At 69.3% G+C, this 55,773-nt stretch carries 54 protein-coding genes and 3 pseudogenes (1 of these 57 only partly in view); 31 read left to right on the top strand and 26 right to left on the bottom strand.

The window, feature by feature from the left end; translation table 11 throughout:
- Together ACIP63_RS34630 and ACIP63_RS34625 are read left to right on the top strand one after the other, a co-directional pair.
- Nucleotides 1–42, top strand: the end of a protein-coding gene (locus ACIP63_RS34630; protein ID WP_401523937.1) for a Tn3 family transposase. It extends 234 nt beyond the left edge of the window; the window shows 42 of its 276 coding nt (coding positions 235–276); its start codon lies off the left edge, out of view; the stop codon is at nt 40–42.
- Nucleotides 32–630: pseudogene (locus tag ACIP63_RS34625) on the top strand (Tn3 family transposase). The gene ACIP63_RS34630 and the pseudogene ACIP63_RS34625 overlap by 11 nt, the downstream one beginning before the upstream one ends.
- On the opposite strand, the gene ACIP63_RS34620 reads toward ACIP63_RS34625, so the two are convergent.
- Together ACIP63_RS34620 and ACIP63_RS34615 are read right to left on the bottom strand one after the other, a co-directional pair.
- Nucleotides 554–1,096, bottom strand: a complete 543-nt coding sequence (locus tag ACIP63_RS34620; protein WP_401523934.1) for a hypothetical protein — start codon at nt 1,094–1,096, stop codon at nt 554–556. The pseudogene ACIP63_RS34625 and the gene ACIP63_RS34620 sit on opposite strands and share 77 nt — an antisense overlap.
- Nucleotides 1,093–1,707 carry a site-specific integrase gene (locus tag ACIP63_RS34615; RefSeq protein ID WP_401523931.1) on the bottom strand — a complete coding sequence of 205 codons (615 nt, stop codon included), beginning with the start codon at nt 1,705–1,707 and terminating at the stop codon, nt 1,093–1,095. Before ACIP63_RS34615 ends, ACIP63_RS34620 begins: the two co-directional genes overlap by 4 nt.
- 465 nt (nt 1,708–2,172) lie before the next feature.
- Here ACIP63_RS34615 and ACIP63_RS34610 point away from each other — a divergent pair, with 465 nt between their 5' ends.
- Nucleotides 2,173–2,418, top strand: a complete 246-nt coding sequence (locus ACIP63_RS34610) for a Tn3 family transposase (RefSeq protein WP_401524162.1) — start codon at nt 2,173–2,175, stop codon at nt 2,416–2,418.
- 112 nt (nt 2,419–2,530) lie between these two features.
- Here the strand turns inward: ACIP63_RS34610 and ACIP63_RS34605 are convergent, their stop codons facing one another.
- Nucleotides 2,531–3,145, bottom strand: coding sequence for a TetR/AcrR family transcriptional regulator (locus tag ACIP63_RS34605; RefSeq protein WP_401523928.1), 615 nt, complete (start codon nt 3,143–3,145; stop codon nt 2,531–2,533).
- A 104-nt stretch (nt 3,146–3,249) separates the two neighbouring features.
- Between ACIP63_RS34605 and ACIP63_RS34600 the strand changes: the two genes are divergently transcribed.
- Both ACIP63_RS34600 and ACIP63_RS34595 read left to right on the top strand, forming a co-directional pair.
- Complete coding sequence (locus ACIP63_RS34600) at nt 3,250–4,131, top strand: NmrA family NAD(P)-binding protein (RefSeq protein ID WP_401523925.1); 882 nt, start codon at nt 3,250–3,252, stop codon at nt 4,129–4,131.
- A gap of 32 nt (nt 4,132–4,163) precedes the next feature.
- Nucleotides 4,164–4,559 carry a hypothetical protein gene (locus tag ACIP63_RS34595; RefSeq protein ID WP_401523922.1) on the top strand — a complete coding sequence of 132 codons (396 nt, stop codon included), beginning with the start codon at nt 4,164–4,166 and terminating at the stop codon, nt 4,557–4,559.
- A gap of 35 nt (nt 4,560–4,594) precedes the next feature.
- On the opposite strand, the gene ACIP63_RS34590 is transcribed toward ACIP63_RS34595, so the two are convergent.
- Nucleotides 4,595–5,404 carry a hypothetical protein gene (locus ACIP63_RS34590; protein WP_401523920.1) on the bottom strand — a complete coding sequence of 270 codons (810 nt, stop codon included), beginning with the start codon at nt 5,402–5,404 and terminating at the stop codon, nt 4,595–4,597.
- Nucleotides 5,405–5,666: 262 nt separating this feature from the next.
- Nucleotides 5,667–6,929: pseudogene (locus ACIP63_RS34585) on the bottom strand (ISL3 family transposase); the annotation flags it as partial.
- 348 nt (nt 6,930–7,277) lie between these two features.
- Here ACIP63_RS34585 and ACIP63_RS34580 point away from each other — a divergent pair.
- The 7 genes from ACIP63_RS34580 (at nt 7,278) to ACIP63_RS34550 (ending at nt 11,866) form a co-directional block, all read left to right on the top strand.
- On the top strand, nt 7,278–7,820 hold the full coding sequence (locus tag ACIP63_RS34580; protein WP_401523917.1) for an SMI1/KNR4 family protein: 543 nt from the start codon (nt 7,278–7,280) through the stop codon (nt 7,818–7,820).
- Between the two features lie 326 nt (nt 7,821–8,146).
- Nucleotides 8,147–8,416: a hypothetical protein gene (locus ACIP63_RS34575; protein WP_401523914.1), complete on the top strand. Its 270-nt coding sequence runs from the start codon at nt 8,147–8,149 to the stop codon at nt 8,414–8,416.
- On the top strand, nt 8,413–8,724 hold the full coding sequence (locus ACIP63_RS34570) for a recombinase family protein (protein ID WP_401523911.1): 312 nt from the start codon (nt 8,413–8,415) through the stop codon (nt 8,722–8,724). Before ACIP63_RS34575 ends, ACIP63_RS34570 begins: the two co-directional genes overlap by 4 nt.
- A 355-nt stretch (nt 8,725–9,079) precedes the next feature.
- Nucleotides 9,080–9,568, top strand: coding sequence for a DUF6882 domain-containing protein (locus ACIP63_RS34565; protein WP_401523909.1), 489 nt, complete (start codon nt 9,080–9,082; stop codon nt 9,566–9,568).
- A gap of 176 nt (nt 9,569–9,744) precedes the next feature.
- Entirely contained in the window at nt 9,745–9,897 is a 153-nt protein-coding gene (locus ACIP63_RS34560; protein WP_401523907.1) for a hypothetical protein, read from the top strand.
- Between the two features lie 272 nt (nt 9,898–10,169).
- Nucleotides 10,170–10,709, top strand: coding sequence for a hypothetical protein (locus ACIP63_RS34555; protein WP_401523904.1), 540 nt, complete (start codon nt 10,170–10,172; stop codon nt 10,707–10,709).
- Nucleotides 10,709–11,866 (top strand): integrase, encoded by a 1,158-nt coding sequence (locus ACIP63_RS34550; protein WP_401523901.1) that lies wholly within the window; start codon nt 10,709–10,711, stop codon nt 11,864–11,866. The genes ACIP63_RS34555 and ACIP63_RS34550 overlap by 1 nt, the downstream gene beginning before the upstream one ends.
- Before the next feature lie 623 nt (nt 11,867–12,489).
- Here the strand turns inward: ACIP63_RS34550 and ACIP63_RS34545 are convergent.
- Complete coding sequence (locus tag ACIP63_RS34545; protein ID WP_401523898.1) at nt 12,490–13,188, bottom strand: hypothetical protein; 699 nt, start codon at nt 13,186–13,188, stop codon at nt 12,490–12,492.
- A 240-nt stretch (nt 13,189–13,428) separates the two neighbouring features.
- Here ACIP63_RS34545 and ACIP63_RS34540 point away from each other — a divergent pair.
- Nucleotides 13,429–13,608, top strand: a pseudogene (locus ACIP63_RS34540) (ISL3 family transposase); the annotation flags it as partial.
- Here ACIP63_RS34540 and ACIP63_RS34535 read toward each other — a convergent pair.
- The 3 genes from ACIP63_RS34535 to ACIP63_RS34525 form a co-directional block, all read right to left on the bottom strand.
- A complete protein-coding gene (locus tag ACIP63_RS34535; protein WP_401524160.1) occupies nt 13,594–14,208 on the bottom strand; it encodes a hypothetical protein in 615 nt (204 codons plus the stop codon). The pseudogene ACIP63_RS34540 and the gene ACIP63_RS34535 overlap by 15 nt on opposite strands.
- 478 nt (nt 14,209–14,686) lie before the next feature.
- Nucleotides 14,687–15,055, bottom strand: coding sequence for a hypothetical protein (locus ACIP63_RS34530; RefSeq protein ID WP_401524158.1), 369 nt, complete (start codon nt 15,053–15,055; stop codon nt 14,687–14,689).
- Nucleotides 15,056–15,063: 8 nt separating this feature from the next.
- Nucleotides 15,064–15,321 carry a hypothetical protein gene (locus ACIP63_RS34525; protein WP_401523895.1) on the bottom strand — a complete coding sequence of 86 codons (258 nt, stop codon included), beginning with the start codon at nt 15,319–15,321 and terminating at the stop codon, nt 15,064–15,066.
- 235 nt (nt 15,322–15,556) lie between these two features.
- On the opposite strand from ACIP63_RS34525, the gene ACIP63_RS34520 reads away from it, so the two are divergent.
- The 7 genes from ACIP63_RS34520 (at nt 15,557) to ACIP63_RS34490 (ending at nt 22,306) form a co-directional block, all read left to right on the top strand.
- Nucleotides 15,557–15,910: a hypothetical protein gene (locus tag ACIP63_RS34520; protein ID WP_401523893.1), complete on the top strand. Its 354-nt coding sequence runs from the start codon at nt 15,557–15,559 to the stop codon at nt 15,908–15,910.
- 5 nt (nt 15,911–15,915) lie between these two features.
- Nucleotides 15,916–16,245 carry a DUF6233 domain-containing protein gene (locus ACIP63_RS34515; RefSeq protein WP_401523890.1) on the top strand — a complete coding sequence of 110 codons (330 nt, stop codon included), beginning with the start codon at nt 15,916–15,918 and terminating at the stop codon, nt 16,243–16,245.
- Nucleotides 16,246–17,276: 1,031 nt separating this feature from the next.
- The gene (locus tag ACIP63_RS34510) at nt 17,277–18,815 is read left to right on the top strand and encodes a type I-E CRISPR-associated protein Cse1/CasA (RefSeq protein ID WP_401523887.1); all 1,539 of its coding nucleotides are present in this window, start codon (nt 17,277–17,279) and stop codon (nt 18,813–18,815) included.
- A complete protein-coding gene (gene casB / locus ACIP63_RS34505; RefSeq protein ID WP_401523884.1) occupies nt 18,812–19,393 on the top strand; it encodes a type I-E CRISPR-associated protein Cse2/CasB in 582 nt (193 codons plus the stop codon). The genes ACIP63_RS34510 and casB overlap by 4 nt, the downstream gene beginning before the upstream one ends.
- Nucleotides 19,390–20,739: a type I-E CRISPR-associated protein Cas7/Cse4/CasC gene (locus ACIP63_RS34500; protein ID WP_401523881.1), complete on the top strand. Its 1,350-nt coding sequence runs from the start codon at nt 19,390–19,392 to the stop codon at nt 20,737–20,739. The genes casB and ACIP63_RS34500 overlap by 4 nt, the downstream gene beginning before the upstream one ends.
- Entirely contained in the window at nt 20,736–21,587 is an 852-nt protein-coding gene (gene cas5e, locus ACIP63_RS34495) for a type I-E CRISPR-associated protein Cas5/CasD (protein ID WP_401523877.1), read from the top strand. The genes ACIP63_RS34500 and cas5e overlap by 4 nt, the downstream gene beginning before the upstream one ends.
- A complete protein-coding gene (locus ACIP63_RS34490) occupies nt 21,584–22,306 on the top strand; it encodes a type I-E CRISPR-associated protein Cas6/Cse3/CasE (RefSeq protein WP_401523874.1) in 723 nt (240 codons plus the stop codon). Before cas5e ends, ACIP63_RS34490 begins: the two co-directional genes overlap by 4 nt.
- 251 nt (nt 22,307–22,557) lie before the next feature.
- Here ACIP63_RS34490 and ACIP63_RS34485 read toward each other — a convergent pair whose 3' ends face one another.
- Nucleotides 22,558–22,749 carry a hypothetical protein gene (locus ACIP63_RS34485; RefSeq protein ID WP_401523871.1) on the bottom strand — a complete coding sequence of 64 codons (192 nt, stop codon included), beginning with the start codon at nt 22,747–22,749 and terminating at the stop codon, nt 22,558–22,560.
- A 200-nt stretch (nt 22,750–22,949) separates the two neighbouring features.
- On the opposite strand from ACIP63_RS34485, the gene ACIP63_RS34480 reads away from it, so the two are divergent.
- Entirely contained in the window at nt 22,950–26,693 is a 3,744-nt protein-coding gene (locus tag ACIP63_RS34480; protein ID WP_401523868.1) for a hypothetical protein, read from the top strand.
- An 823-nt stretch (nt 26,694–27,516) separates the two neighbouring features.
- On the opposite strand, the gene ACIP63_RS34475 is transcribed toward ACIP63_RS34480, so the two are convergent.
- The 9 genes from ACIP63_RS34475 to ACIP63_RS34435 form a co-directional block, all read right to left on the bottom strand.
- The gene (locus ACIP63_RS34475; RefSeq protein ID WP_401523865.1) at nt 27,517–29,133 is read right to left on the bottom strand and encodes an FAD-dependent oxidoreductase; all 1,617 of its coding nucleotides are present in this window, start codon (nt 29,131–29,133) and stop codon (nt 27,517–27,519) included.
- The gene (locus tag ACIP63_RS34470; protein WP_401523862.1) at nt 29,130–30,242 is read right to left on the bottom strand and encodes a zinc-binding dehydrogenase; all 1,113 of its coding nucleotides are present in this window, start codon (nt 30,240–30,242) and stop codon (nt 29,130–29,132) included. The genes ACIP63_RS34475 and ACIP63_RS34470 overlap by 4 nt, the downstream gene beginning before the upstream one ends.
- Nucleotides 30,239–30,526, bottom strand: a complete 288-nt coding sequence (locus tag ACIP63_RS34465) for a YciI family protein (RefSeq protein WP_401523859.1) — start codon at nt 30,524–30,526, stop codon at nt 30,239–30,241. Before ACIP63_RS34465 ends, ACIP63_RS34470 begins: the two co-directional genes overlap by 4 nt.
- A gap of 17 nt (nt 30,527–30,543) precedes the next feature.
- A complete protein-coding gene (locus tag ACIP63_RS34460) occupies nt 30,544–32,286 on the bottom strand; it encodes an FAD-dependent oxidoreductase (RefSeq protein ID WP_401523856.1) in 1,743 nt (580 codons plus the stop codon).
- The gene (locus ACIP63_RS34455; RefSeq protein WP_401523853.1) at nt 32,279–33,154 is read right to left on the bottom strand and encodes a shikimate dehydrogenase; all 876 of its coding nucleotides are present in this window, start codon (nt 33,152–33,154) and stop codon (nt 32,279–32,281) included. Before ACIP63_RS34455 ends, ACIP63_RS34460 begins: the two co-directional genes overlap by 8 nt.
- On the bottom strand, nt 33,147–33,998 hold the full coding sequence (locus tag ACIP63_RS34450) for a TIM barrel protein (RefSeq protein ID WP_401523850.1): 852 nt from the start codon (nt 33,996–33,998) through the stop codon (nt 33,147–33,149). Before ACIP63_RS34450 ends, ACIP63_RS34455 begins: the two co-directional genes overlap by 8 nt.
- Nucleotides 33,995–35,074, bottom strand: a complete 1,080-nt coding sequence (locus ACIP63_RS34445) for a Gfo/Idh/MocA family protein (RefSeq protein WP_401523847.1) — start codon at nt 35,072–35,074, stop codon at nt 33,995–33,997. Before ACIP63_RS34445 ends, ACIP63_RS34450 begins: the two co-directional genes overlap by 4 nt.
- Nucleotides 35,074–36,459, bottom strand: coding sequence for an MFS transporter (locus ACIP63_RS34440; protein WP_401523844.1), 1,386 nt, complete (start codon nt 36,457–36,459; stop codon nt 35,074–35,076). Before ACIP63_RS34440 ends, ACIP63_RS34445 begins: the two co-directional genes overlap by 1 nt.
- Nucleotides 36,460–36,637: 178 nt before the next feature.
- Nucleotides 36,638–37,534 (bottom strand): LysR family transcriptional regulator, encoded by an 897-nt coding sequence (locus ACIP63_RS34435; RefSeq protein WP_401523842.1) that lies wholly within the window; start codon nt 37,532–37,534, stop codon nt 36,638–36,640.
- Between the two features lie 151 nt (nt 37,535–37,685).
- Here ACIP63_RS34435 and ACIP63_RS34430 point away from each other — a divergent pair, with 151 nt between their 5' ends.
- The 5 genes from ACIP63_RS34430 to ACIP63_RS34410 all read left to right on the top strand — a co-directional run bounded on the left by ACIP63_RS34430 (nt 37,686) and on the right by ACIP63_RS34410 (nt 43,343).
- Nucleotides 37,686–39,419, top strand: a complete 1,734-nt coding sequence (locus ACIP63_RS34430; protein ID WP_401523839.1) for an FAD-dependent oxidoreductase — start codon at nt 37,686–37,688, stop codon at nt 39,417–39,419.
- Nucleotides 39,416–40,105 carry an SDR family NAD(P)-dependent oxidoreductase gene (locus ACIP63_RS34425; protein WP_401523836.1) on the top strand — a complete coding sequence of 230 codons (690 nt, stop codon included), beginning with the start codon at nt 39,416–39,418 and terminating at the stop codon, nt 40,103–40,105. The genes ACIP63_RS34430 and ACIP63_RS34425 overlap by 4 nt, the downstream gene beginning before the upstream one ends.
- A gap of 823 nt (nt 40,106–40,928) precedes the next feature.
- A complete protein-coding gene (locus tag ACIP63_RS34420) occupies nt 40,929–41,300 on the top strand; it encodes a hypothetical protein (protein WP_401523834.1) in 372 nt (123 codons plus the stop codon).
- Between the two features lie 125 nt (nt 41,301–41,425).
- Nucleotides 41,426–41,815 (top strand): hypothetical protein, encoded by a 390-nt coding sequence (locus ACIP63_RS34415; protein WP_401523831.1) that lies wholly within the window; start codon nt 41,426–41,428, stop codon nt 41,813–41,815.
- 229 nt (nt 41,816–42,044) lie between these two features.
- Nucleotides 42,045–43,343, top strand: a complete 1,299-nt coding sequence (locus tag ACIP63_RS34410) for a hypothetical protein (protein WP_401523829.1) — start codon at nt 42,045–42,047, stop codon at nt 43,341–43,343.
- Nucleotides 43,344–43,411: 68 nt separating this feature from the next.
- On the opposite strand, the gene ACIP63_RS34405 is transcribed toward ACIP63_RS34410, so the two are convergent.
- The gene (locus ACIP63_RS34405; protein ID WP_401523826.1) at nt 43,412–43,978 is read right to left on the bottom strand and encodes a DUF4253 domain-containing protein; all 567 of its coding nucleotides are present in this window, start codon (nt 43,976–43,978) and stop codon (nt 43,412–43,414) included.
- 371 nt (nt 43,979–44,349) lie between these two features.
- Here ACIP63_RS34405 and ACIP63_RS34400 point away from each other — a divergent pair, with 371 nt between their 5' ends.
- On the top strand, nt 44,350–44,838 hold the full coding sequence (locus ACIP63_RS34400; RefSeq protein ID WP_401523823.1) for a DUF4265 domain-containing protein: 489 nt from the start codon (nt 44,350–44,352) through the stop codon (nt 44,836–44,838).
- 32 nt (nt 44,839–44,870) lie between these two features.
- Here the strand turns inward: ACIP63_RS34400 and ACIP63_RS34395 are convergent, their stop codons facing one another.
- Together ACIP63_RS34395 and ACIP63_RS34390 are read right to left on the bottom strand one after the other, a co-directional pair.
- On the bottom strand, nt 44,871–45,755 hold the full coding sequence (locus tag ACIP63_RS34395; protein WP_401523820.1) for a barstar family protein: 885 nt from the start codon (nt 45,753–45,755) through the stop codon (nt 44,871–44,873).
- A 141-nt stretch (nt 45,756–45,896) separates the two neighbouring features.
- A complete protein-coding gene (locus tag ACIP63_RS34390; RefSeq protein ID WP_401523817.1) occupies nt 45,897–46,178 on the bottom strand; it encodes a hypothetical protein in 282 nt (93 codons plus the stop codon).
- 358 nt (nt 46,179–46,536) lie between these two features.
- Here ACIP63_RS34390 and ACIP63_RS34385 point away from each other — a divergent pair, with 358 nt between their 5' ends.
- The 3 genes from ACIP63_RS34385 to ACIP63_RS34375 all read left to right on the top strand — a co-directional run bounded on the left by ACIP63_RS34385 (nt 46,537) and on the right by ACIP63_RS34375 (nt 47,781).
- Nucleotides 46,537–47,031 carry a hypothetical protein gene (locus ACIP63_RS34385; protein ID WP_401523814.1) on the top strand — a complete coding sequence of 165 codons (495 nt, stop codon included), beginning with the start codon at nt 46,537–46,539 and terminating at the stop codon, nt 47,029–47,031.
- Nucleotides 47,032–47,233: 202 nt separating this feature from the next.
- Entirely contained in the window at nt 47,234–47,551 is a 318-nt protein-coding gene (locus tag ACIP63_RS34380; protein WP_401523811.1) for a hypothetical protein, read from the top strand.
- The gene (locus ACIP63_RS34375; RefSeq protein WP_401523810.1) at nt 47,500–47,781 is read left to right on the top strand and encodes a hypothetical protein; all 282 of its coding nucleotides are present in this window, start codon (nt 47,500–47,502) and stop codon (nt 47,779–47,781) included. The genes ACIP63_RS34380 and ACIP63_RS34375 overlap by 52 nt, the downstream gene beginning before the upstream one ends.
- A 137-nt stretch (nt 47,782–47,918) precedes the next feature.
- Here the strand turns inward: ACIP63_RS34375 and ACIP63_RS34370 are convergent, their stop codons facing one another.
- The 3 genes from ACIP63_RS34370 to ACIP63_RS34360 form a co-directional block, all read right to left on the bottom strand.
- Nucleotides 47,919–48,278 carry a hypothetical protein gene (locus ACIP63_RS34370; protein ID WP_401523807.1) on the bottom strand — a complete coding sequence of 120 codons (360 nt, stop codon included), beginning with the start codon at nt 48,276–48,278 and terminating at the stop codon, nt 47,919–47,921.
- A gap of 210 nt (nt 48,279–48,488) precedes the next feature.
- Nucleotides 48,489–49,409 carry a recombinase family protein gene (locus ACIP63_RS34365; RefSeq protein WP_401523804.1) on the bottom strand — a complete coding sequence of 307 codons (921 nt, stop codon included), beginning with the start codon at nt 49,407–49,409 and terminating at the stop codon, nt 48,489–48,491.
- On the bottom strand, nt 49,406–49,900 hold the full coding sequence (locus ACIP63_RS34360; protein ID WP_401523802.1) for a hypothetical protein: 495 nt from the start codon (nt 49,898–49,900) through the stop codon (nt 49,406–49,408). Before ACIP63_RS34360 ends, ACIP63_RS34365 begins: the two co-directional genes overlap by 4 nt.
- A 296-nt stretch (nt 49,901–50,196) precedes the next feature.
- Here ACIP63_RS34360 and ACIP63_RS34355 point away from each other — a divergent pair, with 296 nt between their 5' ends.
- The gene (locus ACIP63_RS34355) at nt 50,197–50,577 is read left to right on the top strand and encodes a hypothetical protein (protein ID WP_401523799.1); all 381 of its coding nucleotides are present in this window, start codon (nt 50,197–50,199) and stop codon (nt 50,575–50,577) included.
- A gap of 887 nt (nt 50,578–51,464) precedes the next feature.
- Here ACIP63_RS34355 and mobF read toward each other — a convergent pair.
- On the bottom strand, nt 51,465–55,535 hold the full coding sequence (gene mobF, locus ACIP63_RS34350) for a MobF family relaxase (protein WP_401523797.1): 4,071 nt from the start codon (nt 55,533–55,535) through the stop codon (nt 51,465–51,467).
- Nucleotides 55,536–55,773 lie beyond the last annotated feature (238 nt).

Raw genomic sequence — 55,773 nt, 5'->3', positions numbered from 1 at the left:
GAGCCTCCCCGTCTTTGCGCTCGCCCACCTCCTGGGCTTTGACCTGATGCCCAGGATCAGGAACTGGAAGGAACTGACCTTTTGCCGGCCTTCCAAGCAGACGGAGTACGTGCACATCGACGCACTGTTCGGCGAACCGGGCAAGCACGTCATCGACTTCGACCTGATCGAGTCCCAGTTCCGCCGCCTGATGCGCGTGGCCGTCTCCGTACGCGAGGGCACCATCTCCTCCTCCACGCTGCTCAAGCGCCTGCGGTCGGGGTCGAGAAGAACGTCACTTACGCCGCCTTCCGCGAGGTCGGCCGCGTGATCCGCACCGTCCAGCTCCTGCGCTACCTCTCGGGCGCGCCGCTGCGCCGGCGGGTGACGGCGGCGACCAACAAGGTGGAGTCGTTCAACCGGTTCTCCCAGTGGATCGGCTTCGGCAACTGCGGCGTCACCGCCGACAACGATCCCATCGAGCAGGAGAAGGCGATGAAGTTCAACGCGTTGCTCACGAACACGGTCTCCTCTGAACTTCACTTCTGGGTGCTGAAGTTCAGCCTGATCGTGGTCATGGCAGCAGTTGGCGTGTCTCGATCCAGGGAAGAAGCGGATCGCGCGTCGGGCCGGGTTGCAGGTGGCCGATGAGCCACTCCAGGTGGGCTGTCAGGTTCTTGTGCCGCCGCAGCTCGCGGATCTGTTGGATGGGAAGCTCGCGCCACTTGGTAGCGAGGGTCGCCGCTTCTGATGGCGACATCGCCAGGGCGGCGAGCGTGTCGACGCCCAATGCCTCTGGACTCCAGTCGGAGTTCTCGTCCTCGGGGCCCAGGTGTTCGATCACCCACGTTCGCAGCATGAAGTCCTGCTGGAGTTCGCGCGCTGATCCCTCTGCGCCGTCGCCGAGCATTCGTCGGTTCGCCAGCAGCGACAGCTCAGCCCAGTGCCGACGCATTTCGCGGGGCTGGCTTGAGTCGTAGGCGTGTTGCTGGGCAACAACGCGAACCGATTCGAGCTGCGACCAGTCGTGAGCGTCCGAAGTGAGCGCCTGGAGACGTTCGATTGGCCAAGTGCTCAGATCACGCCCTGGTTCCCTTTGATCTGAATCGGTGCTCACTGGCTGTCGCTCCTGGTCGTGGGGATGCCGAGACCGACGACGGTTCGTTGCTGGGAACGCCGGTCGATCTGGGCGAGCTTATCCTCGGCGCCGGCGAGGCTGACCTTGAGTCCTTCGACCTCGCCGAGCCAGCCCTCGCGCTCGGCCTCGGCGATGCGGGCGAGGAGGTTGTCGCGGATCTCGGCGAGTCGGTGTCGCTGGGCGGGGTCGGGCCAGAGCATCGGGCAGCGCACGCAGGCATGCTCGTGGATGCAGGGGGTGCCGAAGGCACGGTCGCATGCGCCGATGGAGACTTTGCGCCGCTCGAAGTGGCCGAGAAACTCCTGCCATTCACCATCGGTGGGGACGCGGTACTCCTCGCTCGGGCGAAGGGATCGACGACGGGCGAGGAAGGCCATATGCGCCTGGATCGCTTCTTCCGGATAGACAGCCTTGTAACCGAGGGTGACGTTGATGTCCTGGTGGCCTGCGATGACCTGGGCGATGTGCGGTGGCAGTCCGTTGAGGATGGCGTCAGTGATGAACAGGCGGCGGAAGTCGTGCGGTGTGTAGCGCAGTGGGTCGCCGATGGTATCGGTCAGGCCCGTGGGGATGAGGGCTTGGTCCAGCATGGTGCGGACGGTCTCGTCGGTGAATTGCGCGGTCCTCGCGGGAGATGCGTCGTTGAAACAGCAACGGGGCCGGCGCCTGCCACTCGCATTCGCGGCGGTCGTAGGAACGGACCAGGGGAACGGCCCCGGAGCTGTCTCGGGCTCGGCAGATGATCGCGCTCAGGACGTCGGCGAGCTCGGGGCTGACCAGCAGCAGCCGCTCGGTGTCCGTCTTCGACGGGACGATCTGAAGGAGGGGGACGAGTTCACCAGTGGTGGGCAGCCGGTATTGGACCTCGACTGGTTGTCCGGCTGGGTCGATGAGCCGGTAGGGATCCCACGGATCATCCACGGCCACCAGCTCTCCGACCAGGGGAACGGACAGGGCTGGCAGGTCTCTCGAAACCTCCATGGCCCACTCAACGACGCCTCCACCACAAGGTCACTGACCTGCGGAAACTTCGCGAGTAGTTCAGTCAACAGGTCATCGTCCACAACGCCCTGGACATCGCGGAGATCGTGCAGCAGCTCCTGGAGGAGGGCTGGGAGATCGCCCCGGAGGACCTGGCGCACATCTCGCCGTATCTGACCGAGCACATCAACCGGTTTGGCGAGTACTCCACACACCAACTCGGCATCCAGCCCGACGCGTACGACCCGAAACTCGACGTCGACTTCACCCCGCTGCGCGACCAGGACCTGACCGCCGCCGGACTCGGCCAGGCCGCTTGAGCCGACCGCGAACCTTCTTGTGCGGGCACTGGTCGTACAGTCGAAGCGGCGCCCGAAGCCACCTCTGATGGCTTCGGGTCCGGTCACCTTTCTGAGGCCCGTCCGCCGATGGTCAGGGATTCTGCGCGCCACCCCGTTCGGCCGTTCCGTCATTGCCCGGTGCCTGAGACAGCATGCCGTCCATGGTCAGTGCCACGAGCCGGTCCGCTTGCTCGGGGTGCATGTGCTCGCGGGTCCAGGCGGCGGCGTTCATCAGGGCGAAGATGTCGGCGCCGGTCACGTTACGGCGGAGGGCTCCGGCTGCTCTGGCGTTGACGATCAACTGGTCACTGATGTCGGTCATGCGCACGCATGAGGCATGGAGTTCGGACTCTTGGTCGTCCAGGCCGTCGGCTAGCACGGCGGCTAGCCCCTGGTAGGCGGCAGCGTGCTCGACCACCGCATTCACCCAGCGAATGAGGGCTTGCGTGGGCGCGGGACTGGTGAGCAGTTCCTGCCCGTGCTCGAAGAGGGCCTGATTGCGTTCGCGCAGCAGGGAGCCGATGAGAGTGCGGCGGTTGGGGAAGTGGCCGTACAGCGTGCCGATCGCGACGCCGGCTTGCCGGGCGATGCTCTCCAGGGGCGCGTCTGTGCCCTCTTGGCGGAAGGCCGCGTCAGCCTCGGCCAGCAGTCGATCCTTGTTGCGCCGCGCGTCGGCACGCGGTCGGCGGCGCGGGGGCTCGGCCATCTTCTCTCCGCTCCTTGTTAATTCGAGGCACTCTCATGTTAGCTTTTTTCGAGGGCCCCTCAGATTAGCTGTCTCGGGGCGCCGCATCCATGGAGGAGACTCACGTGATCTTGGTGACGGGAGCCACCGGCTCCATCGGCAGGTCTTTGGTGCACCGATTACGTCAGGACGGCGCGGCGTTCCGCGCGCTCGTCCGCGACGAGGCCAAGGGGCGGACGCTGGGCTGCGACTTCGTTGTCGGGGACTTCGACGACCCGGACTCGATCGCCGCGGCGCACGAAGGCGTGGACCGGCTGTTCCTCAACAGCGCCGGCGCCCAACCGCTGGACGGTGAACAGCCCATGATCCGCCAGCAGAAGAGCGTGATCGACGCGGCGCGCGGGGCCGGGGTCACGCAGGTGGTGAAGGTGTCGGTCTGGCACGCTCGCCAGGGGGCGAAGCTTTCCCAGGGCGCGCACTGGGAGATCGAGGAGTACCTGAAGACCTCCGGCCTTGCCTGGTCGCTGCTGCGGCCCGCCGGTTTCATGCAGAACTTCATCGCACCGGGAGCGTTCGCTCCTGACGGAAACTTGATCAGCTTTTACGGCAGCACTCCCGTCGCGCACATCGACTGCCACGACATCGCCGCCTGCGCGTCCGTCCTGCTGGCAGGGCAACGAGGCGAAGGGGAGACCTTCGTCCTCACTGGTCCTGAGGCACTCGCCGAAGCAGAGATCGCTGACAAGATGTCGTCTGCGCTGGGACAGGCCGTGGGCCGGACGGAACTGCCCCCCGACGCTCTGGCCGACGCCATGACCTCCCAGGGCCTGCCGCGCCGGTTCGCCGAGGATCTCGCCTTCCTGGCCAAGGAAGTCGCCGCCGGATCCCAGGCCACAACCTCGACCTCGGTCCGCGATATCACCGGCCGGTCATCGCGCACGTTCGACGACTTTCTGGCCGCCAATCTGCAGCCCTTGCGGGCCGTTGCCATCCCACCGACACCCTGAACGCCCCGGTCAGCGACTCCCGAGCGGACAAGATGGACGCCGACACCGTCAACCGGGAGTTGTCCATCGCGCGCGAGGCGATCGGCTGGTGGCAGCGCCAGGGTTGGATCGAGTGCGATCCGACGATCGGCATCGAGCGGCGGACGCCGCCGGACCGCACCATGGCTCTCGCGGAGAATCAGATCGCTGCCCTGTGGCGCCTCGACGTCGCACCGCGGGAGAAGACGCAGTGGAAGATGCTCTACGAGTCCGCCGCACGGGCCGACGAGGTGCTGTGCCTGAACGTGGAAGACCTGTACCCGCAGGACAAGCGGCGGAAAGATCACCGCCTAGGGCGGGCGATCGAGTGGATTCATGGGAAGTCCGGCACCGTGGCTTTGTTCATGAGAATGGGTTCTGGCTCACATTCCGTGGAGCGCATACGTTGAGTTACGACCAACGTGTAGAGACGTGGGCCTCTTTGTCAGAACGGCGGGTCTTCGGCGCAGCCGCCTGTCCCGTTGCTCGCCCACCACGAATCGTGATCCTCCATGCGGGTGCGTAGTTCACGGACGGCGATGTCGTGCACGTTTTCAAGGGTGCTGGTGTCGTGCCCCCAGGCGTTCAGCGCGTCCAGTGTGCGGTCGCGTTTGTGTCGGTCTGTGCTGGTGCTGAGCAGGCGGTGGGCGTGGTCAGCCAGCTCATTCCGGTGCCTGATGAGGGCGTGGTGCTCTATGAGGGGGATGGCGGCGACGAGGGCCGCGTCGCGCACCTTCGCATTGTCGTCGGTGAGGAACGGTTGAACGGCGGTGTAGATCAACGGGCGCAGGTCCCGGAAAGCTCGCATGTCGGGGCATGCGTCGAGGAACCCTTCATCGAAGTGTCGTTCGCCTATGGCGACGGTCTCGTCGTCAGCGTCGTAGGCGGTGTTGCCGAGCCAGTCCAGTAGCGTTTCGCGGGTGGGGTGGCGCAGTTGTCGGAGGTCGGCCTTGTGGGTGTGTTCGCCTGCTGCGGTAGCCGGGTGGTTGAGGATGGCCGCGACGTAGAGCGCTACAGGCACGGTGGCTTCGTAGATGCTGTTCTGGTGTGTCACTTCGTCGAGAGAGTCCTTGGCGGCGGCCTCTCTTACGGCTGGATCGAGGTCGAGGAGACGCGTAAGCGCGGCCGGCAGGGACTCGCCGGTCCCGTACGGAGTGGCGAGCGACGCCCAGTCTGTCCCGTCTAGGAGCTCCTGAAAGCAGGGGAGCTCGGGATGAGGGTTGTTCTCCGTCAATCGGCTGCCGCTGTTGGTCACAGGCCGAGGCTATAGCGTGGGCAAGCCTGCGCTGCGCGTGGTCACCCATAGAGAAGGACGCGCTTTCGTAGGAGATTGAACCCGGCTCGGCCGAACATCTGACGCTTGAGCATCTTGATCCGGTTGACATGACCTTCCACCACTCCGGAGCTCCAGGGCAGGGTGAGGCCGGCGATGACCGCATCGCGGTCACGGTCGATGCCTGCGCGAGCGTATGGAGGCCGGGGAGGTTGTCTCGCCGGACGGCATCGAGCCACTGTGGTAGCCGTTCGCCCTGCCGCTCGGTGAGCATCTGGCCGAAGGAGCGGACGTGGCCGGTGAGGGCTTCGAGTTCAGGGCAGTGGACCAGAATGGCCTTGAGCCGAAGGTGCTCGGTCTCGGTGAGGGTCTCCGGCCGACGGAGGATCCATCCGGCGACGACGCGGGGCGACGGTGGCCGAGCCGTGACGGGGCCTGGCGAGAGCCGCTTCTCCCGGAAATAGGCACGAACCCGCTGGTAGCTGCCCTGATAGCCGAGCGGCACGATCTCCTCCCACACCCTCCGGGCGTTCGTGCAGCCTTGGTTCCAGCGGTCATCCAGGTAGGGCTTGAAAGCGTCGAGTTTGGATGGTCGGCCCTGCCACTGCCCTTGGAACAAGTCCTCCGGGGTGGCCGCGTCGGCGAGGAGCTTGACGGTGCGGGAGGTCATTCGAAGTTGGCGGCCGATCGCCCTCCGGCTGAGCCCAGTGGCCAGCAGTTCGTGGACCGTCGCGTGGTTCACGCGGGTACGGTCAGCGAAGCGGTGTCCCCTCGGCCAGGGCGAGCCGGAGGGATCTTCGATCTTCTCCGGCTCGGGGGTACGCTGGGCGGGATCTGGCGCCAGGACCTGCAGGCATCCGCGGTGGCCTGCGACGCACCGTTCCGCAGCCTCGCTCAGGTTGTGCCAAAGGTGCCACCTGTCCACCACCTGCACCGCCTGTGGTGCCCCGGCCGTAGCACCCTCGGCAAAGAACGGTGCCCGATCGCGGCAGACCACCTCCACCTTGGGCCGTTTCGCGAGCCAAGAGGCCAGGCTGGACGCCTCCCGGTCGGGCAGCAAGTCCACCGGACGCCGGCTTTCGGCATCGACCAGGGCCGTCCCGTAGTGACGCCCTTTACGAGTCGCGTACTCATCGACGCCGACCACCCGCGGCGCCGGGACTTCGGGGTCAGGCAGCGCTTCGACCAGCCGCAGCACCGTACTGCGGCTGACGGACACGCCGAGCACACTCGCCAGGCGGGCACCAGCCCGACCGGCGAGCGCGAGGCCGACCGCGGCCAGCGTCGACCCCAGGCGCTCGGTCCGCCGACCGTACCGACGGGTCAGCCCTGGCAGCTGCTCGGCGAACGTCCGGCGCCCGCAGATGACCGGGCAGAGGAACCTGCGGACCCGCAGGCAGAGGACGACTCGTCTGCCTCCGCTGGGCACATCAGCAGGAAAGCGCAGGTAGGAGCTGTGAATCCGCCGTGACCAGTTTCCGCACTCGGGACAGATGGCCCCGCCCACCGTACTTCGGGCCTCTATGCGAACCGCTTCGTCCTCCACGTCGACCGACAACACCGCCACGTCGGCGATCGACGGGAACAGCAACTCATCCAGCCGGAGCACCACTTCTTCCACGGGCCAAACTGTCAGCCACACAGCACCCGGTACAGGTCAGTTCCGGGCAACCTCGCCAGGTTCCGATCGCCTGACAACCGTCACTCAGCGTGCATGCTCCACGGAAAGTGAGCCAGACCCCCACTTCAAGAGGCACCTGCTTCCGACTCTGTTCGATGTTCATGACATGGGCAGCACAGTCCCGGGGGGAGGCAACCGCGATGTGGTGTCAGCCCTTTCTGTCAGCATGCTGCCGTGACAGACATACGAGATCAGCGTCCCGCCGAAGCCACTCTCGACTTCCTGCGCTCCGCGTTTCCGCCGGAATGGCGCGAGCCGGCGCTCGGGCATGGAGCCGTCGCGGACTGGGAGCAGGAGAACCGGGTGGTCCTCCCGGAGCCGTACAGGACATTCATCGCGGAGATCAGCAACGGGTCCAGCCTCGGCCCCGCCGGCGACGGCGGTCTCCAGCCGCTCGGCTGGCTGCCCGACACCTGGCCTGACCTCGGCCCACGACAGCCAGGCGAACCGTTCCCCCTGAGGGCAGCTTGGCCGTGGGAGGACGATGAGAGTGTCGACGCCGATGACCCACGGATCGACGCCACATTCAACAAAGGGTCCATCGTTCTCGGGTGCGAGGACGGACAGTCGTTCTGGCTGCTGCTGACCGCTGGCCCCCGCCGCGGCGAGGTGTGGATGATCGCCGACGTCGGCGCCGTCCCGGCGCCCGGCGACGAGGCATGGGGTTTTGAGGAGTGGGTGCAGCGCTGGCACACCGGCAACGACTGGTGGGACTGAACGCTCCTTACCGACCGGTCACAGATCACGGCCTGTTCGAATTTAGGGTGCCTCCCGAAGCGGTGAACATTCGCTGTCCGTACCCATGGGCAAAGCCAGCACCGATTAGTGGAAACGGCCAACAGGCGTGCCAGCATGACCTCATGGAAGTCATCTGCTTGGGCAAGCGAGCCCAGCCGGTCCGCTAGCGCGCGGCCCGTTCTGCGGGAGGACACCGCCCGCAGGTAAAACAGGCAAGATCGGTGGACGCAACGTGACAAGCCAGTCACTGCTGCGGCTTCGGAGATCACTGAGACATCTACAGTCGACTCTCTGGAGCACTCATCATGGACACTCGCTGGACACTTGTCCTTGCAGCGCCAGTGCTCCTCGTTTTCATGGCGTGGATCTCCTGGTTGCTGTTCAACCTCCTCATCGCCAAGTGGCACGGCCTTGAAGGGCTCAAGGCCGCACCCGCCGTTGCGCAGGCGTTCCACCCTCGGGACTGGGCGGTCCTTACGCCCCGCTTCCGGCAGCACCCCGCTGTCTCGGAGCCCGGCACGCCAGTCAACGCTTCCGACACGCCCGGTGCGCAGGCCGAGGACGGCTGCGTATGAGCAGCCGTTCGTCGGTTGGAAGTCGCAACCTCATTTCTGCACGCACCATCGAGGCCCTTGCTGCCAAGCGAGCCGCCGGAGTCCGGCTGGGAAGACCACGGATATGCCCTGACCTCGTTCTTTCGCAAGTCGTGACATTCCGCCTTCATGGCTGGAAGTTAATCGACATAGCTACCGAGTTGAACCGACTGGGCACGCCCACTCCGGGAGGAGGAAGCTGCTGGTACCCGTCGCACGTCTCAAGGCTTCTGCGCACCCAAGACGCCTTGCGGATGCTCAATGAGGTCGGCAATCAGGGGAGAGGCTGATCCAACAGCGGGCTGTCGTATCGGCGACAGCCCGCCCAGCTTGCTACGAACCGCAGTAACACTCAGTAGCCACCCGTGGAGCTCGCCTGGGAATTGGCGGCACCTCAACATGCGAGCCCATCAGTCCCGAGGCCGGCTCCGCCCGGCACCCCTGATCGGTCACCCTCACGCCATCCCACACGACAAGCAGCAGCGCGTAGGCTGACAGCGGTGCCCCTCGGCTGCTTCTCTCAGCCGAGGGGCACCGTGCAGGCGACACGTGGTCCATCCGGACACTGACAAGTCCAGGCCCGGTAATCCTGGCCATAGGCCGGGGTGGCAGGATCTTGCCGACTGTTCTGCACGAGGAGGCAACGTGGACGACCGCTCGAAGCATGACCACTCCGGCTGGGAGGCGGTCGTGCTCGCGGCTCGGGAGCGTGCCCGCTCGCGGCAGACACTCATGCTCGAGCGCTTCGACCTGTCCGGAGACGTGCAATACGACTGGTCGATGGACGACGCGCAGATCACCTGGTCGCGCGGCGGCAAGGTTTTCCTCACAGGCCGACTCACAATGATCGGCAGCGTCAGCGTTGCCCAGCAGACCTGGCTGTGGTCCTGGGCGAACGAGTCACTCCCGCACGCCGCCCTGGGCGACATGGAGAGGGTGCGGCAGTTCGGCGAGGAGAACGACTACCCCGTCCTTCCTTGGCCAGGCTTCACGTACGACCCCGAACTCGTCGCTGAGGCTCGGATGGTCGCGGCCTCCGTGCTCGACGCCGAGGGACTGTGGGCGGAGTCAATGGACGACGTGCAACTCCATTTCATGATCCATGACCTGGCGCTCGCTGCCGAGCGACAGTGACGGTTGCACGGATTCCCAGACTGCTGGTGCTGGCCGCCGGACGTTGCACGGCAAGCTAAGGATCGCTCTCACAGCAGAATCGAACGCCTCGAACATGTGGAAGCGGCGGAGGGATCGGCAGGTCTGGTTTTGGATACGCTCACATGCATCTGATCGCCCCTCATGCAGGGGGACTTGTGACCGACGCCAGCTCTACCGACCCCCTCCGGTTCACCGTGCCGCTGAAGCCCACGATCCACGACAAGATGAGCCGAGAAGACGTCATCGGCTCTCCAATGCGGTGGCAGCTCGGCGACGACACCATGATGGAAGGCATCGTGGTCGGCTGAAAGACGAGCATGACGGCGGCGTGATACTCACCGTGGAAGCCAGTTCGCCCGCCGAGCAGATTCTCGAGGTCGGCGCCGCTCCTTAGGATCGCGCACAGCGAAGAATCGCACTGTTCGAGTGTTGCCTCTGTCGGATGGTCGCGGCAGGGGCAACCTGCGTGATAGCTCCAAGTACTGTTCCTTCGTCCCAGCGTTCGGCCGTGCGAAGGGAACGTCTCATGATCACCCACGTATAATTTCCCTTGTACGTGGCTGCTTCGCTGGGAGGGATCATGGGGAACGAGGGGGATGGGCGTCCGCTGCTCCTGCTCGATGTGGACGGCCCTCTGAATCCGTACGCCGCCGCGCCGCAGAGGCGGCCGGCGGGGTACAGCACCCACCGCATGCGCCCGACCGGTTGGGAGAACCCGTGGGACAAGCCCCTGCGGGTCTGGCTCAACCATGACCACGGGGCAGACCTCTTGGCGCTGCCCTACGAGCTGGTGTGGGCCACCACATGGAAGAACGAGGCGAACGACTGGATCGGACCGCACCTCGGTCTGCCCATGCTTCCTTTCGTCGACTGGCCCACCATGAGGCCGCAGCAGGGCGCCCGACTGCACTGGAAGACACGGGCGTTGGTCGCCTACGCCGAGGGGCGCCCGTTCGCTTGGGTCGACGATGAGCTGGGCCAGGAAGACCGCGAGTGGGTCCGGAAGAACCACGGCGCTCCGGCGCTCCTGCACTGGGTGGACCCGCGCCTGGGCCTCCTTCCGGACGACTTCGGCGCACTGGCGAAGTGGGCAGAAGAGCAGGAGCAGGTGGCAGCGTGATGGAGCACGAGACCGGCTCGGAGGTGGTGGACGCGGAGCTGGTGGACGAGAGCCACCACCTCCCCGCGGCGATCCAGACGCGTCCGGCGGCCCGCCCGGTGGTCGACCGACACACGATTCTTTATCCCGGCCAGGGGCTCCCCACCGAGGCCGACCAGCCGACGTACACCGAGCGGGACCTGTACGTCTCCGAGCAGACCGCCGAGCGGCTGGAGAACCAGTCCGCGCCCAAGAACACCAGCGCCAACTACCAGTCCCAGCGCAACAAGTTCGCCGCCTGGTGCGTCGGCGAAGGCCGTGTCGCCCGGCCGTGCACCACCGCCACCTACGTCGAGTACGTCGCCCACCTCATCGAGCTGGGGCGCTCCCCGAACGCCATCAACGCCGCCATGTCCGCCATCCGCACCTGGATGCCCGAGGACCAGAAGCCTGGCACGAAGCAGGCTCGGGGCATGCTCAACGAGTACAAGAAGACATGGGCGAAGCGAACTGCGGTCCGCAAGGCGCCCCCGATCACGGACGAACTGCTGCGGGCCATGGTCGCCACGTGCGACCTGCGGACCATCGCAGGGCGTCGTGACCGGTGCATGCTCCTCCTCGGCCGGGGCGCCCTCAACCGCAGGATCGAGCTCGCCGACCTGTCCATCGCCGACGTGGCGGTCGACGACGACTTCGTGACTTTGCACATCCGGTCGTCCAAGACCGACCAGGAAGCCAGGGGTGAGCACACCGACATCCCCGCCGAAGACGACCCGCTTCTCGATCCTGTCGCGGCCGTAAGGGACTGGCTCACCGCCCTCCACCACCTCGGAGTACACGAAGGCGCCTTCTTCCGGGCCCTCACCTCCCGCGGCACTCTCCAGAACCGGGCCGTCGTGAAGGAACGCGGTGACTACGTCACCGGGGACGCCATCAACGACTGGGTCCGCAGCCGTGCCCACAAGGCCGGTGCGAGGAACTGGCAGCAGATCACCGCCCACGGACTGCGTCGCGGCGGGGCTCAGGCCATCGCGGAGGCCGGCGGGGACCCGACGAAGCAGGGCCGGTGGAAGCCGGGCTCGGCGGTCGTGAAGCGGGAGTATCTGGACCGCGCCCAGTCCAGGGCGGAGAATCCGTGGCTCAAGGTGCAAGCGAATCGGCGCGAGAAGTTGGCGTGACTCCGGTTGTGTCCGACGCCGGAAGCCAGGTACGGGGCAGAGATGCCCCCAGGCCAACCCGTTCGGCGGGGCCGTCCCCGCAGGCGCGGGGAGCACTCTTGCTGAACTGCGAGTTTGTCATCCGAGTGAGCCGTCCTGCATTACTTTCATTGATTCCGGCAAAACGCGCCTTACAGCCACATAACCTCAAACCCGCTCTTCCACGGAACTCCTGAGGGGGCCTCATCCAGAGCTCCGCCGTTTGCTGCTCAGTCTTCAAAGGCGCGAATCCAATGATGCCGTCAGGCCATCAGGTCACGAGCCGTGCCGCGGCATCAGCCAGGGAGATCGTAGTCACCATCCGCAGAGCGCCTGGCCAGGGCCACGGACCGTTCGTGCGGGGCGGGGTGATCTCTCAGATGACAGGTGGAAGCGGTTGAAGCGGCCTCCGCCCCCAGTGCCACGCAGTCGAGGAATGGGAAGGGGGCGGCGGTGGCCAAAACTTCGGCATACTGCTCGGTGATTCCGCGTACAGGGGCGATCGCCAACCGTGCCCGCCACTGCGGTCAATGCCCCGGCACGGCTGCGTGGGGCGATGCCGGGCTGCCGGACGCGTTGGTCGCGTGTAGAGCCCTCTGCTGGGGTTACGCCTCGTGCGGCTGCGAGGGCTGTGCTGGGGCTGGGGTGATGAAGACCGCGAGGCAGCGAAACTCGCCTCCTGGGCCTTCCAAGTGCGCGTAAGGGCGCCATGCGAGCGTGTATGCGCTGCGCAGCACCCGGGTGTTGCCCGGGAATGAGCCGCCTGCCCAGAGCAGGGTTCCGCTCAGTTCGCGGCCGTGGTGAATGCGGAATTCCTCGTCCCTGGTCGGCATTGTGCGCTGCCTGGGGAGCCAGAGGGACGCCTCATTCGTGATGAGCAGGGCCAGCCCATTCTGGTCCTCGCGGTCGCAGAAGCGCTCCAGCCTTCCGACATCACGCAGGAAGTCCCTACGGGCGACGTCCGGAGCGTTGTGCCCACGCAAGGCGTACTCCTCGGCCGGCGCCCCTGCTGTGCCCGCCCACCGCCTGGTGACGTACTTGAACTCAATGGCTGTACGGCTCGCTGGTCCCAGGCACAGCAGGTCCAGGTACTCCGACGCATCGATCCCACGCACCGGGACCTCCAGCCGGCACCTGACCTCCGGCGCGATTTCGCTCACCGCGAGGGCAAAGCTGTGCTGGAGATCAGCTTCAGAATGGAACAACGGCCGCCGCTCGCTCAGACGCGCAAGGACATCCTCCAGCAAAGCGGTGCCCGCGATCGTTTCCGGAGGCAGGGCTGGGGCTATCGATGATGTGGTCATAGCGCCATTGAAGCCTGCGCGGCCTGGCCATGTGGCCGATCAACGTCGCCAGGAGGTCGGCCCGTCCTGAAACCACTCCCTCGGTACTCAGTCACCAGGACGACGGGCACGCGTGATCGTCCGCGGCGCTCGAATCATCAACCCCACGAGTGGAGAGGTAGTGGCCGATCCCCCGCGCCACCGATCCACGACATGGGCCACCCCCTGGGCGAAGTGGTCCGCGCCGACGACCTGCCCAGCCTCCACGCCTTCGCCAACGGCCTCGAACGAGACCTCGCCGCCGTCACCGTCGCGCATGACCCTGCCCTGGAGCTCCGGAGTCGTCGAAGGCCACGTCAACCGGATCAAAATGCTCAAGGGCAGATGTACGGACGCGCTGGCTTTGCGCTCCCGAGAAAACGAGTCCTACTCGCTGGCTGAGTTCTCGGCCCCTGCGCGCAGATCACGAATCGGGAAGGTCACCGGTGAGGGACGCGCTTCGCACTCCTGACCGTGCAGTTCTTCTGGGAGCAATGACCAGGCGATGGCCTCATCGGGGCCGCAGTACGACGGGTCCAGGTGGAACGTGGTCCGCGTCCCGCATGCCTTGGAGGTGGCGAACTCCTCCCAGGTGCCGATCGCTGTCGTCCCATCCATTTCCTGGCGATAGCCCCGCCCGTCGAGCCATACCTCAACAACCGTACGAACGCTGAGGGCCGCTGCGGCCGCCGGCGCCCATCTCTCCTTGTCGATGAGGGAGTCGAAGAATCCGGGAACAGGCCTTCCGTGCTCGTCAGAGATACGGCGCTGATCATCCTCCACGGTGAAGTCCAGGTCCGATCCGATCTCCACGCTGATCTGGCCATGCGTGCCGTCGCGGTGGTGCAGCGCATCCCAGATCACCTGCTGAAGAACCTCCGTCGGAAGCTCAGGGCTGGCCCTGCCGACCCGGAAATACATCGCCGGACGCGCCCGCACGTGCTCTTCGAAGGTGAGTCCCTGGATCTGATCAGCCGTGTAACGCTCCACAGACCCGATCATGACACTCACCCCTGACAATCCATACGGCCTACCACCGAGGCTTGGGTAAATGACGCAGCGTTACCTGTCACAGAAGTTGGACCAGAACCGCTACTGCTCGACAAGGCCACTCGCAGGCCGGGGGGAGCGCGCTCTTCCTGAAATGCGAGTCTGTCATCCGAGACAGCCAGTCCGTTTCCGCGTCGCACGCCTGGAAGGGTGAAGAGCACGGGAAGACAGGCAGGACAGCTTTGTCATAGGAAATGCAGGTTTTCAGCCTCGCCCGCCCTCACCGATCCGGAATGCGCTGTCGACCTCGCCCACTTCATGGCCGCGCTGCCCCTGAAGACTCCGTCGGCCACCCGGTGGATCGACGGCCACGAAGCAACCCGCCATCAATGGCCGGCCTTGGCCATCGTCCGACGCCAGTACCTCCGCCCCACCCGGTGGTGCACGCGGCCCGCCGCATGAGACGGGCCGCGTGCCTCCCGGAGCATGCTCAGGACGTGAGATCCAGGACCCGGACCGGTTCACCGGCCCACCGGCCCGGCGCAGTCGTCGCGATGATCGCCCCGTCCGGACGGTCCGGGGTGGGCTGCGCCGCGTACTGGCTGTGGGCGGTCGCCCAGGTCTCTCGCCGGGCCACGGCCAGCGCCGCGGCAAGGTCCAGATCCAGGACGGTGATGCCGGGAAGGGAAGCCAGGTGCTCCGCTGTACCGGGCCGGGCACGATCGGCCTCGACGAGCGCGCACGCCGGAACGTACAGGAACCAGCCCGGCTCGGCGTGAGCGCGGTGAATGAGCCGTGAGGCCAGAACGTTTCCCTGCCCCGCTGCGGCCATCGCCGTGTCATCCAGGACGATGTGCATGGCGTCGCTCACCGGCCGGCCACCTGCGCCAGACGACGGTCCAGCTCGAGATCCAGGTCGTCCTGTTCCGCAGGAGTCGGGGCGTAGCCGCTCCACTCCTTCAACGCCGCCAGAGCCTTCTCCGCACGCTCGGCACGCTCCGCCGGCGTCAGCAGCGTCTCCGCCAGCCGGGCCAGATAGGCGCGTAGCGACAGACCCTCCGCAGCCGCGATGGCGGCAAGGCGATCCTTGGCCTCCTCGGGGATCCGGACATTGGCATCAGACATCATCGTGCTCCTTCCCATCTCACCAGGTTACGGGTACGTACCCGTAACCGTAACCGGTGCTCGCCATTTCCCTCACAGCGCGACAGGACAGCGTCGACGCCCGACCCGCGACCACGCTGCATCGAGCCGTCATGTACAGCGCTCATCCGCCGACTACAGCGCCACGCCCCCAGGAACACCTCCACACGAGGCGCGACACTGGCTCCAGTAATTCGAACAGACGTACCATTCACCTGTGACCACGTACGACTTCCCCCAGGACCTGCGCGACGCCCAGCTCGCGCTCCATCGGGCTTGGTCCGCCTACGAGCAGTACTCCCGAGGCCTGCCATGGTCGGCCGAGCCGATGTCTGGCTGGGAGAGCGACAAGCAGCTGCACAGCAGCTACCACGCCTCAAAGCCCGACAGCCGCGGTTACACCGAGGACCAGCATCAGGAGATCGCCCGGTTGCGCAACGAGCTCCTGGAGCTGAGTGCCGTCGTGTCGACGCATCCGTTCTGGTCGACGCTGGAGCGCGGTGAGGTGGTTCAAGGGCGGATGACGCTCAAGCACACCCGCGAGCAGCCAGCCGTGGACGAGGCGGCCTGAGCTCGATGTCGGAATCCGGCTCCATATCCCGCCTGGATAAATGGCGGGCGACGCGGGAGTACCTCGCCTGGCAATTGCGATGCGCGGATCAGAGGGTCCGCGAGCTCGAAGCGGAGGAACGGCAGGACAAGCGCCGGCGAGAGCAGGCGCGGGCCGAACAGTCGTGGAAGATCCAGCCGCAACGCTCCAGCGACAAGGCGCTGCTCCACCGCGGGGCCTGCACGCTGTACAAGAACGACTTCGGCTACATCAGCCGGGAGGAAGCCCTGATCGCGCTGGCCGAGCCCGACATCGAAGCCTGCCAGATCTGCAATCCGCAGACCGGCCTCGGGTAAGACGGCGGCCCCGGTATCGAGGTGCCCGCCCGTCCCGGGCCTCCCCCGGGACAGAGCACAAGGCGCACGAGATGCCGATTCGGCAGGTCCTGGAACCATCCCCGCGGATGCGCGGGGAGCATCTGACCGGCCTGGTCGAGCAGATCACCACCATCGGGCCATCCCCCGACGGTTAAGGGGAACACGGCATCAGAGCCGCAACGGCGCGGAGGTCCTTGGGACCATCCCCAAGAGGTGGGGAGCACACCGTGCCTTCCGGCTCCGTTAACCGGCGTGCAGGAAAGGCCATCCCCGCGGGGCGGGGAAACGCGCTCTCCTGCCGCTCACCTTCGGTTCCCTTCCAGGACCATCCCCCGCGGGCGCGGGGGAGCACAGCGTGATCCGCGGACTCGTCACCGATGCGCTGGGCCCACCCCCGCGGCGCGGGGAGCACGGCACGGGCCAGGCGCTCTACGCGTCCCAGATCGGACCATCCCCGCGGACGCGGGGAGCACCGCGACCGCGTGCCGTACAGCGACATCGGCTCGGGATCATCCCCGCGGGCGCAGGGAACACTACGTGCCCTCGCTCATCGTGATGACGACGTTGGGGCCATCCCCACTGCGACGGGGAGCACCTCGCCCACCCGGGGCCCGGCGCCATTCCCTCGGCCCCGTCCCCGCAGGTGCGGGGCGCACAGGCCGATGCTGTCCAGGTGTCCGTGATCCAGGGGACCATCCCCGCGTGGTGCGGGTGGGGGGTGCGGGGAGCACCCTTGCTGCCCTGCGAGTGTGTCACCCGGGACAGCTGTTGTGCACCAGCTGACGCACGCTCTCAGCCGCCATACGACCTTCAACTGCTGTTACGCGCAGTGAGTTTGGGATTCTCGGAATCTGCCGTCCCGGAGACTTCGGGCTGCTAGCGTCCTGTCTCGTTCGAGCGGGCAACCGTTATGAGCAAGGAGGAGACGAAAGAGCGTGGATGAATTGGGCGCCTTGCGTAACGGGGGCATACGCCCCCGGTGGGACCCCCGGGAATCCCCCTGCATCCCTGTGCTGACCTTGGACGACCGGCTCGTCGACCTGAGCCTGGTGGAGCTGCTCCACGATGCCGATGCCGTGCGGAGTGTGGAAGGCGGCACGCCGGGAGAGAAGGTCGCGGTCATCGAGTTCCTGCTGGCCATCTGCTACGCCTCCGGCACGTATCCGGAGTCGGCCACGCAGTGGCCTGCCTGGGTGGACCGGAAGGATGCGCTCCGGCCCGCCGCCGACTGGCTCTCCCAGCGTCCCGAAGAAGAGGTCTGGGACCTGTTCCATCCCGTGGAACCCCTGGGGCAGAACTCCCTCCTCGCTCCGTTCCTCGACGAACACGGGGCCGGGCCCGCGCAGCTGGTGATCGAGCGGGTCGGGGACTACAACCAGTTCTTCGACCACCACCACCTGGAACATCCCGACCCGCTCCCCGTCGCCCAGGCGTTCCGGGCCATGCTCACCCAGCATGTGTACGGTCCGGCCGGACGCGCCAGGATCTCCGGCAAGGAAACGCTCGGCGCCACCATCACCAACCTCGCCGCCACCCGCCTCGGCACCCGCATCCGGGTGCTCGCGCTCGGGGACAGCCTCGGTGAGACGCTGCGCCTCAACCTCGCTCCGGTCTCCGGCCCTCCGGGTGAGCTGAACCGCACCTGGACCGCCGGCAAGGAGCGTCGGGGGTTCAAGACCAAACCGAGCGGCCGCCCGGTCGCCGGCCCGGCCGACCTGCACAGCTATCTCGGCCGGTCGGTCCTGCTCCGCCCGACCCGTGCAGGGGATCACGTGGACCGCGTACTGCTCGGCGCGGGCGAGCTGCTCGCGCTGACGGACGAGCACCTGCAGGACGCCGTATACGCCAAGAAGGCCGACGGCACCAGGAAGCCGCTGTGGGCCTCGGCCACGCGGGCCGTCTGGCGGCAAGCCCACGCCCTCTACGCGGCCGTCGCCGAGGCACGCTCCGAAGCGGGTGGCAACGACGGGGGCACCCTCTACCGGAGGCTCGCGCTCTTCCCGGCCGAGGACGTCGCCCCCGAGCCCGGTCAGCAGCCCGCGCGACGCATCGACCTGTGGACGGTCGGGCTGGTGGCCAAGCAGACAACGGCCATCGCATGGGTGGACGGCACCTTCCCGTTCGCCCCCGGCCTGGAGGCCAGGCTGTACCTGGCCTCCTACCGCGGTTCGGACATCGCGGAGTTCGTGGCGTCCGCTCTGTCCAAGGCGGCGTACGCGGCCTGGACCGTGGCCTACCCGAACCCCAAGCCGGCTGACAAGACGAACCAGATCGCGCGCTTCGACGCCCGTGGTCAGCACTGGGCAGCTACGCGAGAGTCCTTCGATCTGCTGATGGAGGAAACCACGCTGGGAGAGGACGTCCAGGCTTCCCTCCACGAGTACGCGGCCACCGTCGCCACCGCCGCCCGCAGGTTCCTCGCCGAATGCCTTGACCCGCTGCCGAGGAACTCGCAAGGGGCGAAGGCCCGGGCCGCCGCTCTGAGGCGGTTCGACGACGAGCTGGCCATGCCGAAGGCCCCGGCCGAACTCCGAGGGGAGACTTCATGACCACCACCGGCACAGGTCCCGATACCAGTGAAAGCAGCGCCGCGCTCACCGCCTGGCTCGCCAGCCTTGTCCACAACCACGACTATGCGAGTCTCGCCGAGCTCCGGCGTCCCCGTGTCCATCGGGAGCCCCACTTCCGGGCCCTCTGGTTCAGCCCCACCGAGGCGCAACGCGAGGTCTACGGCCAGGTCGCCTTCCTGTTCGCCGTCTACCACCAAGGACGGTCGAAGCCGGCCTTCGGGTACGGAAGCCTCGGCGAGGCCGCCCGTCGCATCGGCAGTGGCACCGGACGAGGGCCGGACAACCCGGGCGCAGCTCGTCTGGTGGACCGCATCGTGTCCAGCCGTCGCATCCCCTGGCGGCATCTGCAGCACGCCGTCGCACGCCTGCGGGCCTGCGACCAACAGCCACCGTCCTGGGCCCGGCTCGTCGACGACCTGAACCGGTGGCACGACCGCAGAGCCCGCGTTCCGTACGAGTGGGGTGTGGCCTTCCACATGCCTCCAGCCCGTACTCCCGCCGAACGGCCCACCTCCTCGACTGCCGCCGCCTCCCTCCAGAAGGACTCCACCACGTGACCAGCAATGCCTCGTCCACCGGCAGCCAGTTCCTCTCCCTGCACCTCCTGGAGACCCTGGTGGCCGTCCTCCCCGTGCGTGACGAGAACGGGGCTCCGAAGTCGATCGTCTACGGCGGCACCGAACGGCACATGATCACCAGTCAGGCGCGGCGGAGGGCCGAGCGCGTCCATACCCGTGACCGGGCCAATGCGGGCCTCGGCGCCCTCGCCGGCCACAGCACCGGTGTCCGGACTCGTGAATGGGCGCTGATCACCGCCCGTGCGCTCGCCTCCGCGCACGGCTGGGAGGAGGAGGAAGCGGTCCGTACCGCACGCGCCGTCATCGAGGCCACCGGCCTGAAATTCGGGGACCCCGGTAAGAAGACCGTCGCGAATCTGACCAAGGTGCTGCTGTTCGCTCCCGCGGACGCGGGCACACGCATTGCCGCGCACATCGACGAGCAGTCCGAGTCCGTCCGGTCCTGGACCGAGGAGTACGTGGCAGCGCAGACCGCGGCGGTCGCGGCCAAGGGGAAGAAGGGCGCCCGCAAGAGCGGCGGACAGGAAGAGCCGAACGCGGACGAGACCCCCGCGGCCGATGCCAAACTGCCCGCGGTGCCGGCGGCGACCCGGGCAGCGGTCCTCACCGCGCTCGCCCCGCGCGACGCCATCGACATCGCCCTGTACGGACGCTTCCTCGCCGAGATCGCGGACTCCCCGAACGTCGACGGCGCCGTCCAGAGCAGCCACGCCTTCACCGTGCACGAGGCGGAGCAGGTCGACGACTTCTACGCGGCGGCCGATGACGCGAAGCTCGATCGCAAGAAGAACGCGCTGGACTTCCTCGACGCGGCGGATGACGCCGGCGCCGGCATGACCGGCTACCAGTCCCTGATCACCGGCACCTTCTACCGGCACGCGGTCCTCGACCGCCTGCGACTGCGCAGGAACCTTCAGGCGGCGGGGATGACCGCTCAGGAGGCCGAGGAGGCGTCCGTGGCGGCCGAGGCCGAGTTCGTCACCGCCTTCGTCGACGCCTTCCCGGAAGCGAAGAAGAACTCGACGGCCTCCACCGGCTCGCTGCCGGCCCTGGTTCTCGCCTTCGAGGGCGAGCGCCCGTACAACTACGCGGCTGCCTTCCAGGCCCCCATCGACGAGAGCCCTCTGGACAAGGACGGCGAGGGCCCGGCCGGCCCGGCGGCGGTCAAGCGGCTGCTGAAGCACCACGCGTTCGTCAGCCGGCGCCGGCCCGACATCCAGGCCGCGCGCGTCCTCACGTACGACCCGCGGATCGACGAACTCCTCGGCACCATGAAGGACACCGGCGCCGTGACCGTGGCCTCGGCCGGGGAGCTGACGGCGTGACCACGCACGTTCTGCTCGTGCGGCTCGCAGCTCCCTTGCAGTCCTGGGGAGTGGCGAGCCGATTCGCGGCCCACCGCGACTCACACGTCCGCCCCACCAAGTCGGCGGTCATCGGCCTGTGCGCGGCGGCCCTCGGCCGGGACCGGACCGACCCCGTGGACGACCTCGCCGCACTCGTCTTCGGTGTCCGCGCCGACCATCCGGGGACCCCGGTGCGCGATTACCACACGGTCGGCGCCGGCCGGTTCCCGCTGCGGCCGCGGGACGTCATCACCGATCACCGGCGTGCTGCGGCGGTCGCCGCGAGCATGGCAGCGGCAGTCGGGCCGGGCTTCGGACACCACGAGCTGGCCGGCTGGTACGGGGCGCCGAAGAAGATCACGGCCGACCCTGTGTCCGGGGCTCTCGTCTCGGCCGAGCTGTCGCGCTCAGCGATGATCACGGAGCGCTGGTATCTGTCGGACGCGGCATTCGTCGTCGGGCTCGAGCACCAGGACCGGGCACTGCTGGAGGACATCGCGTACGCCCTGGAGCACCCGAAGCGGCTGCTGTGGCTCGGCCGGAAGTCCTGCCCGCCCTCGGGGACCCTGGCCGCGGAGATCCTGCCCGGCACGATCGCCACCGCGTTCGCCGGCAAACTCCTGCTCCCCGGCCCGGACGGGCCCGACTCCTCGGGCCGACGCCCCTGGGCATGGATCCAGGCGCCGTCCGGCACTCGCGGCGCGTTGCAGGTGAACGACCAGCCGGTCAGCTTCGATCCGGCCCACCGGGCTCACGTCACGCGCTGGGAAACCCGTACGCGCATCACCATCGCACCGACCGCAACCGGATGGGACATCATCCCGTGAACAGCACACGGGCCTCGACGGCCCGCTTCGTCGCCACTCACTCCGTCCTCTCGCTGAACGCCCGCCATCCTCTGGTCGCGAAGTCCCTGGTCGATGCCCAGGAGATGCACCGCACCGTCATGAGCGGCTTCCGAGGCTGGGTCGAGGACGGCGAACCCGAGGCGCGCGCCCAGATGGGTGTCCTGTCGACGTGGTCGGTGGACCTGAAGGCGGCGGCCCTCGTCCTGGTCGTGCAGTCCAGGATCCCGGGTGACTGGGCCCGTATACCGCGTGAGGCCTTCACCGCGGCGCCGCACATCATCACCGTCGACCGCGCCTTCGAAGCGGGCGAAGTCTTCGGCTTCCGTACGGTCGTCAACCCGACCCGCAGCAGGCCGTCGGGTAAGCCCGCCTCGGAGAAGGCGCGTGGCATACGGACCGCTCACACCACGCCGGAGCACGTGAAGCGGTGGTTCTCACGGCGTCTCCAGGCCGATGGGGACCCGGCGAACGCTGAGGACGGCGTCGCCCGCATCGGCGCCACCGCCGACCCCGACACCCTGGGGATCCGTATGCTGCCGACGGTCTCGAGCGCCCACCGCAGCAAGCAGGTCCGTATCGGCCGCGCCGAGATCCGCGGCTCCCTGACCGTCACCGACCCGGAAACCCTGGTGGGAGTCCTGTCGAACGGCCTCGGCCACGCGCGCGCCTACAGCTGCGGACTGGTGCTGGCCCGCTGAGTGCGACCTCGGCGGGGGCGTCCTGTGGAGCCGGATCGAATCCTGTTCCACAGGACGGCGCACAACGATGCGTTGTCATCCGCATAAAGACCGACTACCGGCAGGTGGAGCGCGTTGGTGGAAAACATCCCCGCGCATGCGGGGCCCATGGAGGGGTTGCTCCTAACGGGGGCCATTCCCGCACAGGCGGGAAGCATCAGCAGTGGCCGAGAGTAGGCCCTGAGGACCCGCCGAGACCAGGCCCCCAGGGGTCACCGCTTCCCGCCACGACGCATCAGGATCGCCAGCGTCGCCCGGGCGTCGCGCCGGCGCTGCGAGGTGCGGAAGAGGACGGATGAGGCCGCCACCGCGACAACGGCTCCCGTGTAGGCGAGGCCCGTCGCGGCGGAAAGGGTGGCGGCCTCCTGAAGCACGGACTCCAGAGCGGTCAGCAGGACGGACATGTGGGCTCCTTCGGGTTGTCGCCCGGTGGCGTTCTCCGCCGGGCGCGGCCCCATAGGTATCCGCCTTCCGGGCAGCGTCCGGCGATGTCCAGAGGGCGTGAATCAGCGGCGTTTACGCAGGTCAAGGGGGAATGAGAATGTGTCCGGAGAAGTCTTCCGCGGACAGTGGACCGAGCGGTGCCGGACAGGCGCCGACCTTCATGAGCAAGCTGAAGGAGTTGTACGAAGCCGCCGGCGGCCATCACGGGCTGGGATACGGGCCCTTGATGCGCCTCGCCAAGAAGCACAGCCACGAGGTTTCCAAGTCGAGTCTTGGTGACTGGTTCAGCAAAGCGCCCCCGAGGAAGCCGGAGCACGTCAAGTACGTCATGCAGGTCCTGATCCCATTCCTGGAGGACCGCGCGGCGCAACGTTCACCGGGCTTCCGCGGGCCGGCTGTAGGCACCTGGGGGCGATTGCTGAAAGCGGCACAGGACGTCAGCAGGAGCGGGCAAGGGGGCCGTGGCCCGCGCGTGCACGCGGCTTCCCGGGGGCGTCTGCTGAGTGGGCCTTCCCAGGCCCTCCTGGATGTCCTTCCCGGTGATCTCGAAGATCGGGAGGAGGAAGTTGCGGAGCTGCAGGCCTTCGTCACGGCTCCTGAGGGCGCCCCGGCCTATCTGTGGTGGCAGGCGGGTCCTTGGGCGGGAAAGACCGCTCTGGTGGCCTGGTTCGCCACCCAGGCACTGCCCGCCGGGGTGGATGTCGCGCACTACGTCATCGCGGGACGCCTGGGCACCGACCGCCGTGACGGTTTCGTGCGAGCGGTCAGTGAACAACTGGCCAGTGCAGCGGGGAACCGCCGTCGCCCTGCGGTGGATCGTAAGCAACCGAACCTCGAGCCGCTGTACAAGGCAGCGGCTCGTGAGTGCGCGGAGCGCCATCGACGCCTGGTGCTGATCGTCGACGGGCTCGACGAGGACGCGGACGTGAGCCTCGACGATCCGGGCATCGCCGGGCTGCTACCGAAGGTCCCCCCGTACGGCATGCGTGTCATCGTCACCGGGCGGCCCCACCCGCGCGTTCCGGTGATCCTGGCGCCCGACCACCCTCTGCGGGACCCCGCCGTCGTCAGGCGGCTGGCCGACTCCCCCGCAGCACGGGTCATCCGGGACGCCGCCATGGCAGAGCTGCGCACCCTGCTCGACGACCGCGACATCGGCCGGCGCCTCCTGGGGCTGCTCGTCGCCGCACGAGGCGCGCTCACCGCTGCGGACCTGGGCGAACTCCTCGCGATCACGCCGTACGACGTGCAGGGCAAGCTCCGTACCGTGGTCGCCCGATCCATGGCACCCACCCGCACCGACCGCCTGTCCCTGGACGTACGGGCGGAAGCGGAGGCCGAAGCCGGCCGGCAGGCGTTCGTGCTGGCCCACAGCACACTCCACGCCACTGCGTCCGAGGAGCTGGGGAGGCGTTTCCTCACCGAACGTACCCACGACCTGGACCGCTGGGCCCAGCAGTACCGGGACGAGGGCTGGCCCGAGGACACCCCGAACTATCTCCTCACCGGCTACACCCGGCTGCTGCACGAGAAGGGACGCGCCAAGGAACTCGCGGCCCTCGTCCTCGACCCTGAGCGCCAACTCCGCCTCGCTCAGGGCTCCGGGGCTGATGTCGCCCTCGCCCAGCTCGACCTCATCACTTCCTCCGGCAGGGACCACTCGCCGCCGCTGGATGTCGTTGCCCAGGCGGCAGCGGCTGCCGCTTCTCGGGAGCTGCTGCTGGCCCGCGCACAACCTCTGCCGATCTCCGTGGCGCGGACCGTCGCCCGGCTCGGCGACGCGCAGCGTGCCCGCGCCCTGGCGAGGGCGTCGGGGAACGCCGTCGACAAAACCCTGAGCCTGACCGGTGTGGCACGCGTACTGCAGGCGATGGACGACGAGCGGGCCGCCGGTACTGCCCGTGAAGCAGGCGAGTGGGCACGTGTGGCGCTGCGGGAAGCAGACCGACTCGGCTACGCCGCAGACGAAGCAGAGGCCGCAGCAGCGCAAGCGGCCCTCGCCCTGCTGGAGGCGGCCCAGGAGCCGATCGAGAGCCGTGACCTCCAGGCCCGGTACGAGGACGGGCGCGCTCTGCTCCGATCCACACACGGCACGAGTACGGACCGCAACGAGGCCTGGGCGCAGGCCGCCCGCCTGCTGGCACCGGACCACCCGGAGCGCGCGGCAGAACTCCTGGACGAGCTGGAAGAGCAGGCTGAGACGCTCGCCGCAGAAGACCCGGCCGAGGGAGGCGCCTCAGCCGGAGCCGTTCAGCTCTGGCAGACGGTGGTGTCCGTGGCCCCTGATCGCGCGGACCGTCTCCACGACCGCGTCCTGGCGCACGCGGCTGAAGTGTGGCAGGACGCGCCGACCTTGGAGAACGTCTCCGTGATCGCTGTCGCCGCCTCGTTCGTGGCGCACGATCGGCCGGCGCAGGCCGAGCAGCTCGTGGCCACGGCGTGCCAGCATCTCGAGCGCACGCTGCACGCGGACGCCGGGCTGCTTTCGGCAGCGGATGCCTTTCATATCGAATTCGGCTTCCGGCACACGCTGACCGCGCTCTCCCAGGCCGTCGCCGATGTCGGGGCACCACCGGAAACAGCGGCACGTGTGCTGGAACTCGGGCAACGCGCCCTACCTCTGGAGCCGGCGGACCAGCCGGAACAATCTGCCCCCGACGAGGATGAAGACCACGCCTTCTCCGAGGCCGGCGCATTCGCCGACCAGGCCTTCCACCTCGCCGATCGCGGCGCCGTCGATGACGCCGAACACCACCTGGAGCAGGCGCTGGCCCTCCTGCCCGCCGCTGGTCCTGGAATGGACCGCAGTCCCGCATGGCTGCCGGACCTGGCAGGTGCGCTGATCCGTACGGATGCGGCCTCCAATCCTGAGCCGCTGCTGGAGCTGGTGCAGCACCCGGCCGACCGGGTGCGCGTGCACGCCGCCATGGCCCTGGCCTATGCGGATTCCAGCCAGTCGGCCCCAGCTCGCCACCACGCACGGGAAGCAGCCCGTGCGGCTGTCACCGCAGCCACGTCCGACGCGAGCTGGGCCTACGCTGCGCAGGCGCTGGCGTGTGCAAGTGAGGTGGAGCGCTCCCTGGACCTGATCACGCAGCACAAGCGGCCCGACCGTGCGGGCGGGAGAGCTGCTTGGCGAAAGGCCGACCAAGCAGCGCGCATCGCGGTGGCCGCGGAACTCGCGACGCACGACCCTGAAGCGGCGGGCGAACTGATCGATCCCCTGCTGAAGCGCCTGGACGCCGCACGGCATGCGATCCACAGCCAAGGTCCGCTGACCTCATTGGCAGAGCTTCTCCCGGCTGCCGTCCACCTGCCCTCTACACAGCAGTCGCTCTTCCTGGCAGTCATGGAGGAGGCGCGTGAGCAAGTAGCGCGAAGTAGCCCGCAGTCCTGGCATCCCGAAGGCGTTCTTCTGGAGGCCTTCTTGCGCATCGGTGCCGGAGAAGAACCCAGCCGGCAACTGGATTGGCTGGCAGGAGACCTGGCCAGCCGTGGAACCAGACACTTTCCCACTGCCGCACTGGCAGTACTCCACGCGGCCCTGGGTGACACCACCACCGCCCAGCGGGTGGCCGCGCTGCCCGCTGCCCCGCATCAGAAGGCGGCGGCACTGACCGCGGTGGCATCCCACCTCGCCCGCGTCCCCTCCCGCCTCTGCCCCGTCCCTGACTCCATCGGCACAGACCGCTTCACCCACGCCATCCAGCACCTGGCACTGAAGGTGACCTCAACCACCCGCCCCGACAACGAGGCGCCCATCAAGCTTCTCCACCACGCCCTGGCTACTGCCGGCTGGCATCACGCGATCCCAGTTCTGGCTCGTCTCGCCCCTGAAGCGATTGCCGCCGTCCGAGACATCGTCATGGTCCACCAACGCGCATCGCACGATTCCCGAACCTGATGACCTGGCGCAGCCCGCAGGCGGTACAGCCAGAGCATCACCAAGGTTGACCACACTAAAAACGCAGCGTGGCCGGGCCCCCCACGGGCACAGGAAGCACGCATCGCCCTTCTCCTCTCGAGCCCCTCCCCGCACGCGCGGGGAGCACCCGCAGCGCCGCAAGTGGCACATCCGGGACCTCGGACCATCCCCCACGTCACGGGGAGCATGTGTACTCCGTGTCGCGGTAGCGCACGTGAGGGGACTATCCCCGCGGGCGCAGGGAGCAGCCCGGTTTCGGCTTGGCCGTCGGGACCATCCCCGCGTGCACGGGGAGCAGCGGCACGAGCCCGGCCGGATCGTCCACGCCCTAGGGTCATCCCCGCATGCGCGGGGAGCAGGAAGGCTGCGGGTAGTCGGTGACATCTCCGATGGGACCATCCCCGCGGGGCGGGGAGCACCCTCTCCACCGCGCGACTCCACGTTGACGCCGGGACCATCCCCGCGGGGGCGGGGAACACGCTCTCCTACCGTTCACCTTCGGTTCCACCCTGGGACCATCCCGGCGGATGCGGGCAGCACGGGGATATCGTTGCCGTCGTGGACGTGGAGACAGTTTGTCATTCGAAAGAGCCATTCCGCGTGATTTTCACCGAATGAGAAAAACTCCTATCGCTCAGCTGAATCCGACCCGGCCCACATACCGCTTGAAGCACCACGACCTCGCCCAGTGCTCAACAGCGGCGGGCAACAGCTGGTGTCGGCGGCTGCAGGCGTCTCTCAGTCTCGTGCGCACGAGGAGGCGGACCGGTGACCCGGCCGGCCGTCGCCATCACCCCGGACCTCACGTGGCGGCAGTGGCGGCGAGGTGCCCGCCGACGGCGTAGCCGCGGGTGATTGCCGAGCCCAGGGTGGCGCCGCCGCCTGGATAGGCGTCGTGGAAGACGGTCGCCGAGCAGTTCCCGGCCGCGTACAGCCCGTCGATCGGCTCCCCGTGGCCGTTCAGGACGCGCCCGTCGAGGTCGGTGCGCAGGCCGCCCGCGGTACCGAGCACCCCGGCGTGAACGGGCACGGCGTAGAAGGGGGCTTTCTCCACTGGTGCCAGGCACGGGTTGGGGGCGTTGGCAGGGTCGCCCAGGTGCCGGTCCTGCTCGCTGGCACCGCGCCCGAACTCGTTGTCGTCGCCGGTACGGGCGTCAGCGTTGAAGCGCTGGAGCGTGCTGCGGAGGCCGGCCGGGTCGATGCCGCAGGCGCGAGCCAGGCCGGCGAGGGTGTCTGCGGCGACCATCCATTCCTCGGGCACCCCCGGAGTGGAGCCTGCGACCGCGTACCGGTCCAGGTAGGCCCGGTCGAAGACCAGCCACGCCGGGGCGTTGGCGCGTCGTCCGCTGCATGGGTCGGTGTTGCCGAAGGCCCGGTTGAGGTCGTGGTAGTTGGTGGCCTCGTTGACGAATCGCCGGCCTTGAGCGTTGACCATGACCGAGCCGGGCAGGGTCAGCTCCACGTTGCCCATCCGGCCCGATGGCAGACTGTCGTACCGCTGAGTGGGGGCGGTGATCACGGGCACGCCCCACACGGCCGTCATGTCGGCGACTGCCGCACCCGCGGCCAGCCCGAGCAGCAGCCCGTCGCCCTCGTTGGTGGGCGCGCTGATCGGGGTGACCGGGAAGGGCAGATAGGCGGCGCGCAGCTGCGGGTTCCATTCGAAGCCTCCGGAAGCGAGGACGACCCGGTCGGCCGTGACCCGGGCCTCGCCTTCGCGCAGCGTCACCGTCCACCGGCCGTCGCTGTCACGGTCCAGTCCGGTGACCCGCGCCGACGCCGCGAGCGTCACGCCGTGCCGAAGGACCGTGACCACCAGCCGCCCCACGAGGGCGCCGCCCATGGTGCGTACGCCGGAGCGGCGGCGTTCGGCGAGCAGGCCCTGGTCGACGGGGGCGCCCTTGAGGGCGTCCCGTTCGTTCATGCTGATCAGCGGAAAGTAGGTGGGGCGGCGCAGGGCCTCGGCGAGCCCCGGGTGTGGACCCGGATCGAACGGTTCGTTGTCCAGGCCGCGTCCGGTGGCCGCGCCGTCCCATTCCGGGTGGTAGTCGGGACGGGCGAGGGGGGTGAGGCGGACATCTGTGCGTTCGTCGAGGTAGCGGACGGCGGCTGCCGACGTGGTGACGTACCAGTCGATCTCACTGTCGGTCATCCGGCCCTCGGTGGCGGCCCGCAGATAGCGTGCCGCCGCCTCCTGGCTGTCCGGGTGCCCGGCTTTCTCCATGAGGTGGTTGCACGGCGCCCACATGACGCCGCCGCCGACCGCCGAGGTGCCGCCCAGCCGTTCGCCCTTCTCCAGGACGAGCACGGTCAGGCCGGCCTCGGCGGCACGGGCGGCCGTGACCAGCCCGGCCGCCCCGCTGCCGACCACGACGACGTCGTAGCGGCCCCGCAGGTTTGCCGACGGAGTGGTGATCACGCGGCGGCTCCCGGCATGTCGACGGCGACCTTGCCCACAGTCCCGGTGGCCGAGCGCATCGTCTCGAACGCCTCGGCTACCTGGTCGAAGGGGAATCGGTGGGTGATCAGCGCCTCCGCCTGCCGCGGGTGCCGGGCGAGCAGTTCGGCGGCCTCGCCGATCAGTTCCTGGCTGTTGCGGCTGCCGAGCAGGTCGATGTCCTTCACCGGCAGGGTGCGCATGGAGAAGGTCACCTCGCGGTCGGAGATGCCGACGGCGACGACCCGGCCCGCGGTGGCCACCGTCCGCAGCGCGTTGTTGAGGGAGGCCGGGGCGCCGGTGGCCTCGAAGACCAGTGACGGCCCGTGGCCGCCGGTCCACGTGGTCAGCAGCTCGGTCTGGTGTGGGGCCGGAAACGGCACCGCGGGGTCGATCAGGACCGTGTCCACGGCACCGAACCCCCGGGCGAGGGCGCAGCGCGCCGGTACCGTGTCGGCGGCGACGACCTCGACGCCGAGCGAGGTGAGGTACAGCGTGCACAGCAAGCCGATCGGGCCGCTGCCCAGCACAAGCGCCTTCTCTCCCGCGACGGGACGGCCCCGGTTGACGGCCTGCATCGCGATGCTGGCCGGCTCGCACAGCGAGGCGAGGTGGGCGGGCAGCGCCTCGGGGACGGGGAAGAGCTTGGTGACCGGGACGGCCATCAGCTCCGTGAGGGCGCCCTCCACGTCGTAGCAGCCGTACACGGACATCCGGTCGCACGCGTTGTCGCGGCCGATGGAACAGGCGTGGCAGCTGCCGCAGGCGAGGATCGGGGAGACGGCGACCCGGTCGCCGACCGCCAGTCCCGGGTGCGGATCGGGCAGTTCCTCGATCACGCCGCAGAACTCGTGGCCCTGCACCATGGGGAGTTCGGTGGCGTAGTCGTCCTCCCAGATGTGCAGGTCGGTGCCGCACAGGGTGACCGTCTCGATACGCAGGAGCGCCTGGCCGGGTCCGGGGACGGGGACGGGGCGCTCCTCGTAACGGATCGTCTCCTTGGAGACCGTGCAGGCGGCACGCATGGTGCGGCGCGATCCGGGCGCGGCGGATATGGAGGAGGCGGTCCGGGTGGGGGTCTCGGCGGTCACTTCACACCGCCGAAGAAGATCTGCCACTCACGGACGGTGCGTTCGGCGATCAGGCCCTCACGGTGGAAGGGGTCCTGATTCAGCAGGGCCATGACTTCGTCGGGCGATCCGGCATCGAGGACCAGCAGGGCGCCGGGCGCACCGTCCGGGCCGAGCGGGCCCGAGACCCGCAGGCGGCCGGCGTCGAACTGGCTCTCCAGGAAGCCCTTGTGCTCGGGGCGGTACGCGTCCCGGGCGGGGGCCGAGTCCTCGGCGTAGGTGTAGGTGACGGCGAAGGTGGTCATGTGCTGGTTCCTGTCTCTCATCGTCGTGTGCCGCGCGCGGCGTGGCGGGCGGCCAGGTATCCGAAGGTGAGGCCCGCCCCGACCTGGCAGCCGGCTCCGGGGTACTCGGACGCCATGATCGAGTCGGCGTCGTTCCCGCAGGCATAGAGCCCGGGGACCGGCTCGCCCCGGTCGTCGAGGACCCGGGCGTCGCAGTCGGTCCGCAGCCCGAGGGCGGTGGCCAGCGGGGTGGGGACTACGGCGATCGCGTGGAAGGGAGCCTTCTCGATCGGGCCGAGGTTGACGTTGGGGGTGTGGTCGGGGTCGCCGTACTGGTGGCCGAAGGGGCTGCGTCCCTTGCCGAACTCCTCGTCCACGCCGGTGCGTGCGTAGCGGTTGGTGTCGGTGACGGTGCGTTCGAGGCCGTCGGGGTCGACGCCAATGGCGGCGGCCAGTTCACGGACCGTGCGCCCGCTGTGCAGGTAGCCGGCGTCGGCGTACCGCTTGAGTCTGGCCGCGGGCAGGTGCGGGCGGATCATGCCCAGCCCGTACTTGGCCAGGCCGGCGGAGTCGATGACGAGCCAGGCGGGGACGGTCGGCACGGACTTGTGCGCGTCGTACATGGCGCGGGTGAAGCGGTGGTAGGAGACCGACTCGTCGACGAAGCGGCGTCCGGCGGCGTTGACGGCCACGATGCCGGGTTTGGCCCGGTCCCAGATGTGCGGGAAGACCGCGGTGGACCCGTCCGGGCGGCGGCCGATGGAGCTGGGGAACCACAGGGCGTTGTCGTCCCGGGGTTCGCCCAGCGCGCCGCCGACAGCTCGGGCGAGGGCCTGGGTGTCACCGGTGGCGCCCTCGCCGGCGCGGGTGAACTGCGGTGTGGGCTTCGGCAGATACCGGTCGCGCAGTACCGGGCTGGCGGAGAACCCTCCGGCGGCGAGGACGACACCGCGGCGGGCGGTCACCCGGACCGTCTGTCCGCGGTGGGAGACGACCGCACCCACGACCCGTCCGGTGCCGTCGGTGACCAGTTCGGTGGTGCGGGCGGTGAACCACACGTCGCCGCGGCGCCGCAGGAGCTTGTGGTAGAGGTTCGCGACGAGCGCGTTGCCCATGGCGAGCCGCGTCCCGCGCGGATACGCCAGACGGTCCGCGGCCCAGCGGGCGCCGAGGCGGGCGGCGACCGCCATGCCGCGCACCGATCCGTCGAAGATGCTCAGCAGCTGGTTGACCTCGGGGCGGCGGACCATGAGTGTCCCGTTGAAGAGCGCGAACTCCGGTACCGGGCGGCGGATCCTGCCGAAGCGGGCCCTGCCGAGAGTGCGGCCGTCGAAGGTCTGGGGTTCGAGGGCGCGGCCGACCGCGGAACCTTCGATCTCGGGGTGGTAGTCGACGACGGTCGGGGAGTGCCAGAAGCCGACGCCGATCCGGTCCAGGTAGTCGATCGCGGCGGGGCCGTGGGTGAGGTACGCCTCGCGCAGCTCGCGGGGGGCGCGGTCGCCGACGAGGGAGTCCAGGTAGCGGCGCGCGGCGGCTGTGTCCGCGGCCGGGTCCCGCTGGTGGCGGTGGCCGGGGATCCAGCAGGTCCCGGCGGAGTAGGCGGTGGTGCCGCCGAGCCACTCCGTCTTCTCCAGTACGAGGACGGAGAGTCCCTCCTGGGCGCCGACCACCGCCGCGCCCATGCCTGCCGCGCCGGAGCCGAGGACGAGGAGGTCGACTTCCTGGTGCCGGTCCCGTTCGATGCCCGTCGTTGAGCTGTCGGTCGTAGAGCTGTCAGTCATGGATCGGGTCCGTCCTGGAGGCCGTGAGCGCCGACAGGTGATCCCGCATGCGCGCGAGGTCGGGGACGGCGCCGGTGAGCAGGGCGAGGGTCATGGCGGCCTGCGCGACGAGCATGGCGCCGCCGTCCAGGACCCGGCAGCCCTCCGCGTGCGCGGTGGCCAGCAGGGCGGTCTGCAGGGGCCGGTAGACGACGTCGGCGACCCAGTGCCGGGGGGTGAGCGCGCGGGTGTCGAAGGGCAGTCCGGGGTGGCCTGTCATGCCGATCGGGGTGGCGTTGACGATGCCGTCGGCGCGGGTGAGCGCGGCCGGGATCAGTTCCGGGGGCAGGTTCGTGATCTCGGCGTCCGGGAACGCCGTCGTAAGCCTGGCGGCCAGGGCCTGGGCGCGTTCGGTGTCCGCGTCGGCGATCTCGACCCGTGCGCCGGTGCCGGCGAGCGCGTAGGCGACGGCGGAGCCCGCTCCCCCGGCGCCGACCACGACGACCCGCTCGGAGCGGATGTCGGGCAGGCCGTGGCGCAGACCCGCGAGGAAGCCGCTGTGGTCGGTGTTGTGTCCGACGAGCCGGCCGTCGGTGACAGTGACGGTGTTGACCGCGCCGAGGGTCCGCGCGTCGGGCGAGAGGTCGTCCAGCTGGCCGAGCACGGCCTGCTTCACCGGGTGGGTGACGTTGAACCCGGTCACGCCCCGTCGCACGGCGTCCCGCAGCCGCCAACCCGGTGGCAGACGGTCGAGGTCGAGGAGGGTGTAGGTGTAGTCGAGGCCGAGTGCGACGGCCTCCCGTTCGTGCAGCGCGGGCGAGAGCGATCCCCCGATCGACGCGCCGACCAGGGCGATCCGGTGGCGGGCCGGGGCAAGTGTGTCAGGCATGGGTGTCCACCGTGGTCAGGAGATGGCGCGCGCCTTGCAGGGTGCGCTGCGCGACGGCGAGATGGGTGAGGCGGGACTGGAGTGCGGCGTGCGGGATCTCGACGCTCAGGGGGGTCCCGGCGGGGGCTGCGGCGACGAGGTGAGCCAGCGGCAGCTCACCCTCGCCGATCAGCTGCCGCTGGACGCGGGCCTCGGTCTGGAGCACCGAACCATCGGCCGACATGCCGAGCGGCAGGCTGGCGGGGAGGTCCAGGTGGTCGGGCGCGGTCAGCGGGCCGTCGCACAACTGCAGACAGGGGATGAGATCGGCGTCGAGCGCGCGGATGTCGTCGAGCGTGCTTCCACCGCGCTGGATGTGCAGGGCGTCGAGGAGCACGGCCGCGCCGGCGGCCGTCGCGATCCTGGCGGCCTCGGTGACGGTGCGCACCGGCTGGTAGCTGATGGGTTCCAGGGTGGGCCGTATGCCGAGCGTCGCGGCGTCGGCGGTCAGGGCGGCGAGCGTGTCGGTCAGGCGCGACCGGTCCGGGTCGGCGCCGACGACGCTGACCGTGCGGGCGCCGAGGGCGGCGCCCGCTTCGAGGGCGGGCCGCCAATGGCCGGCACCGGTGTCCGGACGCAGGGTCAGGAACTCGATGTCGCGGACGTGCAGGCCTGTGTCGTCCAAGCGCTGGAGCGTCTCGCGCGACATCGGGGAGCCGGGCTCCATGGGGTACTGGCGCTCGCCCTCGGTGGCGGCGTTGACCCGGATGCCGACGAAGTCGTACCCGGCCTCGGCCGCGGTGCTGACGAGTTCCGGCGGGCTGAGCCTGAGCAGGGTCAGGTGGGCGAGCCCGATGAGCGTCATGCGGCGGTCTCCTCGTTCAGGGTGGGGACAGGTTCGGGGCGGCCGGAGGCAGCCGACGCGTAGGCGGCGGTCAGGATCGCCAGCGACTTGCCGGCCTCGCGCCCGGTGACGGCGGGCGGGCGGCCCTGTCGGACGGCATCGGTGAAGTCGGCGACGAGCAGGGCGTGGAACGGTGCGAGGGCGCCGTTGATCCGGGACAGCGGGAGGTCCGCGGTGAGGCCGGTGCCGAAGGGGGACTCGGCGGTCTCGGCGCCGGGGACGGCCCACAGGTCCATCCGTGCCTCGCTGCCCTCCGGGTACTCGGTGAATCCCGCGCTCGCGCCGGTGCCTCCCGTGACGAGCACCCGGGTGCCCAGGCCGGGGGTGAGTGCCGTGGACGCCGCGAGCGTGGCGAGGCCACCGGAGGCGAACCGCACGGTGGCGACGGCGGTGTCCTCCACCTCGATCGCCTCGCCGTGCCGGAACGTGCTGTGTGCGGCGGATACTGCGACGGCTTCGCCCATGTACCACTGGAGGAGGTCGATGTTGTGGACGGCCTGGGTCATCAGGACTCCCCCGCCGTCGGCCGCCCACGTTCCGCGCCAGGTGTCAGCGGTGTAGTACGACGTGTCGCGGTGCAGGAGGACCGAGGTGTGCCCGAGGACGGGGGTGCCCAGGGTGCCGTCGTCGATAGCTGCCCGGATCCGCCGGGCGACGGGCCAGAACCGGCGCTGGAACGCCACTGCCAGGGTCACTCCGGCCGCCTCGCACGCGGCCACCATCCGGGCGGCGGCGGCAGGTTCGGTCGCGATGGGCTTTTCGCACAGTACGTGGACGCCGTGCGCGGCAGCACGGGTGACCACGGCTTCGTGGGTGGGGTGCGGTGTGCAGACGCTGACCAGGTCCAGGCCGAGGCCGAAGAGGTCGTCGGGGTGGCTCGCCACGGCGCCGTACGGGCGGGCGAACCTGGCCGCCCGGTCCGGGTCGACGTCCGCGCAGGCGATCAGGTCGACTCCGGGCAGGTCGCGGTAGGCGGCGGCGTGGTTGCCGGCGACGTTTCCGCAGCCGATGACGGCCGCGCGCAGCGCCGTTCCCATCAGAGCGCCTTGGAGGCGCCGGCCCGCAGGCCCGTCGCGGTAGGGGCAGGCTCCGCCGACCGGTCCTCGCCGAGCTGGGCAGTGGGGGTGCGGAAGGTCTCCGGGCCGGTCAGCGCGGCGAGGGCCGAGGCGAGGGTGAACGCGGCGCACAGCCAGGCCACCGGCGTCCAGTTCGCCTGGTCCCCGGCGGTGAGGGCCGTGGCGAGCAGCGGGGTGAACCCTGCGGCGAGCAGGCCGACCATCAGCCCGATCGCCATGCCGCTGTAGCGGACGCGGGCCGGGAACTGCTCGGGGAAGTAGGCCGGGTAGACGCCGTTGGGGGCGGCGTAACACAGGCCGATCAGCAGGACGGCGGAGACGTAGATCCAGGGCACGTTCCGTGTGCCGATGGCGTGGAAGAAGACGAACACCATGACGGTGACCCCGACGAGGCCGGCGACGAAGACCGGTTTCCGGCCGATGCGGTCGGCGATGATGCCGTAGAGCGGCTGGGTGAGGACGGCCACTCCGTTGGCCACCGAGATGACGGCCAGCATGGTGGGCTTGGAGATGCCGGCGACCTCGGTGGCGTAGGCGAGTGCGAAGACGTTGACGATGGTGTTGACCATGGCGAAGGACGCGCAGACCGCGATCCGCAGCACGGTCACCCAGTGGTCGCGGAACAGTTCGACGACGGGTGCCTTGGCGGTCTCGGCGGTCTCCTGGAGCTCTGCGAAGACCTCCGGTTCGTGCAGAGAGCGGCGCATCAGGTAGGCGACAGCCGTGACGGCGATGCTCAGCCAGAACGGAATGCGCCAGCCCCAGCTGAGGAGCTGGTCGTCGGGCAGGGAGGCGATGGGAATGAACACCAAGCTGGAGACGACGATCCCGAACATGATCCCGCTCATCGTGAAGCTGGTGAAGAACGCCCGGCGCCCGTCGGGCGCGTGCTCGACGGTCAGTGAGCTCGCGCCCGGGGACTCGCCGCCCGCGGAGAGCCCCTGGAGCAGCCGGAGCACCACCAGGAGAATCGGCGCGGTGACACCTGCCTGCCCGTACGAGGGCAGGCAGCCGATGAGGAACGTCGACCCGCCCATCAGCACCAGCGTGAACATGAGGGTGTTGCGGCGGCCGAGCCGGTCACCGAAGTGACCGAACAGCAGCGCGCCGAGCGGGCGGGCGACGTAGGCGACGCCCAGCGTGGCTATGGACATCAGTGCACCCGTGGCGCCTGCGTCAGGGAAGAAGACCTTGTCGAACACCAGCGCGGCGGCCGAGCCGTAGATGAAGAAGTCGTAGTACTCGAGGGTGCTGCCCAGGAAGCCTGAGAACGCGGCCTTCCTGGGGTCGTTGCGGGTTCCGGAGGAGGTGCTGCCCGGGTGAGGGGCCGATGCCGCTGCGGACATGGGCGATCCTTTCGATCCGGCGTCGTCGACGGAGATCCGGTCCGGGGCGGTGAGGCCCGTACGTGGTCCGGTGGGGGTGTCGACGACAGTCCCAGGCTCGAATATGCGCCGTCCAATACTTAATTGAACTTAGACTTTGTATGCGCTCCACATAATCGCGCCTGAGCGCCGGCCTTCCTCACGTCTCCGGCGTCGGCAGCACCTCCTCGGCGACCTCCAGGACGGCCCGCAGTACGGGCGAGGGGTTGCCCTCCCGCCATGCCAGCGCGTGGTCCATGAAGGTCGGCTCGTCGCGCAGCGGCACGAACACCGAGGCCGAGGGCATGATCCCCGCGACACAGGACGGCATGAGCGCGACACCGACACCGGCCGACACCAGGGTCAGCACCATGTACGGGTCGGTGATCTCCTGGACCACCCTCGGCCGGAACCCGGCCTTCACGCAGGCCTGAAGCGTCAGCTCCTGCAAGGCGGAACCGGCCGTGGCCGGTGAAGCGATGAAACCGTCGCCGGCCAGGTCGGCGAGGTCGATCACGGACTCCCCCGCCGCCGGATGATCGACCGGCAGTGCGGCACCGAGGGGCTCGCGGCCGATCAGTCGCGTACGCACCGAGGAGGGGGCGATCGGCAGACCGACCAGGGCGATGTCCAGGCCGCCCTGCTCCAGTTGCTCGATGCCGTCGCGCGTCACGACCCGCGCGGTCAACGACAGCGTGACCTCGGGGTAGCGCTGACGGACCGCCCTGGTCAGCGGCGGCAGTGTGAGGTGGTTGAGAGCACCGGAGAAGCCGACGGAGACCGTCCCGTACACCTCCCCCGAGGTGGCCCGGGTCGACTGCCGCCCCAGCTCCAGCTCCTCGAAGACGCGGTGGGCGTGCGGCAGGAAGGCGTGCCCGGCCGGGGTGAGCGCGACACTGCGGGTGCTGCGGTCGAACAACTGCTCCCCGAGTTCCTTCTCCAGCTTGCGAATGGTCTGGCTCAGCGGCGACTGCGCGAGCCTGAGCCGCGTGGCGGCGCGGCCGAAGTGCAGCTCCTCGGCGACGGCGATGAACGCCTCCAGCCAGCGGATCTCCATGTGCAGAACCTCCCCGACGACAGGGCTTGCGCTGCCCCGCCCTCTACATGTAGTCACTTTTAAGCACAGTGAAGCGCAAATTATATCTCGAATATTACATAGTCCTGGATGGCGAGGCACACAGTCGCCCAGGCGTAGGAGGGACAGCACCGTGACCACTCGAACTCCCCCGACCGCTCCGGCGCACCGGTACGACGTGGTCGTCGTCGGCTCCGGAGCAGGAGGTCTCGCCACGGCGGTGACCGCCGCGCACCACGGACTGCGGGTCGTGGTCCTCGAACGCGCTGCGGTCTGCGGCGGCGCCACGGCCTGGTCAGGAGGGTGGATGTGGGCGCCGGGAAATCCCTTGGCGCGGGCCGACGGGGTTCAGGAGGAGACCGACACGTTCCGCGAATACCTCCGCGCCGTGCTCGGCGACCACTACGAACCGGCGCGGATCGACGCCTTCCTGGCCGCCGCTCCCGAGATGGTGCGCTTCTTCCACGAACGCACCGCACTGAACTTCGTGCCGGGTGCGAAGATCTGCGACATCTACGGCGATCTCCCCGGAGCCGGCACCGGGCACCGGTCGGTCGGCCCGGCCCCCACCGACCTGCGCCGGCTCGGCGACGACGTCGCGCGCCTGCTGCGCCGCCAGTTGTACGAGACCTCCCTCCTGGGCCTGGGCGTCATGGCCGGACCGGACCTGGCCGGCTTCCTCGCCGCGTCCCGCGGTGACGTACGCGGGCTTCTGCACGCCACCCGGCGCGTCACCCGCCACCTGTTCGACCTGGCCACCAAGCGCCGCGGGATGCAGCTGGTCAACGGCACCGCGCTGGCCGGCCGGCTGCTGCGCTCGGCCCTGGACGCCGGCGTCGACATCCGGGTGTCGACCGCCGTGACCGATCTGGTCCAGGAGGACGGCCGCGTCACCGGCGTGGTGGCGGCCACCGCCGACGGCCCGGTCCGGCTCACGGCGGCACGCGGCGTGGTCCTCGCCACCGGCGGCTTCCCGCAGGACGAGGCCAGGCGCCGCGCGCTGTTCCCACGCGGGGAGCAGCACTGGAGCCTCGCCCCCGGGGAGGCCGACGGCGCGGGCGCCGCACTGGCCGAATCGGCGGGCGGGCGGCTGCGCACCGACCTGGCCTCTCCGGCCGCCTGGTGCCCGGTCTCCCTGTTCCCCTACCGCAACGGCCGCACCGGTGTGTTCCCGCACATCATGGACCGGGCCAAGCCCGGCAGCATCGGTGTGCTGCGCACCGGGCGACGGTTCGTCAACGAGGCCAACGGCTACTACGACTACGTCGCGGCGATGATCGCGGCGACCCCGGCCGGTGAACCGGTCCATGCCTGGCAGATCGCCGACGCCCGGTTCGTCCGCCGCTACCCGCTGGGCATGGCCAAGCCACGGCCGGTCCCCCTCTTCCCCTACCTGCGCAGCGGCTACCTCCGACGGGGCCGCACGCTCGAGGAACTCGCCCGCGCCTGCGGCATCGACCCGGCCGGACTCACCGCGACCGTCGAGGAGTTCAACGAGGCGGCCCGCCGCGGTGAGGACCCCGCCCTCGGCCGCGGATCGACGCCGTTCAACCGCTACGGAGGCGACGCGTCGGTGACTCCGAACCCGTCGCTCGCCCCGTTGGAGAAGGGACCCTTCTACGCCGTGCGAATCGTTCCCGGCAGCTTCGGCACCTTCGCCGGCCTGGCCACCGACGAGCACGCCCGCGTCCTGGACGGCCAGGACGCCCCGGTCCGCGGCCTCTACGCCGTCGGCAACGACCAGGCGAACGTGATGGGCGGCCACTACCCCGCCGGCGGGGTCAACCTCGGGCCCGCCATGGCCTTCGGCTGGATCGCCGCCCGCCACCTCGCCGATGTGCGTTCCGAGCGGGGGGCAGCCGCGTGAGCTATCCCAAGGACGTGCTGGCCCTGGTGACCGGCGGGGCCGGCGGCATCGGCGCGGCGACCGCCGCGAAACTGCGCGCCGAGGGCGTACGGGTCGTCACCGCCGACCTCGCTCCGGGCGCGGACGAGCGGCTCGACGTCACCGATCCCGCGGCGGTCGCCGCCCTTGTCGACCGGCTGGGGCCGGTCGGAATCCTCGTACACAGCGCGGGCGTCGTGGGCCCTGCCCGTCCCCTCGCCGAACTGGACCTCGAGGCGTGGCGCACCACCTTCAAGGTCAATGTCGACGGAACCTTCCTGCTGTGCCGAGCCGTCGTACCGGCCATGGTGAACGCGGGCTGGGGCCGGATCGTCACTCTGGCCAGCATCGCGGCCAAGGACGGCAACCCCACGCAGAGCGCCTACTCCGCGTCGAAGGCGGCCGTCGTCGCACTCACCAAGTCCCTGGGCAAGGAATTGGCCACGACCGGTGTACTGGTCAATGCCGTCGCACCCGCAGCCGTCAGCACACCGATGAACGCGCACACCGACCCGGCGGTGCTCGCCCGCTCCCAGTCCTTGACGCCCATGGGCCGCTTCGGGCGGGCGGAGGAGATCGCCGAGCTGATCGGGTGGCTCTGCTCGGAGCAGGTCAGTTTCTCGACGGGCGCGGTCTACGACGCCAGCGGAGGCCGGGCGACGTACTGATCCGCCAGGGACCGCGGTTGGCGGGGTGGGCGCTGGTGCTGCCGCCTAATCCCTGCGGGTGCAGGGAGCACGCCCGGAGGATCTGCCCGGGCAGGCCGGGGGAGGGACCATCCCCGCGGGTGCGGGGAGCACGTTCGCACGTCCGGTGAGCGGCGCCTGTCCGGGGGACCATCCCCGCGGGTGCGGGGAACACACGCATTCCTCGGCAAAAAGCGCCGTGTAGTCGGGACCATCCCCGCGGGTGCGGGGAACACACCCGGCGAGTGGCCAGGTGAGCGAACCGAGCGGGACCATCCCCGCAGGTGCGGGGAGCACTTCGGCCCGTTCTCCGGGCTGGGCATGAGCTGGGGACCATCCCCGCGGGTGCGGGGAGCACCCGTCGCCGCCCCTGCTTTCCACATTGACCCCGGGACCATCCCCGCAGAGGCGGGGGAGCACCGAATGATCGACTCGACGCCACCCTTGTAGTCGGGACCATCCCCGCAGGTGCGGGGAGCACTGCATGGCGCCGGTCATGAAGCCGGACGGCACAGACTATCCCCGCGGGTGCGGGGAGCACGGATCCTCCACACCGGCGATGCCCGCCCGAGCGGGGCCATCCCCGCAGGTGCGGGGAGCAACCGCCGAGCCCGGCCGCATGTACCGAATCAAGGGAGCACGAAGAGCTGTTCCGCCCCTGGGGCACCGTCACGCCGGAGTTCTGGGCCTCCAGCACGAGACCCCGCCGGAGTAGGCCGTGGCTCGCATCCCCCAGGTCTTGCGCGGCCGCCTGACGAAAATCGCCGCGAAGGCTGCCTCCGGGCTGCTCCCAGACGCCGCGTGGATGGCATACCAGCTCGATACGGAGGTCACCGGCGAGTACGGCCCGGAGCATCTCAACACCGTTCATATCCGGGAGGTCCGCGCACACCTGGCCTATCTGGCGGGCGACCACGCGACCTCGCTCGGGTGGTACCTGCACACCGCCCGGCTGCGGGCCACGATCCAAGGGCCGGATCACCCCGAGACCGAAGAGGCCACCCGCCGGGCCTACAGCCTCTGGCGCACCGTCCCGGACGCTGACGCGCCGGCGCTGGGCACCGAGGTTCTGGGTGCGGTCTCCGACATCCACGGGCCCGAGGCGGCAGTGGCTCGTCGGACCCGTAAGCGACTTCAGGTGCTGACCGCTACGCGTGAGGCCAGAGGCATCACCTGAGCTACCCCGCACCTGCCTTGTCCACAAAGGCCTCGTCATCCACAGGGAGTTGGGGCTCTCGCTGGACCCGGTGCCACGATTTCCGTCAGCCACAACCCGCGACGGACAGAACGAAGAGGCCACTCATGAACACCGCGATGAACGCTCTGGACGCAGCTCTGGGGTCGGCAGATCCGGCCACGGTGCTGGCCGGCGCCTGGGAGGCACTGGATCTCGGCGGACAGGTGGCCGACGCCGTCACCTGGGACGAGGCCGGCGACGAGCTCTGCGCACTCATGGCAGCACAGGAATGCCTGGCAGCCCGCTCTCTGCTGCCGCTACCCGAAACCGGCTGCCCGCTCGTCCTGGAGGCGAGCGATATCCAGGCCGGTCCCGGCGGCCTGGATCCCTATGTCGCCCTTCTGAAAAGGGCACATCGAGCACTCGCCGACCTCGCTGAACAGGACGTCCAGCTCGGTGAAGCCGCCGAGCACGCGGCTGCCGCCGCACGTTCGCTGGCGGCCGTCAGGGGGTAGTGATGGCGACGCTCGACGAGCTCTTCGACACGGCCGGGGCAGGCTCCGGAGGGCAGCGGCAACGCCCTCGTCGGACCGGCCTGCCACGGCCGGTCAACTCGACCAGTTCCTGTCCGCGCTGACCGATCCCCTAGGTCTGGGCGACGAGGACGCCCCCCAGTCGGCAGCGACGAAGGATCTCCTCTATCAGCTGCAACGAGCCAGTGACGCCGTACAAGCCGCGCAGCGCATGCTGCCCCCGTCCGGCACCGGTCCGGCGGAGAACCACCTGCCCGACGCCCTGGCCGCTGTCCACGCGGTGCGAGACGTCATCGATCACTACCTCACGCGGCGCTGCTCCGAGCTCGCTTGGGGCGCGGCTCAGGTGGCGTCCGGTCTCGCCCGGGACACCCTGGACCCCTCCGCGGCGGCAGCGTTCGGCGACGTCCGCCGCTTCCTCTCCGAGGCATCGCTCTTCGGCCGGGACGGGACCCGCGACGCGGACGCCGCGATCGGCGCCCTCTCGCTGACGCTTCCCGTAAGCCCTGTCCAAGCCGATGCCGCCGACCGGACACAGGACGTACCGGCGAACCTCGCCGAGGACTGCGACCGGCTGTCCCGGGCGGCCTTCGAAACACTGCACCACCGCTCCGAGCACCGCATGAGCGGATCGGACCTCCAGCAGCTGGCCCGCTGGACGGCCATACAGCGCCTGCTGGCCGGCCGCGTCCTGCTACAGGTCGCCGAAGAGCTGCCGGATGAGGCTGCTACGGCCCTTCGGGAGAGCACGGGGGCACTGCGCGGATCCGCACAGGTCTGGCAGAAGTCCGCGACGGCGTGGCACCGGATCGTGGACATCGCCGACCCGCGGTCCCACCCCAAGCTGCCCGCGCCCAGCTACGAGATCGTCCGCCGCGGAGAGGTGGTACGTCTGCCACGGGTCATCCCCCACCCCGCCACCGTGATCGCCCACACCGCGGCAGTCCGAGTGGGACAGCTGCTGTACGGACCCGAGTGGCGGCCGGAGGCCGCGGCCCGGCCCGACCCGCGGGGAGGAGCGGAGATCCTGGCCGACGCCCGGGGCGCCGGAGGCCTGGCCTCCGCCCTGTACCGGCTGCCCGCCGCGGGCTGGCAGCTCGCTCTCGCCGCGCCACAGGCCGTGAGCCTGGCGCGGGGTGGCCTCGTCACGGATGCCCTCGAGCACCAGGAGCCCGGGCGGAGGAACCACCGGTTCCGTCCGATTCGCCTGCACCAGCTGGAGGCGTTGTCCCACTCGTACAAGGCTGTTCTGCCCGCAGAGCAGGCATCAGCGGAGTCGCTTCTGAACGTAGCCAGACAGGCGGGCGTGCCGGTCCCCCCAAGCCCTGCTGGATGCCGCCGCACACCGGACCCTGGCGGCCGGGCTGGATTGTGGGCAGGCCCGGAAGGCGGTCAGGGTGGATCAGACCGGACTCCGAGCGCGGCAGCCGCAGGTACGGCAGCGGCGAAGGGCTCTGTAGTGCCGTCTGACGCTTTCGCCCCTCTCTCAGAGTGGCCGGCCACGACGTAGCAGCGACGGAGTTTGCCGAGTTCCGGAGCGCGGTCGGTGCGCGTCCCCACATCCCTATGCCGTACGAGTCAGTCCCACCAGAAGTCCCAGCTGCTCATACCGACGATGCGTTCCGCGTAGGCGGTGAGGGTGTAGGGAGGAAAGCCCTGCCAGACGTTGTCCGGGCAGAAGGCGAAGTGCTCGGCGGCGAGCCGGAGGGCGTCCTCGGTCTCTACCGGTGGTGCCGCGACGCTGAGGTGGAGGGTGTTAAGGCCGACGGCTACGACGCGTGCACCGAAGCGGTGCTCCCAGTCGCGTACGACGGCGGAGAACTTGGCGGTGTCGTTGTCGTAGTTGGCGGGGCCGTCCCAGCCCAGAGCGGTGAGGGCGTGCGCGCCGCCGGAAGCAGCGACGAGCCCGAGGCGTGCCTGGGGACGTTGTTCGGTGAAGACCCGTGCATATTGAGCGGCCACCTCACCAGCGTCGATCACGGGCCTGCGGCGGAGAACTGGACTCGGCCAGGTCTGCCCGAACGGCGCGGTGACAGCGAGCCGTTTGTCTGGCGTGAGCAGGTCATCGTCCTCGTCGGTCTTCGTGTACTCGCTCCACCATCGCGCTAGAAGATCGGCCGGGTCGTGCGCTTGGGGTGACGACATGCGCTCAGGCGACAGCTCGCCGGACGCCCATGGCCTGAACTCTTCGTCACCGGGGTCGTCAGCGTCGAGAAGGAGAGGCCACAGACCTGAGGTGCTGTGTTCGGCAAGCAGACGAGCCCACAGCTCGGCGGAGGCCGGGGCGTCGCTCAGCCAGAGCGGCTGCACAGCGCCGTCGCCTTCGTCCGATGTGATCATCCGGCCTTCCGGAAGCGGAACAGCCAGTGAGGCAAGGAGTTCAGGGGTCACGAGCGGATGCTAGTTCGAGAGTCTGACAGCCGGGGAGGGCGGATCGCTGGGTCGGTGCAGCGTGATCAATCGGTCAGTCGGCACCCGCAAACGGAGGCGGTCGGACCGGTGAGGATGATGACGGGGTGACGAGCGCTACTGATGACCATGTGAAGGTCCACTTCCGGATGGACGTGGACGAGGACGGCTGGCCGCCGGTGAGCGTCGAAAACCTGTGGGCGATAGATCTCGGCGATGGAACGGTGCGGTTGGCCAACACTCCCTGGTTCGTTCGAGGGGTTGCCAGCGACGACATCATCCGCGTGGAGACCGACAGCGAAGGCGTCCGCTGGGCTGGAGAGACAGTCAGAGCATCGGAGAACTGCACGATCCGGTTGATCGTGCTGAAGGACGGTGGCTCTGCCGCTGCCCGGCAGAGCGTGCTGGAGACCTTTCACCGCCTCGGTACCACCGGCGAAGGTATCGAACAGTTCCGAATGGTCGCTCTGGATGTCCCGCCGCATGCGGACCTGCGGCAGATCCAGAAGCTTTTGGGGCACGGCGAGGCGAAGGGCTGGTGGCACTGGGAGGAGGGGTGTGTCACCACCGCATGGAAGACCACGGCCAGCTCGTAGTGCTCCGCCATGGAGTGCTGTGCTCCATGGTGTCAGCGGCGGTTGGAGTCGGCCCATTCGTCTCTGTTCCACAGCACAGGCATGGCTCCGACGGGCTCGAACCGGATATCGGAGTCGTTGCTGTGCACGAGGGCGAAGAAGCGGCGCCCGACCACCGCCGCGCGGCGTGCCTGGCCGGCGACGATGTCCAGCACGATCTGGGCCGCCTCGGGGGAGGCGGCGGCGAACCGGTCGTAGTCGGTGAGGGACAGCACGAGACCGGCGCCCTCAGCAAGGCTGTCGTCGTAGGGACCGAAGCAGGCCACGTCGCCGAGGCAGTCGTTGAGCGCGTTCAGGTTGTGGCCGTAGTACGCGGGGAACCGCAGCGCGGCCGCGATGGCCTCGTGCATGTCCCGTTCCGTCGTCCAATCCCTTGCCTCCAGGTGGACGACCCGGAAGTCACGGTCCTCCAGGCGCTGCACGGCCTGCGTGAGCAGCCGGCGTCGCCAGAAGAGGGTCACGAAGGTGTTGCTCATGTACTCGATGCCGGGCATCCGATCCGCCGGATCCTGCCAGCCGGGCTTCTCGGCGGTTTCGCGCCTAAAGCGCTCCAGGAGTCGGAAGAACTCGTCGACCGCTGTGGAGCCGGCCGGTGTGTGCCGCTCGATCTCCGCGGCCCAGGTCAGAGAGCTCGATATCCCGTAGTGCTTGTGGAGCCAGTGGATGAAGTCCTCCTCGGGCCAGGGCGTGACAGGCCCGGGGGCGAACTGCACGGAGAGGGCTACGTTGTAGCCGGTGAGGATGGACTGCAGGTGCCGGAGCGAGCCGCCCGGCAGCCACATCCCGGGGCGCAGACGGATCTGCTCCAGGAAGTCGTACACGTCGGAGCACTTCTGCCAGTGCTTGAGGGCATGGGCAGGGCTGTTCTCGGTCGGCATCGGGACAGGCTACGGGGTTCCGGACGATGACGATGGGCTGGTCTCGTCAACTCGCGACATGCTCTGCTACTGAGCAGCAGCAACGCCGCGTGTTTCCGCCGATCGTGCCTCGGTCCGCGGCGCACGCGGCTGTTGCTGCCCTCAGCCGCCGGGTCCCGCCGGGTAGGCGTACTCGATGTACTGCAGACGTGCCAAGCCTGCCACGAGAAAGATCAGCGGCGGTGCCAGCCACCAACGGCTGAGGGATCGCCTCAACACAGGAAACAGAGTGAGCAGCCCTGTGAGGACGCCGAGCACGATCAGCAGCCCCGACGCGAAACCGATTCCCGTCAGGGTGCTGTCATCCCACGCTCCTTGTGGCTGAGTCATCAGAGCGCCGTAGGCGACGTAGGCGTTGAGCAGGTTCGCGAGAATGAGGAGCACACCTCACGGCCCTCGCAGCGCGCCGGTCACTTCAGAGCACTCCCTTGCTTCATCCAGGTTCTTGGCGAAGCCGCGACCGTAAGCCTGGGCGCTCTCATCCTGCCAGTAGGGGCCGCCGGTGGACTTCTCGTCGCTCCCGATCGACACGCAGCCAGGACACCGGTTCAGCGACGGCTCAGAGGTATGCCAACAACGCGGTGAGTTCGATGGACAACCCCAGGGCGCACGTTCTCCCGCTCGCCAACGGACTGCGCACCGACCACCCGGTGCCGGGCCTGCCGTTCGTCGACGACTCCCACCTCCCCCTCGACGAAGGCCCGAGGCCATCGAGGCCGTCGGCCGCAACAAGGCCGAAGGGATGTGGGGCCGCTTCGACAAGAACCGCGCCGACGGCGGCTGGCACGCCTTCACCACCGACCCGATGAAGCACTCGCTCGGCTGGGTAGTCCGCTTCCACCCCGAGCACGGCCGGACCGTGCTGCTGATGCGCGACGGCGACACCTCCTCCTGGCACACCCAGTGGACGCAGGACCAGCTGCTGTTCCGCACCAGCGGCTACTGGTTCAACGGCACCACCTGGTACCGGCCCGGGCAGGTCTGCAATCCGGTCGACCAGGACCACGACCGCCGCAAGGCCCGTGCCGCCGTCACCGTCACCGTCACCGCCGCCGACATGCTCGACGGCCGCGCCGACCCGGCCAAGGCGTACGTCGGCAAGGTGGCCACCTTCGAGGCGGACGCCGCCCGGCCGGACAACTGGCTCACCTGGCGCTGTGGGCCGAGCGCCGCCGGGAGCAGGCCGGCGCGCTGCAGCTGGAGCGGTGCGTGGTCGACGTCTCCAGCCCGGAACTGACCGGCTCGCAGCTGCTCGGCGCCCCAGAGATGGCCGAGCTGGGCGGCATCACCGCCTCGACGCTGCGCGCCTACATCTCGCGCGGCAACAGCGAGGTGCCGCTGCCGCAGGCCGTCGTCGGCGGCCGCGACCAGTGGGCCCGGGCGGTGGCCGAGGACTGGGCGGAGTCCCTCAGCGTTCCTACGAAGGCGTCGGGGCCGCCATGTCCGCCGGCGACCGCGACAGTCTCTCGCCGGGCGCGGCCGAGGTGCGCGACCGGTTCGTCACCGACTTCCAGCACACGCTGTTCGATCGGCCCGACGTGCGCAAGCGGTGGGTGCCGCGCCAGCGCAACAAGGAGTCCGTCGCCGAGATCGCGGGCGAGCTCGCCTGGTCCGTCGCCGTCAGCCTCGACCGCATCATTCCCACCGAGCACCTGGGGCGGACCGTCCGGGCCGCGGTGTTCACGACTGGCAGGACTCGCTCGACATGTTCGCCGACGACGAGGACGACGGCGGGGCGGGAAAGTGGTGGCATCTGAACCTGACCCCGTCGGTGGCCAAAATGCTCGACTGGTACGTCCGGCACTTCCCCGGCGAGGCGTACGGGACCATCGGTGACATCCAGCAGCAGGCCCACACGAAGTGGGACGTGCCCGCGGCCGACATTCTGCGCTCGCTGCGGTCGGCGCTCGACCTCGACGGCGAGCTGACCGAGCAGCAGCGCACTACGTACTTCGCGCTGCTCGCACCGCATGAGGACACCGACTGACCCGTCCTCGCCCGCCAGATGAAGGGGGCCGGAGCCAACGCCAGTGGCTCCGGCCCCCTTCGCGTGGACTGTAACCGCAGACCGGCCGACTCCCCCCGTGAGGCCCAAGAAACGGCAGGGCCGGCTGAGAGGCGGTGTCAGGCGGAAACCTCGGGGGGCGCATAGGTGATGCCTACGTCACCGGCGGAAGTCGCGGCGAGGGCCACGGCTGTCCAGATCGCGGCGGGAAGACCAGCCCGAGGACCATCACAGGCGTCGTTGAGGAGGTCCACGGTCAACACCACGGACTTGCCGTCCGGCCCCTTGGCCGAGAACTTGACCTCCTGCGCTGCCCACGGGTCCCCCTGGACAGAGGCGAACAGCACCAGGGCGTGGTACGCCGCGAAGTCCTCGCGGTCCCGAGTGAGGGTGAGAGTGCCCGACTGAAGGTCGATGCCGACACAGACCTGGATGTCATCCGGCGCAACGAGGGGCTCACCGGTGGCGATCAAGTCCACGCTGCTCTCCAAGGGCTGAGGTGGCAGTTCAGCTACTCAGCATGGCAGCTGACCGCCCGTCGGGTGGCGTTCCGGACGAAGCAGTTCGGCCCTGGCGGATGAGCGAGCCAGCGAGCCAATAAGTCAGCGAGCCAGCAAGTTGGCTAGCTGGCGAGCAGCTCTGACCAGCAAAAAGCCCCGCACCGAGCGGCGCGAGGCTCTGCTGTGTGGTCAGCCCGCGATCCGTACGACGCGGTCGGAATGGATGCGGTGGGCCTTGCGGCCGGCGGGCGACTGCATGAGCCCGGCGGACGACCGCTCGATCATCGCCACGTGCACGGACAAGGGAGCGGGCACCCGCACCGAGTACCCCTGGCCCCGGCGGATCGTCTGCCCGCCCTCGAGGAACCGGCGGATCGCCTCGTCCCCGGAGTCCTGCAGATGTTCGGCGACTAACCCGGGGACGTCGACCACCACGGTCGGGTCGACGGCGGGCTCCTCGTGGCCGTCGACGGGGGTGGGGCCGGGCTGGTCGTCCGCGTCCTGGGGCTCGCTCACCTCGCGGGCTCCGGCGTCGTCCAGGATGCGCCGGATCGTCTTCGGTGAGGTGCCGTACTGCCGGGCGAGTGCCTTCACGGCAGTGCCCTCCTCGGTGTACGCGGCAACGACGGCGGCGGCCTGGTCCTCGTCGAGAGCGGTCGGGCGCCCGAGGGTCTTGCCGGAGGCTGCTGCGGCGGCGACGCCCTCCTTGGTGTTCTCCGAGATCATGTCGCGCTGAAACTCCAGTACCGCGGCGAGCACGGAGACGACCATCTTGGTGCCGGGGTCGTCGGCCGCCAGGTCGATCCCGGAGAGGAGCCCGGACTCGACCTTGAGGTGCAGGCCGCGCCGGATGAGGACGGGGCGCAGTGCGATGACGTCGGCGACCGAGCGAAAGAGCCGCGCGGCGTCGGCGATCCGGATGGTGTCGCCGACGGCGGCTTCGTCGAGCAGCTGCTGGAAGCCCGTGCGATGTAGCGACAGGACCCGGCTGGAGGTCGCCGGGTCGTCGTACACCGGCGCCCCGGCCTTGATGAGGTGGGCGAGCGCGTGGCGCTGGCGGGCGTCGGTCTGCTTGTCGGTGGAGTGGCGCAGGTACACGCGGTCGGTCATGCGCCGGCAGCCATCGGCTCGTCGTCTGCCAGCTCGATCAGAGCGAGCACCGCGGCATGGCGGTCCGCGTCGCTGCCCAGCGGCCGGCCTTCGCCGCGCTCGACTTCTCTCTGGTGGAGCCAGTGCTGACGCTCGGTCCAGTCGCGCAGGACGGCGCGAGCCTCGTCCGGTGTGGCGTCGATCGCGGCCGCGATCTCGGTCCAGGTGGCCCCGAGGAGGATGGCCTCTCGGATGTCGCCCGCGCGGCGGGCGGTGAGGTCGCGCCGCATCGACTCCGACAGGGCGAGCACGGCCAGCACATCACCGGCGTCCCCACGCTCGACGGGGTCGGGGAAGTCCGCGGGCAGTGTCCTGTTCATCAGCCGATCGATATGGCCTGCGCGCTTCTCCACCTGCCAGGAGAACGAGACCCGTCCGCCGGTCATCGTGCGAACGTCTTCGGGGCGGCGGACCGTGAGGTCGATCCAGTGCTCGTGCGCGGGTGTGCTCATGAAGCCCCCTCAGTCGGCCGTGCCTGGTGGCCTCGGCGTCCGATGAACACCCTAGAGGGGCGAAAAGGGGAGGCGCAACAACGGAATGGATTTCATTGGATGGGCACCACTGGATTGCACGTTTTGAACCTATTTGGGTGACTTGACGGATTGGATCACCCCGGGGAGGCGAATTCGACTGATTCCGCCGCCCTGGGCCACTGGATCGCGTATGAGGCGATGCGACTGTTCCACTGCGGCCTAGGGCAGGGTTCACCAGTCGCCGGACAGTTCGGCGCGAGAGAGGGAGGAACCTGATGAGCCAAGATCTGAACGCGGAGCTGTCTCGCATCTACGAGCGCTGTATCGAGCAGGTGCGCACGATCGCCGCGCTCGACCCGACCAAGCCCGTCGTGGAATGGGACCGGTACACCTGCACGTCCGCCAACGAGTTCGCGTCGGACGTCGAGATGGCGTGGATGGGGGCTCACCCCGAGCACAAGACGCGGGACACCTACTGGGCGATCATGGGCGGCGTTCCCGTCGAGCGTGAAAGCGTCTCCGGGGACTCGCCTACGCGATACATCACGTACGGGCTGACGTCCTTCGCTCGTGTCCTGCAGTGCATCGAGGCCATGCGCGTCGGCCGATTCGACCCGCACGTGTCAGGCGGCATCATCCGGAACGACGAGGACTGAGCCATCGGGGGGCCCGGCCACGGTCCGGCCTCTACCGTTTCCGTCCGCTACTTGGAATGGATCACGCAGGCTCGCCCGCAAGGGACTCCTGATCACAGCCGCAGGTGAAAGGGCCACACTGCTTGCTGAACCAGACGCGGTCGACAGTCGGCACGTCCTGCATCTGGTCGGCGAGGGCCTATCGCGAGTGATGAACCAGCGGGGCAGGCTATGAGCAGTCAGTTTCCCGACTGCAAAGGGTGTTCTCACCCGTTTGGAGTAATGGGCAGGGCGATCGGGCTGAGTGTCGGCTCGCGCGTTCTGCGTAGGCTCTTAGCCGGACCCCTGGGTACGACGACGGGGAGCCCTCGCGTGCACCGATGCTTTGGCGGGCTGGTGCACGAGGAGGACTCCCCGGTGTTCGTGGTCGTGGTGGTCCGTGTCCAGTCCGAACACAGAATTCACGAGGCGTGAAAATGACTACCCCGACCAATGACGACGGTACAACGTCGTCACGTGATTGCGTCGTCCCGGCTTCTTCGGCTCATGCGGCGGGGAGCTCCGGACCGCTCCTGACCTCGCACGCTGCCCTCATCCTTTTGACGGCGGTCGTCGTCGGAGGAGTGGTGGCCATGCTGACTTACCTCAGCGCGAGCAACGGTGCGGCGGCGGTGCTTGCTGGTCTGACGTTGGCAGGTGCCAGCACCCCGGTGCTGCACACCCTCATCGGTCGCTGACGTTTCGCTTCACAGCCCCCGAGATTCGGTTCTTCCGAATTCCGGGGGCTGTCTTGTAGGTGGTCGCCGTGGTCATCGAGCACAACTCGATGACCTTCTCCTTCAGTGAGCCGATGTACGGCAGTCTGGATGACCCTCCCTACTCGATCTACTGCTGGGCGGGCTGCCGTGTCAGCGGTTTCGGCGTGGACCACGGGTCTGAGCCGGTGGCTGGTAGGAACGGCTGCTCTGGGCCGCGACCCGGGTGTTTCGGGTCTCTTCTGTCTTGTGCAGATCGGCGCGGGCCTGCATCTCGGACTGATGGAGCCTGGGGTGTTGCTCGGCGATCCGCGCTCGCAGGGCCTTCTCGGTCCGTGCGTCGGTAGCGACGGCCCGGTACATGGCCGCGTTCTCCCGGGCTCGGGTGGCCTGGCCGTGGGCGCGGGAGACGCGCTTCTCGTCGCCGGTGTCGATCTGCTGGATCCGGGCGGGGATCCGGGTCTCGCGCATCTCGGTGAGCCGGGCCGCGAGGGTGTCGATGTCCAAGGCGCGGTGCTCGGCGGCACCAAGCACGTTGGCGTACGGGCTGCTGCGCACGATCTCCCACGCGGCCTCGGCTGCTCGGGAGGCCGCGACCCGGGCCTCGGCCGCCTCCCGCCACCCAGCGGCGCGCTGCTCGGTGGCCTCCTGGGTGAGCTGCTTGTGCTCCTTGCGGGAGGTGCCCGCCATCCGCAGCGCGATCCGTCCCTTGCCGTCGGCCGCCGCCAGGACGCGCAGGTGCTCGTCCGCCTTCGCCGCGTGCACGGCCATCGCGGTCTCGCGGGCCTGCTCGGTGCGCGCGATGACCAGTTGCTCGTCGGCACGATCGAGCAGCTGGTAGATGGGCGCGACCTCCCGCCGGCCCCGGGTCTCCCCGCGGGCTCGGTCGGCTGTGATCTGCTCCTGCAGCGCGCGCTCGGTCGCTTCCGCATCGGCCGCGGCCTTGTCCTGGCGCCGGGCGTCGACGGGGCCGGTGGCGATGAGGTTGGTGAGCTCCTGGTCGGTCCGGTCGCCGTACGGGCGGCGGTTCCAGGCCCTGACGTCGGCGAGCTCCCGCTCCTCCTGCATGTCGGCCTTCTGCTCGTCCGTCAGCCGGTACTCGCGCTGTGGTTGGGCCTCGCGCTGGCGTGGGTCGTGGACAGTGGTCGACCGGGCGCGTGCCGCGCTCGCCCTCACGGCATGGGTGCGGGTCGGCGACGGCACGGCTGCCGGGGCCGGGGCCGGCGGTTCGTGGAGCAAGTCAGAGACCATCGCGTCCGGCCGCGACTGCCCGAGATACCGGGCGAAGGCGTCGACGGCGCGCTCTAGGCGTTCCCTCTCGGTGCGGGCGTCACCGAGCCGAGCTCGGGTGTCCTCGCTCTCGATGACCGCGAGCGGGAGCCACAGGTGATTCGCCTTCTTGCCCCGGGTCAGGCCTGGGTACGTCGCGAACGCGTTGGCGCCGTGCCCGTACAACAGGCTCGTGTCGCAGGTCATCCCCTGCGAGGCGGCGATCGTCATCGCGTACCCCAGCGACAGGGCCCCGGAAGCGACCTGGTCGGGCGTCAGCCACGCGGACACGAAGGCGGCGTCCTCACCCCGTGTGCGGGTACGCCACGTGATCTCGATCCGCCCGTCCTCGGCGATCTCGCTCACGACGGCCCGGTACCCGTTCAGCAGGTCCGGGCCTTCCCCGCGGCGGCTGCGGTAGTCGTTGGCCCGTACCCGTACGGCGTCGCCGGTGGCCAGGGTGAGCCCGTCCCCGCCGGGCAGGACGTAGGTGTGCTCGGTGCCGAGTTCGCCGGCGGCGCGGCGGATCTGCTGGGCCCCGGCGTTGAGCGCGTCGACGTCGGCGTTGCGGGCGGCGAGCACCACCAGCTCGTCGACGAGGGCGTGGTTGTCGGCCCACTTCTCGCGCCGGAGCTCGTCCCACGCGGTGAGGATCTGCGAGCGGGCCTCATCCGCGGACTCGGTGGGGTGGATCCGTCCACGGTCGGCGAGTAGGCGCAGCGCCTGGTCGTGGTCGCCGGTGCGCCAGACCTCCAGCGCGTGGCGTTCGGCGGCGTCCTCCTGGCGGCGGTTCTCGTGCAGGGTGAGCCCGCCGACGAGCCGGTGGACCTCACGGAACCAGCCACCCGCCGCGATGGCCTGGAGCTGGAGCGGGTCGCCGATGCCGATGAGCTGCGTGCCGGTGCGGGCCGCCTCGCGCATGAGGACCTCGGCCGCCCGGTCGTCCACCATCGTGGCCTCGTCCACGACCAGAACGTCGACACCTGTGAGACCGCTCCCGGTCTGGATCTGCTGGAGCCAGGCCGCGACCGTACGGGCCGGGATCCCGGATGCCTGGGTGAGGTTCTGGGCGGCGACGGCGCTCAGGCAGGCCCCGGCGTACGTGGTGCCAGTGGCGTCCCATCCGATCCGGCACGCCTCCATCAGCGTCGACTTGCCTGCGCCGGCGACACCGACGACCGTGTCGATGCCGTGCCCGCCGGTCAGCAGCCGGGTCACCGCCGCGCGCTGCTCGTCGGACAGCTCGAAGCCCACCGCGACCTCGAAGACGTCGACCGCAGCTGCCGCCTGATCGGCGGTCAGCGCGGTCCGGCCTTCGCCGTGGCGGGTGAGCGCCTGACCCCGGACGTACGTCTCCGCATCGAGGATGTCCTGCGTCGTGTACCGGGCTGTCGACGTCATGACGGTGGATCCGTAGTCCGGCACGCGCACCGCGTACCCGGCCACGTCCAGGACGTCGTCGGCGAGCTCGTCCAGGCGCCCGGGCCCGCCGTCGATCCCGGTCGACAGCGCGTTGCCGACCGCGGCGAGCAGCTGCGCGCGGGAGAACGTCTTCGCGCTGTGGGTGAGGCCGGTCTCGGGGTGAAAGACGATCGCGGCGAGGTCGGCGGGCGGCGGGATCCGCGGACCGCCGGGACCGTCGATGCCGAGCCCCCCGTCTGGGCCGGGCGGCCCGGGAGCGGCGGCCGCGACCATGGCGTCGACGTCGACACCGGCGTCCTCGGCCCGCTGACGCCAGCTCTCCCGCATCCCCGCAGTGCCGGCGGAATGCTTGGCCCGCTTGGTCTCCAGGGAGACCTTCGCCTTCTCCTGTCGGCTCGCGTCGGCGCCGGCAGTCTGGTCGACCAACGTGGCCCGGCGGGAGAACTCTGTCCGCAGCCGCTTCGGCACTCCCGCGACTTCCCACGCGCCGGTCTTCTCGGTCTGCTCGCGCCGGACTCCGAACCGGGCACACGTGAGCGCCCGCACTCGAGCCTTGAACAGCGCGTCGGCGGCGCTGGCGTGCCGGTGCAGGTCCTGCCCGGAGTTCGCGATGGAACGCCACTGTCCGTCCTCGCACAGGGCGAGATTCGGGATGGTGACGTGCAGGTGCAGGTGCGGGTCGCCTGGCTGCCCGTCGCCCATGGGCCGCGCCGCCTGGTGCTCGACGGACCAGCCCATCAGCCCGCCGGTCGCGATCCGGACCGGGCGCCCCTCCTCGCTGCCGACCGCGTAGCCGACCCAGGACTCGAGCTCGGTGAACACGTCGCGCTTGGCCTGGTGCACGAGGTCGCGCAGCTCGACCTCGTCCAAGTCCGCCATGAGGCCCTGGAGGACGCTGTCGGACTTGGGGAGGTCCAGCACCAGGTCCCAGCCGCGGACCCGGTCATCGACGCGGACGTCCTTGTGGTCCCGTGCCTCGGCCAGCTCGCGCTCGCCGTAGACCTCGTCCAGGGAAAGGCCTGCGGCGCGGGCGAGCTTGTGCAGGGTGGTCACCTGCATCCGGTGCATCTCACCGAAGCGGTGCACCATCCGCTGCTGCTGTCCGAGGACCTTCTGCTGCTTCGGCTTGCCCTCCAGCAGAGCCGCGGGCTCCACGCCCCGTTCCTCGGCCGCCGACTCGATCGCCTCGATCAGCCGGGCCGTGGTCAGCTTCGCCTTCTCGTGCGCGCGGACCGACGTCTGCGTACGGATCAGCCGGGCGCCGGTCTCCGGGTGGCACCCGGTCATCAGGCGCCGGGCGGCGTCCTTGCCGTCCCCATCGAGGACCTGGCCGTCGGTCAGTCCGACCGCCTGCAGACCAGTGCCCATCCACACCAGAGCAGCACCCTGGAGCCGGTAGTCGACCCGTTCGTCGACGGCACCTTCCCGCACCACGGCCTGCTCGGCTGACGCCTCCACCACCGAGCACCCGGCCTGCTCCCGCAGCCGGTAGTCGACCTGTTCGTCTGCCGTGATCTTCGTCAGCCAGGCCACCGGCCGCCCCCGTTCGTGCTGCCCCGTCAGCGGGGCTTGTGTGCTTGTGCTTTCCCGGCGTCCCGGGGTTCCCCGACAGGGGAACCCCCTTCGTCCTTCTCCTATGTTTGATCTTGGACCGGAACGGTCCGGGTCGGCAAGATCTGTCTAGTACGGGTTGACCTTGCAGATGTCAGTTCTAAGCTGCATGCGATCTTGCATAGGTCAGCGTGACCTTGCATCGAGGGGCGGGGTTAGT

Origin of the sequence: Streptomyces sp. NPDC088746, assembly GCF_044751065.1 — a bacterium.
In the GTDB taxonomy this organism is placed as follows: Bacteria; Actinomycetota; Actinomycetes; order Streptomycetales; family Streptomycetaceae; genus Streptomyces.
Note: the sequence above shows the minus strand (reverse complement) of the source record. Positions and strands in the feature narration are given on the sequence as shown.

Excerpts from the sequence above, each read along its gene's own strand:
- ACIP63_RS34485 (WP_401523871.1), bottom strand. The coding sequence starts at position 22,749 with ATGTCCGTCCTGCTGACCGCTCTGGAGTCCGTGCTTCAGGAGGCCGCC.
- ACIP63_RS34545 (WP_401523898.1), bottom strand. The coding sequence starts at position 13,188 with ATGACCACATCATCGATAGCCCCAGCCCTGCCTCCGGAAACGATCGCG.
- ACIP63_RS34420 (WP_401523834.1), top strand. The coding sequence starts at position 40,929 with ATGGCATACCAGCTCGATACGGAGGTCACCGGCGAGTACGGCCCGGAG.
- ACIP63_RS34445 (WP_401523847.1), bottom strand. The coding sequence starts at position 35,074 with ATGGGAACGGCGCTGCGCGCGGCCGTCATCGGCTGCGGAAACGTCGCC.
- ACIP63_RS34555 (WP_401523904.1), top strand. The coding sequence starts at position 10,170 with ATGGGGAACGAGGGGGATGGGCGTCCGCTGCTCCTGCTCGATGTGGAC.
- ACIP63_RS34615 (WP_401523931.1), bottom strand. The coding sequence starts at position 1,707 with ATGCTGGACCAAGCCCTCATCCCCACGGGCCTGACCGATACCATCGGC.
- ACIP63_RS34405 (WP_401523826.1), bottom strand. The coding sequence starts at position 43,978 with ATGTCGTCACCCCAAGCGCACGACCCGGCCGATCTTCTAGCGCGATGG.
- ACIP63_RS34535 (WP_401524160.1), bottom strand. The coding sequence starts at position 14,208 with ATGATCGGGTCTGTGGAGCGTTACACGGCTGATCAGATCCAGGGACTC.
- ACIP63_RS34450 (WP_401523850.1), bottom strand. The coding sequence starts at position 33,998 with ATGACGCTCATCGGGCTCGCCCACCTGACCCTGCTCAGGCTCAGCCCG.
- ACIP63_RS34365 (WP_401523804.1), bottom strand. The coding sequence starts at position 49,409 with ATGACCGACCGCGTGTACCTGCGCCACTCCACCGACAAGCAGACCGAC.
- ACIP63_RS34595 (WP_401523922.1), top strand. The coding sequence starts at position 4,164 with ATGGACGCCGACACCGTCAACCGGGAGTTGTCCATCGCGCGCGAGGCG.
- ACIP63_RS34530 (WP_401524158.1), bottom strand. The coding sequence starts at position 15,055 with ATGCACATCGTCCTGGATGACACGGCGATGGCCGCAGCGGGGCAGGGA.
- ACIP63_RS34385 (WP_401523814.1), top strand. The coding sequence starts at position 46,537 with ATGTGGGGCCGCTTCGACAAGAACCGCGCCGACGGCGGCTGGCACGCC.
- ACIP63_RS34355 (WP_401523799.1), top strand. The coding sequence starts at position 50,197 with ATGAGCCAAGATCTGAACGCGGAGCTGTCTCGCATCTACGAGCGCTGT.
- ACIP63_RS34460 (WP_401523856.1), bottom strand. The coding sequence starts at position 32,286 with ATGACTGACAGCTCTACGACCGACAGCTCAACGACGGGCATCGAACGG.
- ACIP63_RS34440 (WP_401523844.1), bottom strand. The coding sequence starts at position 36,459 with ATGTCCGCAGCGGCATCGGCCCCTCACCCGGGCAGCACCTCCTCCGGA.
- ACIP63_RS34465 (WP_401523859.1), bottom strand. The coding sequence starts at position 30,526 with ATGACCACCTTCGCCGTCACCTACACCTACGCCGAGGACTCGGCCCCC.
- ACIP63_RS34525 (WP_401523895.1), bottom strand. The coding sequence starts at position 15,321 with ATGTCTGATGCCAATGTCCGGATCCCCGAGGAGGCCAAGGATCGCCTT.
- ACIP63_RS34550 (WP_401523901.1), top strand. The coding sequence starts at position 10,709 with ATGGAGCACGAGACCGGCTCGGAGGTGGTGGACGCGGAGCTGGTGGAC.
- ACIP63_RS34480 (WP_401523868.1), top strand. The coding sequence starts at position 22,950 with ATGAGCAAGCTGAAGGAGTTGTACGAAGCCGCCGGCGGCCATCACGGG.
- ACIP63_RS34410 (WP_401523829.1), top strand. The coding sequence starts at position 42,045 with ATGCTGCCCCCGTCCGGCACCGGTCCGGCGGAGAACCACCTGCCCGAC.
- ACIP63_RS34360 (WP_401523802.1), bottom strand. The coding sequence starts at position 49,900 with ATGAGCACACCCGCGCACGAGCACTGGATCGACCTCACGGTCCGCCGC.
- ACIP63_RS34515 (WP_401523890.1), top strand. The coding sequence starts at position 15,916 with ATGTCGGAATCCGGCTCCATATCCCGCCTGGATAAATGGCGGGCGACG.
- ACIP63_RS34570 (WP_401523911.1), top strand. The coding sequence starts at position 8,413 with ATGAGCAGCCGTTCGTCGGTTGGAAGTCGCAACCTCATTTCTGCACGC.
- ACIP63_RS34575 (WP_401523914.1), top strand. The coding sequence starts at position 8,147 with ATGGACACTCGCTGGACACTTGTCCTTGCAGCGCCAGTGCTCCTCGTT.
- ACIP63_RS34605 (WP_401523928.1), bottom strand. The coding sequence starts at position 3,145 with ATGGCCGAGCCCCCGCGCCGCCGACCGCGTGCCGACGCGCGGCGCAAC.
- ACIP63_RS34435 (WP_401523842.1), bottom strand. The coding sequence starts at position 37,534 with ATGGAGATCCGCTGGCTGGAGGCGTTCATCGCCGTCGCCGAGGAGCTG.
- ACIP63_RS34415 (WP_401523831.1), top strand. The coding sequence starts at position 41,426 with ATGAACACCGCGATGAACGCTCTGGACGCAGCTCTGGGGTCGGCAGAT.
- ACIP63_RS34455 (WP_401523853.1), bottom strand. The coding sequence starts at position 33,154 with ATGCCTGACACACTTGCCCCGGCCCGCCACCGGATCGCCCTGGTCGGC.
- ACIP63_RS34375 (WP_401523810.1), top strand. The coding sequence starts at position 47,500 with ATGTTCGCCGACGACGAGGACGACGGCGGGGCGGGAAAGTGGTGGCAT.
- casB (WP_401523884.1), top strand. The coding sequence starts at position 18,812 with ATGACCACCACCGGCACAGGTCCCGATACCAGTGAAAGCAGCGCCGCG.
- ACIP63_RS34380 (WP_401523811.1), top strand. The coding sequence starts at position 47,234 with ATGTCCGCCGGCGACCGCGACAGTCTCTCGCCGGGCGCGGCCGAGGTG.
- ACIP63_RS34395 (WP_401523820.1), bottom strand. The coding sequence starts at position 45,755 with ATGCCGACCGAGAACAGCCCTGCCCATGCCCTCAAGCACTGGCAGAAG.